Source organism: Hoylesella shahii, assembly GCF_937990675.1.
GTDB lineage: Bacteria > Bacteroidota > Bacteroidia > Bacteroidales > Bacteroidaceae > Prevotella > Prevotella shahii.
In genome coordinates, this window is the sequence record NZ_CALKQY010000079.1 from 1 (window position 1) to 42555 (window position 42555).

Annotated in this window: 29 protein-coding genes; 4 read left to right on the forward strand and 25 right to left on the reverse strand. The window is 44.7% G+C overall.

Annotation, left to right across the window (positions count from 1 at the left end; all coding sequences use genetic code 11):
* From QME03_RS11255 to rpoN, 6 genes are all read right to left on the reverse strand, one after another.
* Nucleotides 1–412: carboxypeptidase-like regulatory domain-containing protein (locus QME03_RS11255; RefSeq protein WP_281724412.1), on the reverse strand; the 412-nt coding region annotated here is incomplete at its 3' end.
* A 420-nt stretch (nucleotides 413–832) separates the two neighbouring features.
* Nucleotides 833–2464: a cysteine--tRNA ligase gene (gene cysS / locus QME03_RS11260; RefSeq protein ID WP_281724413.1), complete on the reverse strand. Its 1632-nt coding sequence runs from the start codon at nucleotides 2462–2464 to the stop codon at nucleotides 833–835.
* Between the two features lie 233 nt (nucleotides 2465–2697).
* Nucleotides 2698–4677, reverse strand: a complete 1980-nt coding sequence (locus QME03_RS11265; RefSeq protein ID WP_281724414.1) for a 4-hydroxy-3-methylbut-2-en-1-yl diphosphate synthase — start codon at nucleotides 4675–4677, stop codon at nucleotides 2698–2700.
* Nucleotides 4678–4969: 292 nt separating this feature from the next.
* A complete protein-coding gene (gene purE / locus QME03_RS11270) occupies nucleotides 4970–5476 on the reverse strand; it encodes a 5-(carboxyamino)imidazole ribonucleotide mutase (protein ID WP_025816136.1) in 507 nt (168 codons plus the stop codon).
* A 187-nt stretch (nucleotides 5477–5663) separates the two neighbouring features.
* Nucleotides 5664–6272 (reverse strand): phosphatase PAP2 family protein, encoded by a 609-nt coding sequence (locus QME03_RS11275; RefSeq protein WP_025816138.1) that lies wholly within the window; start codon nucleotides 6270–6272, stop codon nucleotides 5664–5666.
* A gap of 322 nt (nucleotides 6273–6594) precedes the next feature.
* Entirely contained in the window at nucleotides 6595–8097 is a 1503-nt protein-coding gene (gene rpoN, locus QME03_RS11280) for an RNA polymerase factor sigma-54 (RefSeq protein ID WP_281724415.1), read from the reverse strand.
* Nucleotides 8098–8574: 477 nt separating this feature from the next.
* On the opposite strand from rpoN, the gene QME03_RS11285 reads away from it, so the two are divergent.
* A complete protein-coding gene (locus QME03_RS11285) occupies nucleotides 8575–9888 on the forward strand; it encodes a Fic family protein (protein WP_273112252.1) in 1314 nt (437 codons plus the stop codon).
* 357 nt (nucleotides 9889–10245) lie between these two features.
* On the forward strand, nucleotides 10246–11751 hold the full coding sequence (locus QME03_RS11290; RefSeq protein WP_281724416.1) for a GH3 auxin-responsive promoter family protein: 1506 nt from the start codon (nucleotides 10246–10248) through the stop codon (nucleotides 11749–11751).
* Nucleotides 11752–13107: 1356 nt separating this feature from the next.
* Here the strand turns inward: QME03_RS11290 and QME03_RS11295 are convergent.
* The 6 genes from QME03_RS11295 to QME03_RS11320 all read right to left on the reverse strand — a co-directional run bounded on the left by QME03_RS11295 (nucleotide 13108) and on the right by QME03_RS11320 (nucleotide 19743).
* On the reverse strand, nucleotides 13108–13671 hold the full coding sequence (locus QME03_RS11295; protein ID WP_281724417.1) for a hypothetical protein: 564 nt from the start codon (nucleotides 13669–13671) through the stop codon (nucleotides 13108–13110).
* 11 nt (nucleotides 13672–13682) lie between these two features.
* On the reverse strand, nucleotides 13683–13907 hold the full coding sequence (locus QME03_RS11300) for a hypothetical protein (RefSeq protein WP_281724418.1): 225 nt from the start codon (nucleotides 13905–13907) through the stop codon (nucleotides 13683–13685).
* Nucleotides 13908–14081: 174 nt separating this feature from the next.
* Nucleotides 14082–14921, reverse strand: a complete 840-nt coding sequence (locus QME03_RS11305) for a DUF4249 domain-containing protein (RefSeq protein ID WP_281724419.1) — start codon at nucleotides 14919–14921, stop codon at nucleotides 14082–14084.
* Between the two features lie 3 nt (nucleotides 14922–14924).
* A complete protein-coding gene (locus QME03_RS11310) occupies nucleotides 14925–16853 on the reverse strand; it encodes a TonB-dependent receptor domain-containing protein (RefSeq protein ID WP_281724420.1) in 1929 nt (642 codons plus the stop codon).
* A 379-nt stretch (nucleotides 16854–17232) separates the two neighbouring features.
* Complete coding sequence (locus QME03_RS11315) at nucleotides 17233–18393, reverse strand: hypothetical protein (protein ID WP_281724421.1); 1161 nt, start codon at nucleotides 18391–18393, stop codon at nucleotides 17233–17235.
* 372 nt (nucleotides 18394–18765) lie between these two features.
* Nucleotides 18766–19743: a polyprenyl synthetase family protein gene (locus QME03_RS11320; protein WP_025816146.1), complete on the reverse strand. Its 978-nt coding sequence runs from the start codon at nucleotides 19741–19743 to the stop codon at nucleotides 18766–18768.
* A gap of 90 nt (nucleotides 19744–19833) precedes the next feature.
* On the opposite strand from QME03_RS11320, the gene polA reads away from it, so the two are divergent.
* Nucleotides 19834–22617 (forward strand): DNA polymerase I, encoded by a 2784-nt coding sequence (gene polA / locus QME03_RS11325; RefSeq protein ID WP_281724422.1) that lies wholly within the window; start codon nucleotides 19834–19836, stop codon nucleotides 22615–22617.
* A 178-nt stretch (nucleotides 22618–22795) separates the two neighbouring features.
* On the opposite strand, the gene QME03_RS11330 is transcribed toward polA, so the two are convergent.
* The 5 genes from QME03_RS11330 to QME03_RS11350 all read right to left on the reverse strand — a co-directional run bounded on the left by QME03_RS11330 (nucleotide 22796) and on the right by QME03_RS11350 (nucleotide 29215).
* A complete protein-coding gene (locus tag QME03_RS11330) occupies nucleotides 22796–23374 on the reverse strand; it encodes a DUF417 family protein (protein WP_025816150.1) in 579 nt (192 codons plus the stop codon).
* A gap of 215 nt (nucleotides 23375–23589) precedes the next feature.
* Complete coding sequence (gene porZ / locus QME03_RS11335) at nucleotides 23590–25605, reverse strand: type IX secretion system anionic LPS delivery protein PorZ (protein WP_281724423.1); 2016 nt, start codon at nucleotides 25603–25605, stop codon at nucleotides 23590–23592.
* Between the two features lie 278 nt (nucleotides 25606–25883).
* Complete coding sequence (locus QME03_RS11340; protein WP_110370149.1) at nucleotides 25884–26486, reverse strand: non-canonical purine NTP diphosphatase; 603 nt, start codon at nucleotides 26484–26486, stop codon at nucleotides 25884–25886.
* A gap of 178 nt (nucleotides 26487–26664) precedes the next feature.
* On the reverse strand, nucleotides 26665–27912 hold the full coding sequence (locus tag QME03_RS11345) for a M16 family metallopeptidase (RefSeq protein ID WP_281724424.1): 1248 nt from the start codon (nucleotides 27910–27912) through the stop codon (nucleotides 26665–26667).
* Between the two features lie 124 nt (nucleotides 27913–28036).
* Nucleotides 28037–29215 (reverse strand): TlpA disulfide reductase family protein, encoded by a 1179-nt coding sequence (locus tag QME03_RS11350; RefSeq protein ID WP_273148363.1) that lies wholly within the window; start codon nucleotides 29213–29215, stop codon nucleotides 28037–28039.
* Between the two features lie 826 nt (nucleotides 29216–30041).
* Between QME03_RS11350 and QME03_RS11355 the strand changes: the two genes are divergently transcribed.
* Nucleotides 30042–30623, forward strand: a complete 582-nt coding sequence (locus QME03_RS11355; protein WP_281724425.1) for a hypothetical protein — start codon at nucleotides 30042–30044, stop codon at nucleotides 30621–30623.
* A gap of 516 nt (nucleotides 30624–31139) precedes the next feature.
* Here the strand turns inward: QME03_RS11355 and QME03_RS11360 are convergent.
* From QME03_RS11360 to dtd, 8 genes are all read right to left on the reverse strand, one after another.
* Nucleotides 31140–33521, reverse strand: coding sequence for a glycoside hydrolase family 2 TIM barrel-domain containing protein (locus QME03_RS11360; RefSeq protein ID WP_281724426.1), 2382 nt, complete (start codon nucleotides 33519–33521; stop codon nucleotides 31140–31142).
* 91 nt (nucleotides 33522–33612) lie between these two features.
* Nucleotides 33613–34452 (reverse strand): prolipoprotein diacylglyceryl transferase, encoded by an 840-nt coding sequence (gene lgt, locus QME03_RS11365; protein ID WP_274947037.1) that lies wholly within the window; start codon nucleotides 34450–34452, stop codon nucleotides 33613–33615.
* 249 nt (nucleotides 34453–34701) lie between these two features.
* A complete protein-coding gene (gene ychF / locus QME03_RS11370) occupies nucleotides 34702–35802 on the reverse strand; it encodes a redox-regulated ATPase YchF (protein WP_281724427.1) in 1101 nt (366 codons plus the stop codon).
* Nucleotides 35803–37058: 1256 nt separating this feature from the next.
* Nucleotides 37059–38618, reverse strand: coding sequence for an MBOAT family O-acyltransferase (locus QME03_RS11375; protein WP_281724428.1), 1560 nt, complete (start codon nucleotides 38616–38618; stop codon nucleotides 37059–37061).
* The gene (locus QME03_RS11380) at nucleotides 38615–40000 is read right to left on the reverse strand and encodes a GDSL-type esterase/lipase family protein (protein WP_025816164.1); all 1386 of its coding nucleotides are present in this window, start codon (nucleotides 39998–40000) and stop codon (nucleotides 38615–38617) included. The genes QME03_RS11375 and QME03_RS11380 overlap by 4 nt, the downstream gene beginning before the upstream one ends.
* A gap of 223 nt (nucleotides 40001–40223) precedes the next feature.
* Nucleotides 40224–41153, reverse strand: coding sequence for a deoxyribose-phosphate aldolase (gene deoC, locus QME03_RS11385; protein WP_281724429.1), 930 nt, complete (start codon nucleotides 41151–41153; stop codon nucleotides 40224–40226).
* A 6-nt stretch (nucleotides 41154–41159) separates the two neighbouring features.
* Complete coding sequence (locus QME03_RS11390) at nucleotides 41160–41531, reverse strand: nucleotide pyrophosphohydrolase (RefSeq protein WP_273148376.1); 372 nt, start codon at nucleotides 41529–41531, stop codon at nucleotides 41160–41162.
* Nucleotides 41532–41617: 86 nt separating this feature from the next.
* Entirely contained in the window at nucleotides 41618–42067 is a 450-nt protein-coding gene (gene dtd / locus QME03_RS11395) for a D-aminoacyl-tRNA deacylase (RefSeq protein ID WP_281724430.1), read from the reverse strand.
* Nucleotides 42068–42555: the final 488 nt, after the last annotated feature.

The following is a 42555-nucleotide window of genomic DNA, read 5'->3' on the forward strand; positions in this document are numbered from 1 at the left end:
GTGTTTGACTACGATTGGCCGACACAACAACCTCGTCGAGCGCAATTTCGTCGGGCTTGAGCATCACATTCAGCTCATGGGTATTATTTTTTTGCGTTGTCACCTCGTGTTTGTAAACCCTATAACCCGCTGAGCGCACTTCCACAATCACCTTTCCCACAGGCAGGTTTCGCAGCATAAAATGGCCATCGGCATCGGTGGTGGTGATAACTGTACCCAAAACCAGCACGCTAGCGTGTTGTAAAGGCTGCTTTGTTTTACTATCCACAACGCGTCCCTTAATGTTGGCTTCGGTATTAACTTTCACTTCGTTCTCGTGCCTTGCGTAAGTGGGCAGCGAAAGAACGAACGTAGCGGCGAAAACAAACGCCGATTTACATAAAATCTGTTTTACGGTTCTTTTCTTTATCATTTTAAATTGTTTTAAATTCAGGCATGTTCTGTAAATCTTTGATATAGTCACAGCACGCCCCATAGGGCTTTTTATAGTCTTATCAATGATTCTAGAGCTCGCTTTTGATTTGTTAATGCAAAGATAGGATGTTGTAATAAATAGTACAATACCTAGAAGTAGGGAAAAAGCCTCAATCCCCTGTCCCTCTCCAAAGGGGAGAGAGGAGTGGTATGCTTGGTGTCTTTCGTAGTTGTTTGCTTCGGTGATTTAAGCATTTATGAACCTAGCAACCTCTAGTATAAGGCATTAGTAAACCTCGATAAAGAACACTTCGACATCGCGTTGTAGGCCTAATCCCAAAAACGACTTGGGAGTTGGCTTTCGCTTTGTCGGTATCTTTATCGAGGTTAACTGTATTAACTACAGGCTATAAGCCTTTTACTTATTCAATTTCCACGTTGCGCCGTCCTTAGTATCTTTCACTTCAAAGCCAGCGGCGGCCAGTTCGTCGCGTATGCGGTCGCTCGTTGCCCAGTCTTTATCGGCCTTAGCCTTGGCGCGTAGGTCGAGAACCATGTCAACAACCTGTCCGAAAGCCTCTTCGCGAGCATCGTTGTTGTTTCCGTTTTCGGCTTTAAGTCCGAGCAATTGGAAGGCAAAGAGGTGCATGGTGGCAGATAATTGTTCGAGGTGTTGGGCCGAAATCTGCGCCTTATGGTCGATAAGTGTGTTGATAAGTCGGCACGCTTCGAAGAGATGACTCAGCACCATGGGTGTTTGGAAGTCGTCGTTGATGGCCGCATAACATTTTCCTGGCAATTCGTTGACGATGGTTGCCGTGCTCTCGTCGCTGTTTTTGGCAGGCTGAATGCGTTGCAAATCGGCAATACCATTAAGCAGTCGTTCTAATCCTTTCTCGCTAGCTTGCAGGGCTTCGTTAGAGAAGTCAACCGTTCCGCGATAGTGAGCCGAGAGGATGAAGAAGCGAATAGTCATGGGCGAGTAAGCTTTTTCGAGCATTGGATGCGAGCCCATGAAGAACTGTTCGAGTGTAATGAAGTTGCCAAGGCTCTTTCCCATCTTCTGTCCGTTGATGGTTATCATATTATTGTGCATCCAATAGCGCACCATTTGTTCGCCTTCTGAGGCCACAGCTTGTGCGATTTCGCATTCGTGGTGTGGGAAAACAAGGTCCATTCCGCCACCATGAATATCGAATTTATTACCCAGATACTTGCGTCCCATGGCCGTACACTCGCAGTGCCAGCCAGGAAAGCCATCGCTCCAAGGGCTAGGCCATCGCATGATGTGTTCGGGTTGGGCGCGTTTCCAGAGGGCAAAGTCGGCCTGATTACGCTTTTCGCCCACACCGTCTAGCTGTCTAGAAGCGTCTAAAACGTCTTCGAGATTTCGGCCAGAGAGAATGCCATAGCGATGTTTTTGGTTGTATTTGGCAATATCGAAATAGATAGACCCATTGCTTTCGTATGCAAAACCATTGTCGATGATTTTCTTTACCAGCTCTTCTTGTTCGATGATATGGCCCGAAGCTTGTGGTTCGATGCTAGGCGGGAGCACGTTAAGCATTTGCATGGCAGCATGATAGGTGTTGGTATAATGCTGTGCAATCTCCATTGGTTCGAGCTGTTCTAAGCGTGCTTTCTTAGCAATCTTGTCGTCGCCTTCGTCGGCATCGTGTTCAAGATGGCCCACATCGGTGATGTTTCGCACGTAGCGCACCTTGTAACCCAGGTGTTGCAGATAGCGAAACACTACATCGAAGGTGATGGAAGGGCGTGCATGACCCAGGTGTGGGTCGCCATAAACCGTGGGTCCACATACATACATGCCCACGTTGGGCGCGTGTAGGGGTTCGAAACGCTCCTTTTGACGGGTTAGGGTGTTATAGATTAATAGGGGGGAATTTGGCAAATCTACCCCACAACTGGCCTCACCCCCGTCCCCTCTCCAAGGGGAGAGGGGCGTGGTATGCTGTGTTGATTCGGTTGTTTGTGACGAGTTGCTTTGAATTTGCGCTGAATTGTCAGCGGGTTTATTTTGTTCGTTCATATTCTTATTTGTTTTCTGTCTCACCCTTAACCCACAACCAGCCTCACCCCCAACCCCTCTCCAAGCGGAGAGGGGCGTGGTATGCTGTGTTGTTTGGGCGAGTGAAGGTAAGTGATTACTCGTTATTAACTATGATTTTATTAGGCCATTACCTCACAAGGTTTATCGTATAGATAGTACTACCGTGTGCCATCAAGTGCCACAATCATTAGAACTACCACAACGTTGCAAGGCTAATCACGCCCCTCTCCGCTTGGAGAGGGGTTGGGGGTGAGGCTGTTTTCAATCAGTCTTAGCAGATGTTCCACCGCGTCTTTCTCGTCGATATTCTTCTCAACGCATTCTTTTTTGCGATAGAGCGACACCTTTCCTGGGCCAGCACCCACATAACCAAAGTCAGCATCTGCCATTTCTCCAGGTCCGTTTACGATGCATCCCATGATGCCAATCTTCAAACCCTTCATGTGTTTAGTGGCTTCGCGAATGCGAGCGATGGTAGAACGCAGGTCGTAGAGTGTGCGTCCGCAGCCCGGACAGCTGATGTATTCGGTTTTAGTGGTGCGCAAACGTGCTGCTTGCAAAATGCCAAAGGCAGTGGCATCCACGTCTTCGTCAGAGATATCGCCATCGTTCATCAGCCAGATACCGTCGGTTAGTCCGTCAATCATCAGTGGTCCCATATCGGCAGCGGCCTTTAGTTGGAACAAATCCTTCTCTTCGTTGGTGTGTCGATACATTTGCGCAAACACCACAGGATTGTTTAAGCCCGCTTGCCATAGTTCGTGAACCAGCGCTCGCTGGTCGCCCACCTTGTTTTTATGCGTGCTCATGCACACCACAACCACCTCTGGATGGTGTTTAAGGCAAGCAATATACTCTTCGCTATCAGCTCCATATTGCAGCACAAGGAACTTCACATCGGCCTGAACCAACGAGATAAAGGGCACAGCATTGTGTGGGAAGATGGGGTAAACCTGCTCGTTGGCCTGCGGATTGGTGCTAGCGAGCTGCATATAAGCATCGTAGTCCATGATATAACGGCGCTGTGGCGAGAGTGTAGCAGGAAGATGTCGGCCGATATAGATGTAATCGGGCGTTTGGTCTACGTTAGTCACCACGTGAACCTTATTCTTATCCATGCGATTGCTTATCACCACGGGTGGGTTTTGGCCTCCGATATTGGCCACAGGCATGGTGGGTCTGCGTTCGGGTGCAACGAAATTAAAGCCATTAGCCACCTTCGCCGGTATGGGAAGATGTGGAGTGCGAGCCGAAACATAGTTTACCAATGCTCGTGCCACGGGTATTTCGGCCTCGGGTTCTTCGCTAAGCGACACGCGAATGGTGTCGCCAATGCCATCAGCCAATAGTGCACCGATGCCCACAGCGCTTTTAATGCGACCGTCTTCGCCCTCTCCTGCCTCAGTAACGCCAAGATGTAAGGGGTAATTCATGTCTTCGAGTCGCATCTGTTGCACCAGAAGACGCACCGATTGCACCATCACCACAGTGTTAGAAGCTTTGATTGAGATAACCACATTATTGAATTGCTCTCGTTTACAGATGCGAAGAAACTCCATACAACTTTCAACGATGCCAGCAGGAGTGTCGCCATAACGACTCATAATGCGGTCGGATAGCGAGCCATGGTTAACGCCAATGCGCACGGCTGTGTTGTTTTGGCGACATATATTAAGGAAAGGCACGAAGCGTGCATCAATCTTTTTAATCTCTTCGGCATACTCTTCGTCGGTATATTCCAACTGTTTGAACGTTCGACCTGGGTCTACATAGTTGCCGGGATTAATGCGAACCTTCTCAACATGCTGCGCAGCCACGTCAGCCACGTTGGCATTAAAATGCACATCGGCAACAAGTGGCGTGTGTAATCCCAGCTTAGAAAGCGCTTGTTTGATGTTTTTCAGGTTCTCGGCCTCGCGTTTTCCTTGCGTGGTAAGCCTCACCAGTTCGCCTCCAACTTGCACAATACGTTGCACTTGCGCCACAGAAGCCTCGGTGTCGTTGGTGTTGGTGGTTGTCATCGACTGCACACGCACGGGGTTGTTGCCGCCCATGGCCACGTTTCCTACGGTGGTTACCGATGCATTACGTCGTTGCAGATTAAAGATGTCGATGCCGATAGTGCCTTCATTGTCGGTATCAATAGGCTGAAGAAGTTCTTCGCTGTGGTTGTTATCGCGTTCGTTCATCATCTTTTTAAAGGTGAAAGGGTGGAAAAGTGAAAGAGTAAAAGAGTGGAAAAGTGAAAGAGTGAAAGGGTGAAAGAGTGAATGGGTGGAAAAGTGAAAAGGGTGAAAGCCTGAAAGCGTAGAAAGGTGAATATGAGAAGAGTGAAAAGAAACTTCGCCTACCCACTTATACACACCTTAACCCATCAATTCATCGCCTTAAACACTCGTTTACGATGTCAATTCATCAACTAATTCACTCCTTAACAGGTTCACACGTTAACTCATCTACTAGTCCACTTCTTATCATTCGTCCCTAGTTTGTTTTAAACTCGTACTTCACTAGGGCCAATTCTTCGTTAGCTTTGGTAATTTTCTGTCCTAAATTAGCTTTATAATCGTGCAATGCTTGCGCCACATTCTCGTCTGTCAATGCCAGCATTTGCACGGCAAGGATAGCTGCATTCATAGCGCCATTCACGCCAACCGTGGCAACGGGTATGCCTGGAGGCATCTGAACGATAGACAAAAGTGCATCTAAACCATCGAGCATGCCTTTGATTGGAACGCCGATAACAGGCAAAGTGGTGGATGCAGCCACAACACCAGGCAATGCAGCAGCCATTCCAGCCGCAGCAATAATAACCTTAATGCCACGCTCTTTAGCTCCTTTAGCGAAAGCCTCAACGGCATCGGGGGTGCGATGTGCACTGAGAGCGTTTACCTCGAAGGGCACTTTCAAATCGTTAAGCAGCTTACATGCCTTCTCCATAACGGGCAGATCGCTAGTGCTGCCCATGATAATGCTAACTAATGGGGTCATAAAAATAAAATGTTCGGCCTCTCCTTTCTCGGCTCTCTTTATATAAATAAGGAGTGCTGCATTTGTTGCAGCGTTGCCACAACATAGGGATTGGCTTGTTTATAATTCGTTATTTAAATTGTTATACTTCAAAAAAACGGTCTGTTTGTAGGTCTTCAGCGCTTGTTTAGCGCCTTATGATATGCTTTTAAATTACCAAGAAGGCGCTAACCATACCCACAAGAAATCCCGCCACCACCTGTAAGAGGCTGTGTTGGCGAAGAATCATTCTGCTTGTGCCCACCATGCCACCCACGATGAACACCAAACAGAGCCACCAAACGGGATTGAACATAAAGAGAAAAGCAAAGGCCATGAGCCCGCCTGCTACGCCACCAATGGCCGCCGAGTGGGTGGAAATCTTCCACCAAACATTGATTAGGGCGCACACCACTTGCACAACGATGGCCGCTACTAATATTCTACCCATGAAACGCGGTATCTGTAACACCGTCATGAGATAGTAACAACCAAAGTAACACAATATTGAGATGATGTAAGGCACCATACGACGCTCCTTATGTCCTAACTCTATCAAACTCCAACCTTGATAACGACGGTAGAGATGTATGAGCACCGTGGGTACAAATATTGTGGCTATATACACCAAGAGCAACACCTCTAGCTTGTAGTCCCAAGGTAATTGAGACATATAACTAAAGGTGAACAGCGCTATCAAGCCCACAATGGGCAGATAAAACGGCGTGAACAGTATGCTCATCATCCGTGCGCCAAATATGATGTTTTTCTCTTTCATAAGCAACTTTAAGTAACCGGCCTCACCCCCAACCCCTCTCCAAGGGGAGAGGGGAGTGAAATGCTTTGATATTATCAAGCCTTTTATATATCACTTCCTTGCCTTTAACTTGTAGCTAGCGACTTAACGCTTTGCTCTTTTTTACTGTTAGGCTTATACAACTGCCTTAAATAGGCCGAGCCAATGGTCTAAACACACTATTACTAACCATACCATCTTTTGCGCCACCCCACAAAGTAACAAGGCTAATCACTCCCCTCTCCGCTTGGAGAGGGGTTGGGGTGAGGCCATTTGTGCTGGTTGTGCATTGGGGTGGGTTTTGTTACCCCTTCCTCAACCTTGCCACTGGCAGCCCCAGTTGTTCTCTATACTTAGCCACAGTGCGCCGAGCGATGGGCAAACCCTTCTTTGCCAATTCTTCTTTTAGTAAGTCGTCGCTCAGTGGTTTCTTTTTATCTTCGTTGTCAATAAGTTCTTTAAGGGCGATTTTTATTTTGCGTGTAGACAGTTCTTCGCCATCGCCAGTGGTGTAAGCATCGGTAAAGAAGAAGCGCAGGGGAAACGTTCCCCACTTTGTTTGCGCATACTTGATGTTGCTAACGCGCGAGATGGTAGAGATGTCCAGCCCTGTGCGGTCGGCAATGTCTTTGAGAATCATCGGCTTCAGGTCTGCTTCATCGCCATCAACAAAGAACTTACGTTGAATATCAATGATAGCCTGCATGGTAACACTTAGCGTATGCTGTCGTTGTTTAATAGCTTCGATATAGCCTTGTGCCTTCTCCACTTTCTCCTTTGCATAGAGCAGCGCCTCTTTTTCGCCCTTTGTCATATTGGCTTTATTGCTTTTATAGTGGTCTACCATGTCTGCAAACGACGGCGATACCGTTAGTCTGGGTATATTTCCTCTGCTAAGATAGAACGACACCTTGCCATCATCATCCGTTTCAACGATAAAGTCGGGCGTAATTTGTTGTAGGTTACGTCCCTGCGTTTCGCCCATCGACGCCCCCGGTTTAGGGTTAAGCTTTCTAATCTCGGCCTGCAGGTCGGCCACCTGTTCATCTGTGAGTTGCAATTGCGTTTGAATAACGTTCCAATGTTTTTTAGTAAAGGCATCAAAACATTCGTTCATCACACGTTTCATCATCTCCTTAGCCCAGCTGTCGGGTTTTCGTTCAATCTGTATGAGCAAGCATTCTTTAAGCGAACGCGCGCCAATACCAGCAGGGTCGAATGTTTGTAGCACGTTCAGCATCTTTTCGATGTCTGCCGTTTCCACGTCAAGGTTATGGTATATAGCCAGTTCGTCGGCAATAGACTCGAGGTCTTTGCGCAGCAAACCGTCGCTGTCTAGCGAGCCAATAATATACAACAGCACCTCCTCTTCTTGCGGGTTGAGGTCTATTTCGCCCACCTGCTCTTTGAGTTTATCGTAAAACGACGTTGTGTCGCCATACACAATTTCCTCGTAGTCGGCATTGTTATAGTTATCTCTGCCGTAGGTTTCGGGCATTTCATCGTCTCGTCCGATGTTCTCCAGTGCAGCATCCAGGGCCTGTTCTCTTTCTTCTCTTTCGGTTTGTTGGTCGAAATCCTCCTCCCCTTGTTCGTCGTTGTTATTAGCAGCGTCGTAATTATCGGTGTCGTTAGGTTCGTTCGAGTTGGTTTCTAATGCGGGATTATCATCCAATTCAGCAGCCACACTCTGTTCCAGTTCGGTAAGAGGCATCTCCAGAAGTCGCACTTGCAACATCTGTTGTTGTGATAGTCGTTGTACCTGAACCTGTTTTTGTGTCTGTGTTTGTATAAGCTTTTGTGCCATAATACTTGTCGCTTCAATGGGATTTAGCCCCACCCGTTTCCCTATTTCTTTTGCTTGCCGAAGCACAGGGTGAGCAATGCGCCCGTTACCTAAATGCAAAGGTAGGAAATAAGATGCTAAAGAACAAAGGCTGCAGGCTATTTGTTTGATAGATTGTTGGTATTTTGATTGGCATATTTCGGTGTTTTTATTTTTTTTAGATTTTGTGCGAATGGTTTGTTGCTTTGTTTTGGTGCTTTTACTGTTTTGTGTGGCAGTGATTAGGGCCTATTTTTAGCTGTTTGTCTGTAGGTTTATGTATTCTATAATCCGCTTACTTGCACCGCGTTTCAATCTTTCTTCTGTGCCCATATCCACTATAACACAAACCCAACCCAGAGAAACGCGCCAACAATAATTACTCCATTTCTTTCCAATTCTTGCAAAATTGGAAAGAAATATATAACTTTGCGATAACGTTCAAACAGCAAAAAGGCTATGCCAAAGATAGAAATTCCGCCACAGATTACCGCCACTCGTCTTACACAAGCTTTGTTAGAAGAACAGAATGAGGAACTTGTTGCCCTGGTTAGCAAGATAAACGAGAACTACGAATATTGGGATACGGTGAAATATAAGTCGCTTCCTAAAAATTGTAGTGCCGAAAAACTATGGGCTTACGTTAAGGCTTCGCGACTGAAACAGCAAATATCTGTATGGCCCAAATATGGTATTACACTAAGTATTACCAACCAGATGCAACGCCATTGCCACGAGTTTGACATGAATTTTGGCACTGCAAGGATGGACGACAACGCCTTGCCACCCGATGCGAAGGAGCATTTTCTGGTAAGCTCGCTTATGGAAGAGGCCATCTCTTCTAGCCAAATGGAGGGAGCTAACACCACGCGCCGAGTGGCAAAAGATATGTTGCGCAAGCAAACCAAGCCCAACGACAAGTCGCAACAGATGATTGCAAACAACTATCAAACCATTCAATTCATTGTGCAAAACCAAGATAAGCCGCTCACACCCGAGTTGCTGCAACATGTGCACAAACTGATGACCGAAAAAACGCTAAACAACAACGAGGATGCGGGTAGGTTTAGAACCAACGATGAGGTGGTGGTAGCTGACGGAATAACAAACGAGGTGGTGCATCAACCACCATCCTACAAGGATATTAAACCTTTCGTGGCCGACCTATGCCGTTTTTTCAATCACGAAGAACAGACCAACTTCATCCATCCGCTGATAAAGGGCATTGTTATTCATTTCATGCTGGCCTTCGTTCACCCCTTTGTTGATGGCAATGGGCGAACAGCTAGAGCCTTATTCTATTGGTATCTGCTTAGGCGTGGTTATTGGCTAACCCAATATTTGTCGGTTTCGCGCATGATAGCTCGTTCGAAAAAATCATACGAGAAGTCGTTTCTCTATACCGAAACCGACGGTAACGACATGGGCTACTTCGTTAGTTACAACATGCGCGTGCTGCAACAATCGTTCAACGAACTGCAAACCTACATCCAACGCAAACAAAAAAAACGCCTCGCAGCCAACACTTACCTGCAATTGGGTGGCATAAACGAGCGGCAAGCACAGATAATTCAACTCTTTGCCGATAATCCCAAAGCCGTTGTTACCATCAAAGAGTTGCAAAACAAGTTTTTTGTTACCCCCACAACAGCCAAAGCAGACATCATGGCACTTATCAATCGCAAGCTTGTTACCGAATTTGCTTTTAACAAAGTGAAAAAGGGCTATATGCGAAGCGAATACTTTGAAGACGCAATTAAAGCTTTGTCTTAACCCCTTGGGCTTGTTCTACCACTGTGATATAAACACTTGCTCACAAAGCTGCAATGCATAGACCTATTGAAAATGGTTTACAGCAACCCCTACGCTAACCTTGAAAGCAAATCATTCGGCATAAACGCGCCAACAATAATTACTCCATTTCTTTCCAATTCTTGCAAAATTGGAAAGAAATAGAACGCTTTTTTCTATCATCAACAAAACCTTTCGCCATCTCGTTAACAAAACAAATGTAGACTACTTTTATGCCTCACGTTGCTCACCACTTAGCCTTTATACCACCATTTCTGCCTCAAATATGGCGTATTTTCATATTTTTGACGTAATTTTGCCTGTTCAAACATACCTATAATGAGCATTACATCCTTGTTGGGCGGAGTTTTCAAGAGTCGACAGACGCACATTGAGGCCTACACCCACAACAGCGAAGAGATACAAAGGCGTGTGATGACGCACCTTGTGCAGCAAGGACAACGCACGCAATATGGCAAAACGTGGGGAATGAACAACGTTCGCACCTACGAAGACTTTGCCAATCGCATGCCCGTAACCACTTACGAAGAGCTCAAAGAACCTATCGACCGCATGCGACACGGCGAAGCCGATGTGCTTTGGCCAGGTGTGGTGAAATGGTTTGCTAAGTCGTCGGGCACCACCAACGACAAAAGCAAGTTCATCCCTGTATCGACCGATGGCCTAAAAAATATTCATTATAAAGGTGGTAAGGATGCTGTGGCGCTTTATCTGCGCAATAATCCCAAGAGTAAACTGTTTGATGGTCGCAGTTTGATACTGGGCGGAAGCCATTCGCCCAACTATAACGTGGCCAATAGCATTGTTGGCGACCTTAGTGCCATACTCATCGAGAACATCAATCCCTTGGCCAACCTGGTGCGCGTGCCTAAAAAAAGCATCGCCCTGATGCCCGATTTCGAGGCCAAACGCGAGGCTATTGCTCGCCAAACACTGCATGCCAACATCACCAACATATCGGGCGTGCCCTCGTGGATGCTCTCTGTGCTGGTGCGGGTGCTCGAATTGTCAGGCAAAAACACGCTCGCCGAGGTGTGGCCTGGCCTTGAAGTGTTTTTCCATGGTGGCATAGCCTTTGGCCCTTACCGCGAACAATACCACCATTTGGTGGGTTCTTCACAGATGCATTACATGGAAACCTATAACGCTAGCGAAGGTTTCTTTGGCCTACAAGATGCACCCAACGACGAATCCATGCTGCTTATGCTGGATTACGATGTGTTCTACGAGTTTATCCCGATGGACGAGTTTGGCCGAGATAATGCCACTATCGTTCCGCTTTGGGGTGTTGTGCCTGGTCAAAACTATGCCATGGTGATTAGCACATCATGTGGTTTGTGGCGATACATCATCGGCGATACCGTGATGTTCACCTCAACCCAACCTTATAAGTTTAAGATTACGGGCCGAACAAAATATTTCATCAATGCCTTTGGCGAAGAATTGATTATGGACAACGCCGAACAGGGTTTGGCCTACGCCTGCAAAACCACAGGCGCCGAGGTGTTGGAGTACACCGCTGCACCTGTTTTTATGGATGCCGAGGCCAAATGTCGACACCAATGGCTCATCGAATTTTCGCGCCAACCCTCGTCGCTGGATGCCTTTGCTAAGGCGCTCGACCAGCGTTTGCAACAACTTAATAGCGACTACGAGGCTAAACGCCACAAGGACATCACTTTGCAACAACTCGAAGTGGTTGTGGCTAGACCTAACTTGTTTAACGATTGGCTCAAGAGTAAAGGAAAATTGGGCGGACAACACAAGGTGCCACGACTGGGCAACAGCCGAAAAAACATCGACGAATTGCTGCAAATGAATTAAGACAGGTTCTATAAATTACCTTTGCTGTATTTTTAGCTTTTAGCTGAGCAGGTTTTGCTTACTTCTTGAAGGAGCATAGTGAACTATGCGACTGAAAGAGAAAGCGAAAGATGCCAGATAAAAGCAAAAAGACAGTGAAGAGCAATACAAGGAACAACGATTGAACCTTTGCGGGGAATTTTTAGAACATGCCTTAAAGCAATGGCTAATCCCAATTGGTTGATCAACCGATTGGGATATTTTTTACCTCCTCCCTACCCTTTTACAGATTTGTTTTGGCGCCTTGCTTCTATTATTCTTGCTTGAATGCGGTTTTCGCTGTTACCGATTAACATCAAAATGTAAAATATTACGTACAAAATTTAACACTATGAGCAGCTTTTTTCGGGCCAACTCCCCACTCGCTCGCAAATATTCGATTCTCGCTAGAGTTTGATTAGATGAAAACACACTTGCATAACGAATGGTTATAAACCGTATTTTTATTTAATAAAACCCTACTTTTTGCTAAAAAATGGGCTATTTGCAGCAAAACAACTGGCTAAATGCACCAAAATGCTGTGCTAACTCCTAGTAAATGCCGTGCTAACTCCTACTAAACGCAGTGCTAACTCCTACTAAATGCAAGGTTAAATGCACCAAAACGCAGACCAAAATGCATCTTTTTGCAATTATCTGAGCACCTTAGAAGCCTAAAAGAGATGAAAAAATACGACGTATTTATGGAAAAAATAGCTTGAAAAAGGGGTTTTTTGCCCCAAAATGCTGTTTTTAGAGCGGTGAAAAATGGTGGATTGGCAAGCAAATAGAAAGGCAAAAAGGTGCATTTTGCCCCTTTTTGCCTTAAAACGGATGTAAAAATAAATGTTTATTGTCTGAAAAAGGAACTAAAACCATGGTTTTTAGCTCTATTTTTCTCTAGAATGGATGGCTTTGGAGGGCGTGTTTTGTAAATTATTATTACCATATTTAATAAGGAAACAATAGTAATGCATTACACAATCATCATTATAAAACCTATACAAAAGCTGTCAGCCACGCAACTTTCATCTGTATAACTTTAAAAGAACGAGCCTGTATAAGCAACTGAAGTTCTATAAGGTTGCTTTAGTGAAAAACGCACCTTTTCTTTACATTGCTATCCCTAACAGGCGTATATCTATAAGGCCATACTTAGGTAACAACTAAAAAAAGACATAAAGAAGCTTTTAAAGGCTGCACACACACCTACATCGCCGTGGGTTAATTTTCATTTAAGCCCGATACGCGAAGAATAAAAAGCAAAATAACCCCATTAATAAATTAAGAAAGAGGTGAAAACGGCTTTCGCAAGCGTCTTCACCTCTTTCTTTAATTTCATTCTACAATATGGAAATCGCCCTTATCGTCTTTCTGCAAGGTGAGCAAGAACTGTGGGTATGAAGTTTTCCTGGGTCCAATCTCCACCCCATTGCAATATATTCGTTCAATCGCGATGCTACTGTCGGCCAACATTTTTTTATCTTCTGGCGCGCCATAAACAAATTTAATGCGGAGGTCGATGGTTTTGCCCTCGATGTTCAATTGCGTTGTAGCATAGCCTTCGCCATGCGAGCGGTTGGCGTTATAGGTCATGTCTTTTTCGTTGGGCAGTTCAGCAATAAACTCCAAACGTTTCTCTCCCAAGCTATTGTCTGCGTTGATGCGCATGGATAAGCCTTGCTTGCTTTGCAAGCCATAGACAGAGAAGTTTTTTTTCTGCATCAACAACTCATAATCATAAGCTTGACCCTTGGCGTCTAGCAGCGAAAGCAAAATCGTGTTATGCCGAAGAGCAGCTATCGTAGGCTGATAGTAAGATTCGTTGCTGGTGGTGCACGATGAAAAGATTAGGCAACCGAACAAGAATGCCATCGAAATGCGTAGTTTAGCGATATTCATAATGAGACAAATTAATAAACATTCAAATAATATGGCATATGGGCACCATCCAAATAAGAGCTATCATTTCGTGATAATCCCTTGTAAAAAAGATTAGCATAGGCTGTTGCCTGTTTCAAACTTAATTGCAACTCACTTCTTGAATGTCCATTTTTAATAGGTTCGTATGCCATCGGGCTATCCGAACAAGAATAGAAACATGCAGCTAAGGCTACAAAAAATAATTGTTTTTTCATAATTTGTAGCTTTTTGTTAGAATTTTGATTACCTACTGGGCGATGAGTAATTAGAATAAAGTAATTCTACCCAGCCTGTTGCAAATATAGGAATTAAAATCCAATATACATAAATATTTCCTCTATTTTAACACCGATGTAATTAAAAACGCCAACCAACGCCCGAAAAGCCTATCAGCCCTCAACAACTATCGTATAATAAGACACGCCATAGCCACACCAATAACCCAAACCGCCGTGAATATTCGAGCGAATGTTCTGCATCGAGTTAAATAGTGGGTTGCGCCCTTTGCCATGATAGTCGTCCATACTCTTCCAAAACTCGTACGAAACAGAGTCGATATGGCAGAATTTAATCGTTATAAACTCGTTCTGCTTAAAGAAAGTGGCGTTGGGATTGGCCACGTTTTGCCGCGAATTGCTAACCAAAATAGATGCCTGTGTGGGCAAAAGACGGTCGTTATAGGTACCCAGATAAGTGGAATGAAAGTCTTTACGATGGTTATATTGCCGCACAAACACCTTGTAATAGTCGGTTGTGGCTGGATTATCCGTAAACCTTACGCGCAGTTTATACCAGCCAGGAAAATGCGGAAGCTCTTCTGCCTTGATGCTTGTAAGGGCAACAGGCTTGGGAATGGTGGTTACGGCATGGGCATGAAAGTTCTGAAAGTCAACGCGCAATGTATAAGTCTTGCCCACTTCGCCCCGCATGTCGGAGGTGGTATAGATGTAAGGCGGAAAATAATCTTTATGAGGCATGCCCGTAAGCACCACTTCGCGCGTGCCGTCGTTCACCGTTACTTTGGCCCAACGCAACAAAAAGCTGTTAAGCGAATCGGTTGATTGCAACTGCTTTGATATGGGAACGGTGGTGGTTAACTTCACAATGGGAAAGCCACCACTATCTATCCAGCCCTCAACCACCAGCTGTGCAGGGGCTTGTTCAACCTCTGTTTCTTCGCAACTAAGGCAAAAAAACACCAATAATAATGGTAATAATAACCTGTACATAGCCTAAAACTTAAAAAAATAACTGATGGATGGGAGAAAAGGCATTTGCTGTGGCAAGAACGATAGCGGCCTATACGAATAACCATCGCCATCTATACGTATGCGCCAGAACAAGTCGTTACGCCGCATGTTGGCGTTATATACCGAAAGGTTAAGGCCATGTTCGCGGCCATTTCGACAATATAACAGGTAGTTGGCCGAGAGGTCGAGCCGAACATAGGTGCTAAGCCTGGCCCCATTGTGCGGTCCGAACTGCGAAACAAGGTTACCATCGAGCATGTAGAAGTTCTCTGGTGCGGTGAATGGCGTACCACTGGCCCACACCAACGTTGCAGCAAGGCGCCAACGAGGGTTTAATTGGTATGTGGTTACGGCGTTAAGTTCGTGCACACGCTCATGACTGGCGGGATATTCGCCAATCAAAGCAGTGCCAGGATAATGCCGTTGTGCCCTACCCCACGCATAACTAACCCACCCCGTTAGCCTACCCGAACGCTTTTCGAGCATCACCTGCGCACCATAATTGCGCCCTTGGCCCTCAATAAGGTGTTTACTTACGTTGTTGGAAGGGTTGAAAATAACCTCGAACGGCGTGCTAACATATTCTGTTTGATGGTAAAGCCACTTGTGATAAACGCCTGCCGTAAGCAGAAATGCTCCTTTAAACAAGGCGGTGCGATAGTTAGCCGAAAGGCTGATGGCGCGTTGCGGACGATGCTCGGCCGACGATGAGAGCCAAAACTCACTGGGAAGATTGAGCGAAGAGAACCCCGTACGAAAGAGGTACTGACGCTTGATGGTCCCACTAACGAGGAATGCACCCACGGGCGACTCCCAAACAAGATGTAAAAGGGGGTCTAGACCGTAGAAAGTGGCATCGGGCGAGCGATAAATTGTGGCTCGTAGGCCACCTGTTAGTTTTAGTTGTTCGGCCAACGATAGGGCCATGTCGGCTCCCAACGATGTTTCCAGTGTGCGTTGGCGGTGCGGTGCGGGGTTGATGTACTGCCTATCGCCGCTCACTTCGGGCGATTGAAGTCGCAAGCGATGATAAACCACGGCGGCATGTAGGCTTAATGGCGCAAAAGAGAGGTGCGCCTTGTAACCCCAATCGGTGATAGAAGAGGGCAAACGCAAGTGTGTGTTTTCAAATTCTGTATAGAAATCATTGCCATAGGCAGAGAGGTAGGCCGTTTGTTGCAGCGTTGTTCGGCCCATGCGCCTTGTCCAATGCAGTGCGCCCAAATGGTTGGCCCACTTCATATTGCCTTTATATACAGATACTTTTTCGTTTAGTTCGCCATCGTCTTGTCCACTATAATAGTCCATTCGCAGCATGTTGTTATCATTGGGATGATAAGTCAACGTTAGGTTTGCATCGTAAAAGCCATATTTTAAGGCCATGTCGCTCATGTTGAGCAAACGATGATAAAGCAGGTTTATGTAGGCCGAACGACCCGAAAGTGTTAGTTCCATCTTGCCATTGATGGGTACGCGCAGGGTGGCTTGCGAGGAAATAAGCCCTATGCTGCCCTCGCCTGCAAGTTTATGGGCAATGCTATCGGGCGAAGAAAGGTCTACAAAGCCGCCCAACCTGTTGGCATGACCTGCCGAAACCGCTGTGGGCGAAAAGTGCATCTGTGCATAATGGCTGGCGTTGAAAATGGAAAAGATGCCCAACAGATGGGCAGCGTTATGCACAGGCACACCATTAAGGCTCATTTCGTTGTGCATATTGTCGCACCCCTCAATGTGTAAGCCAGCGTCTAGCTCGCCATTGGTTTGCACATTGGGTAGTGATTGGGCATAGCGCAGCGGGTCGGCATTACCAAATAGCTTAGGCATGTCGTTGAGAAAGTCGAGGTTCAGCGTAATTTGTCCTAAGGCATTGGCATGCAACTTTCCTCGTAAGCGTGGCGCAACAATGTCCACGTTACGTAAATTTGCGGCTTTCAGCGTGTCGACTGTTTGCCCTTCTGCCGGCAAAAAGGCTGTGGCGAAGAGCAAGGCAAGCCATGTTCGGGGCTTTATGTGGTGGGCTAAGTGGCGAATAATAGTGGAGGGTTAAGGGTAAAAAGTTGTTGTTGGCTTAGCGTTTGGTGGGTTCTGGCTATGCAATAAGTAATAAAAGCCCGCACAAACGACAGTAAAGGTAATTTATAGAACCTGCCTTAAACAAAATAGAAATGGTAAGGAAACGTGCCTTCATACAGCCGTACTAACAAGGCGATGTGGTTTCGATACCATTTCTATCACGCTAAAATACGCATCGCCCAAGGCCAACTAAGAGCCTAGGGCGATGGCATTAAGCCTACTTATTAAACATTCTTTCGAACGATTTAATCAAGTCGCTAGCCTGCTTGTACACATCGGGGAAGTTCTCCTTTGTGAAGTAGTCTTCGAAAGCGTAACTGGTTTTATCGTCAAACTTCAACATAGTCTTGTAGGTCCATACCTCAAGAGGTTTCTTTTCGTAGTAGTCGTATCTATTTTCAGCAAATGCCCCAAGTTCAATAGTCGCGCTGCGCTTTTCGGAACCCTTTAAGAATAAAGCTGCATTGAGGTGACTGTTGGCTTGTTTTACAAAGTCCTTGTATTCACTTTCGGTGTAATAAACAAACTTTCCATTGCTATACATACCATTTTCTTCAAGCTTTGTGTACCACTTGTAAAACGCGCTGCCATCGTCTATCTTTCTTTTGAACTGCACATCGCCTAGAATATCTAACGCCATACTTACTTCGCCCACGCCCTGAATGCGCTCGTTGGTGGACTTACCATTAGCAGAAATCACCATGTTGAACAGCTTTTGGTTACCAATAGTGACGGTAGCCTCGGCCTTTGCACCCTTAGCAGCCTCGAATAAAGCACGCTTAACCTCCACTACATAGTTGTTGATGGTTAGCTTACAGTTGGCCTCGATATTGTCTTTTGCCACGTCGAGAGTTCCGTTTGTAGACACCTTGGTGTTCAATTCGCACGCCATCAAGGTGTTTCCGCCCTGCGTAAGCGTAAGTGTTGCATGTTCGGGGATGTTAAATTTGGTTTCTTTCTTTACCTCTTCGAATTGTCCATCGTCGTTCCTTTCCCATTCTTCATCGTCCAAGAAAGGCACGTACATATTGGTTTGCTTACCCGAAAGCACAAGTTTAAGCACACATTCTTTGCCGTTATTGTCGTTAAAGACTAACTGCAAGTCTTTGGCATCCTCTCTAACCCATTGTCCGTTCACCACTTTAAAGTGCCCGTTTATCTGCGAAAGGTTTATCATGTGCTGCATCACCTTCATGTCGTTCTCGCGTTTTCCAAGGTCGGTCCAAAGGCTTTCCAGCTTATCCTCCCACCACTTGCTAATTTTTGCCGTGGCATGCTCGTTAGAAAGATTGTCGTTTACATAATTAGAAATGTTCTCAATGTCGTTAAAGTCGGTTGATTTAACCATTGCCAAGGCGCGCTTTGCGGTTTTGTCCAACTCAAGTTTTTTCTGTTCGGTGGTTAGTTCGGTGTTAACCTCGGTTTTTTTTCCAGGGTCTATCCCACCATGGATATCTTTATCATCACCTGTTGAGCCTCAAGCGGCCACACCGAAAACCAAAGAGGTACCCAATACAAGATACCCAATTTGTCTAATTTTGTTCATGTTATTTAATTTAATCGTAGTTAATGGCCTTATAGCCGGGTTTTATGATGTTAAGTTATTGAAATATATAAACTTTAAGTAGCATGTTTAGGTTGTTTTCATTGTAATTAGGGCAGCCCTTCCCCATGCAAAGCAAAGCAGTTAGGGGCTGGGTTTGATAGAACTTAAAACCAAAGAAGCAATAAAGTAGAATATTTTCGTTGGTTAGTTTTTTCTATCTATTATAAAGTTAACGTATGCCTTTAAAGCTTCTTGCAGTTGTGGCTGAGCAATATATTGATTGATAAACCCATCAGTAAGGGCTTTACATTCGGCCATTTTGCGCTCAGCATATTCAATTCCGCCATTGTTTATGGTAAATTCCACCAGTTGTGCAATCTCTTCGGCGGTTACATTGCGCGCCTTAACCTTTCGTGCAAGAGCGGCCATTTGGGCATCGCCAGTGGCATTAAGGGCATAAAGCACAGGTAAGGTAAGTTTTCCTTCGGCCATATCGTTGCCAGTGGGTTTGCCAATTTCGGCCGATGGGAAGTAATCAAATATATCGTCGCGTATCTGAAAGATAACACCCACGTTGATACCAAAGGCACGTGCATCCTCAACAGCTTGCTTATCGGCCCCTCCAGCCTTAGCGCCGATAACGGCACACGACTCGAACAAGGCTGCTGTTTTTTTCTTTATCACCTCGAAATACACCTCTTCAGAGAAGTTGGTGTTAGCGATATTGGTTAGTTGGAGAATTTCTCCGTTAGACAAAGTCCTACCCAGTTCGGCCAAATCACACACAATGTCGCAATCGTTGGTTCGTGCAATGCTGAGCAATGCCGTAGAAAGGATGTAGTCGCCCACGAGCACAGCTACCTTATTATTGTAGGATGCATTCACCGAAGCCTGCCCTCTTCGCTCGCCACTCTCGTCTACAACATCATCGTGTACAAGGCTAGCAGTGTGTAATAGCTCAAGTCCCACGGCGGCATATTGTGCAACGGGTGTTACCTTACCAAAGCTTTTGGCCAACAGCAAGATAAGAATGGGTCGCATGCGTTTTCCACCTTTAGCGCGAACATGCTCTAAAGCCTGCCCCAGAAGTCCGTCTTCGTGTGTCAAAGACTCGTTGAACAAGGCGATAAAGTCGCGCAACTCGGTGTCTATTGGTGTGCGTATGGTTGACAAATAATCCATGTATTCTCAAATTTGACACAAATTTACGCAATAAATCGCTATCAACCCCATTTTATTTCGTAATTTTACACGATATAACAATAAAAACTTATGGACAAACTTTTCCTCATAGACGCTTACGCTTTGATATATCGCTCGTATTATGCGTTTATCAATAACCCGCGTATCAATTCGAAAGGCCTTAACACATCGGCTGTTATGGGTTTCTGCAACACGCTCAACGAGGTGCTAACAAAGGAGCAGCCATCGCACATTGGCGTGGCTTTCGACCATGGATTGACCTTTCGTAACGAGGCTTTTCCACAATATAAGGCACAGCGAGAGGAGACTCCCGAAGACATTAAGCGCTCTGTTCCCATCATCAAAGATATTCTTGGTGCTTACCACATACCCGTTTTGCAGGTTGATGGCTTTGAAGCCGACGACGTTATCGGTACGCTTGCCCTCAAAGCTGGCAGCGAAGGACTGGAAACCTACATGCTAACACCCGACAAAGATTATGCGCAATTGGTGCGAGATAACGTGTTTATGTATAGGCCAAGACATGGAGGAGGCTACGAAACAATGGGACCCGAGGAGGTGAACCAAAAGTATAACATCAACTCGCCCTTACAGGTTATCGACCTCTTAGCACTGATGGGCGACTCGGCCGATAACTTTCCTGGTTGTCCAGGCGTGGGAGAAAAAACTGCTTCTAAACTTATTAACGAGTTTGGAACAGTGGAAAACCTGCTCGAAAACACCGCTTCGGTGAAAGGTAAGCTGCGCGAAAAGGTGGAAGGAGCTGTTGAGGATATCAAGATGTCGAAGTTTTTGGCCACCATCCGCACTGATGTGCCTGTGGAATTAGACTTAGAACAGCTGCGCTTGAAAGAGCCCGACGCCAACAAACTGCAAGAGATTTTTGCCGAATTAGAGTTTAAAAGCTTCGCCTCGAGGGTGCTTAACAAGGCCGAAAAACAACAAAAGGTGGAGAATAGGCAGCTTTCGCTCTTCGACCAACCTGCTGATGCTGCAACCCAAACCAATGGCTTAGACACGACAAACGCTACACCCACCAATCGCCAATCTATTGATACCGTGCCCCACGAATATCATTTGATGGAAACCGAAGAGCAATTGCTATCGCTTATCCAACTGCTTGAGGGGGCAAAGATTATCAGTTTAGACACCGAAACCACTTCTACCAATGCCATTGAAGCCCAATTGGTGGGCCTTAGTTTTGCCATCGAAGAGCATAAAGCTTATTATGTACCCGTGCCCGAAGATAACAATGAGGCCCAAAAAATCGTGGAAAAATTTAGGCCTATATACGAAAACGCTGACACTGTAAAGGTGGGACAGAACATTAAATACGACCTTGAGGTGCTTCGTAACTATGATGTGTACCTGCAAGGACCGCTCTTCGACACCATGGTGGCCCATTATCTGCTGCAACCCGAACAGTATCATAACATGGACTTTATGGCCGAAGTGTATCTCAACTATAACACTGTGCACATTGATGAGCTTATTGGCCCAAAGGGTAAGACACAAAAAAGCATGCGTCAACTGGCCCCTAACGACGTGTATGCCTATGCTTGCGAAGATGCCGACATCACTTTGCAACTGAAAAACGTGCTCGAACCTAAACTCAAAGAGGTGGGAGTTGACCAACTTTTCCATGAAGTGGAAATGCCCTTGATACCTGTTTTGGCCGAAATGGAATGCAATGGCGTGCGTATCGACACGGCAGCACTAAAAGAAACGTCGGAAGTTTTCACACAACGCATGCTGCAATTGGAACAAGATATTTATCAAGCGGCTGGCAAAACGTTCAACGTGACATCGCCAAAACAAGTGGGCGACATCCTTTTTGGCGAAATGAAAATCGTGGATAAACCCAAGAAAACCAAAACAGGACAATATGTTACCAGTGAAGAGGTGTTGCAAACGCTTCGCGCTAAACATCCCATCGTGGCGCATATTCTTGATTATCGCGCGCTGAAAAAGCTGCTCGGCACTTATGTAGACGCACTACCGAAACTGATAAATCCACGCACGGGCCATATACATACATCGTTTAACCAGGCTGTTACTGCCACTGGCCGACTCTCTTCGAGCGACCCAAACCTGCAAAACATTCCCGTTCGTGGCGAAGATGGTAAGGAAATTCGCAAGTGTTTTATTCCCGAAGAGGGCTGCAAGTTTTTCTCGGCCGACTATAGTCAGATAGAATTGCGCGTGATGGCTCACCTTAGTAAAGACGCAAACATGCTCGAAGCCTTCCTCGAAGGCTACGACATACACGCTGCTACGGCTGCTAAGATTTACGATAAACCCGTTTCGGAGGTTACTCGCGACGAAAGAACAAAGGCTAAACGCGCCAATTTCGGTATTATCTACGGCATCACGGTGTTTGGTTTGGCCGACAGGCTCAACATCGAACGGGCAGAAGCCAAACAACTTATAGACGGTTATTTTAAGATGTTCCCACAAGTGCGCGACTATATGGAGCAAGCTAAAGACACGGCGAAGGCTCAAGGATGGGTTGAAACCTTCTTCCACCGCCGTCGTTACTTGCCCGATATCAACAGCGGAAACGCCACTGTGCGCGGTATTGCCGAACGAAACGCCATCAATGCACCCATTCAAGGTTCGGCTGCCGATATTATTAAGGTGGCTATGGTGCGCATTTTCCAACGCTTTAAACGCGAAAACGTTCGCTCGAAGATGATTCTTCAGGTGCACGACGAACTTAACTTCAGCGTGCTTCTCGAAGAAAAACAACTGGTTGAACGCATCGTTATGGAAGAAATGCAAGCCGCTTATCCTCTTGATGTGCCACTGGTGGCCGATGGCGGATGGGGAAACAACTGGCTCGAAGCACATTAATAAGGCTATTACCTAGCGTAAAACGCCACACAAACAGGCCGTTGTAATGGCTAAAATGCTGTTATGATGCGCCCAAAGGCATAAAATAACAGCGCCACTACTGACTCGCAGTAGTGGCGCAAATATTAATATGAAATTTATGTGATGTATTTATCCTGAAAATAATATTACTAATACCTTATTTCTTTAGTTGTTTGAGTAGTCTACTTGCCGTATCCGATAGCAATGTTATTGCGCCTGCAAGTATTACAGTGTCTTTAATAACCAGTCTTCCAGCACCAGAAAGTAACGGGAATCCATGCTCACCACTACCCAAATCGGGCACCCAACACTCGGGCGTTGTTACTAAAAACGATAACGTTCCTATCGTCATAATAATACAAAGCAACTCTCCAACGATGCCAATCTTTGGCGAGAACATACCAAGGAACACCAAAATACCAATGCTCATGATAAGACAGCCAAGACCGTAAGAGAACACATAGGTGCGGTTTGCTTCGTGCCATTGGCGATTTTTCAATACCAATTCGCCTTCTTTGTTCTTATATTGCTTATACTCGGGAGCTTCTTTGGCATAGAAGAAACTCATAAACGGACTGTTTGCAACAAAGGGTACGATGCCATCGGCTTCGTAATATTTGAACTTTAAACCACCAATCCATACAAAAACAATGAGAATGGCCACACGAATAAGGTTCAATCCTATTTGGCGAAAACTAGCCGCCAACTCTAATAATGCGATTACTTTACTTTTCATACGTTATACTTTAAATGCAATTGCCCACTATATGGCAGGCTGAAAAATGGATGCTAATATGCTCTGACCTCTATATATACTTCATCTTAACAAGTATATACTTATTATACAATTGTTAATTGTAAGGCCAATTCAAGTGCAAATATAACGTATATTATTGGGAATAGCTTAAAAAATAAAATCGGTTATTTCTATCAATGCATTGAAAAAAACTATTAGTTCACAACGGCCACCTTGCACACAGCAGCACTTTTGCCGTCTTCGGTGGCTTCTAACACCATGTAAACACCGCTTACCACGCGCTTTCCGCGTAGGTCGGTGGCGTCCCAAGTAAACATACCGCCATTGCTTCTGCCCTCTTTCACCAACGTTCCATTGGTAGAAACTATCTTGATATAGGCATTTGGCGATAGATTTACGATGCGTATAAGTCCTGTATAGCCTGGTTCCACGGGGTTGGGATAGGCGTAGGCTGCGTTTTCGCTATCTGTTTGGGGTTCGGTGGCATCGCCTTGATAAGAGCAAAGGCCCTTATCTGTGGCAAAAAACACCTCGCCTGTGGCTGGATTAATAGTAATATTATGCAGCGTATTGGAAGTTAGATTACTGTTTTCGCTTTTAAAATGCGCCATTTGTTGTTGGTTATCGGCCGAGATAAGATAAGCACCATCGTTCATTGTACCCATCCATTTGCGGTTGGCTCCGTCGATAGCGATGTGTGTGATGGGGGTTTCGTTTAGCAGATAATCGGCATTATTAGTGCCATCGTTGCGGGCTATCTTAAACTGAACGAAGTGTTTTTCTACTTCGTTGTTGCGTATTTGCAGGTAGAGCGGCCCCATATCGGTGCCCACCCAGAGGTTGTTATCGCGATCTTCGGCCACACATGTCACCTTATTTACATGCAAACTAATACCGTCTTGATTGGCAAAATTGCTGTAAACAGTGCATTCGTCTTGTGCAGGTTTATAACAAACAAGGGCAGGAACAATCCAATGATCGTTGCAAAACCACACCCATCCCCTACTGTCTACCATCATTTGCGTCATATTGCGCATGCTAAGCCCATCGGTCATCAGTGCTTGTTGGTGTTTGCTCTCTATCGTTTTACCAGGTTTAAGGGTAAGCAACGACTGACTACGGGTTTGACTATTGGCTATCCACAAATTGCCTTGTGCATCGTAAGCCAATGCATTGACGATAACATAATTATTATCTAGTTCTCGTCCACGGTCTACTGCGGGCAACAAAGCACTGTTGTCGCGATTGTAATAAGCCTTTAAACCTCCGTCTTGAAATTCGTATAAACCAGTTCGTCCACCCACAAACACATGGTTAGGATTTAAGGGGTCGACGGCCAAACAATTGATATCCTTAAACTCAATGCCTGTTGTCTCTGTTACATTATCTTGAAAGAAGCTCCAGTTGCCATTCTCATCCAACACCTGAACCAATCCTGGATAACCCTTTTGCACACCACCCGAGGCGTAAGCACCGCCCACGGTATAGAGTTTTCCGTTGACGTGCTTCATATAATAGAAGTTGTTGTAGCGTGGTCCGCCCACATTGGCTCGCTTAGCCACAGCTATAAGCTCGGTGTTGGGTTGTGCTTGCGGGTCGTTAGTGTACTCGCCCACCCTCGTCCAGTTGTTTTTATCATTGAGATTTGCGCTTAACGAAGCCGCATAACATCCTCTTTCGGCCGAGTAAGCCAATATGCGATTAGCTTCAACACGCGTCCAGTTCACCTTAAATCCAAGGTTATACGTGTCGCTTATTTCCATTTTTCGCACGTCGAGCTTCACAATTCCAAATCCAGTACTTAAGTAAGTGTTAGCGCCATAGCTGTTAATGCCAAACACCGTCTTATCCACCATCATTGTTTTTCGATAAAAGTCAGACAGGTTTTGCACGTTTCCGTTGGGCATAACAAAGTCGATATTCTGGTTATCATAAACCACAACCAGGCGTTTGGCCACGTTGTTCCAGGATATAAAGGCCACAGGCGTGTCGCTAAGTCCGTTGATACGGTCGAAAGTTTGCACACTCTCGTCGGCCGTGTTATAGGCAAACAATCGTTTAGAGGCTAGCACATAGAGTGTGTTTCCTGCCTTTTGCACCTGCGTTATCTCGCTGTATGCGGTGTAACTACGCCATAACGAGGCCTTTACTGGTAGGCTTAGGCACATCAGTAAGGCAAAAATAATACCTGTGATAGTGGTTTTGCGCATGTGGATGAGGGTTTATGGGTGTACAATTCCCAATTATTCAACGTTTATTTGTTATCTCTTGATAAAGTTATAACGCTAAAATGTGGTTTATATTATTGCTAATGCTTCAAGATGTTTATAAGTTGAGATTGCATGATGCTTCTTTTTAAATCTCAAACTGCATGTTTAAAGACCAAACAGGCGTTGAGAACCATTCTTAATATAACACTATTTATGCACTAATATTATACCATTAGCGCATTTAATATCATATGTTTAGCGCACTTTATATAACACAATTAGCGCTTAAGATAATCCACCAGCTTGCCCACAGCCCTTGCTCTATGCGATATTTGGTTTTTGATGTTGGCTCCTAGTTCAGCAAATGTTTTGTCATAACCATCGGGAACAAACAGCGGGTCGTATCCAAAGCCCTCGTTTCCTTGTTTTTGGGTGGCAATATTCCCAGTTACCACACCTTCGAACAATAGCGGTTGGGTTATACCCAATGTGTTTTCTTTGGGTGCTACCAAGGCAATAACCGTTCGAAAACGAGCTTCGCGATGAGTGTTATCGGCCAGTTTAGCCAATAGTTTGGCCATATTGGCTTCGCTGTCGTGCCCCACTCCACCGGCATATCGTGCCGAATACACACCGGGTTCGTTGTTTAAGGCGGCCACTTCCAGCCCTGTGTCGTCGGCAAAGCATGCCAAACCATAATGTTCAAGCACGTATTGCGCTTTGATAAGTGCGTTTTCTTCTAGTGTTGTGCCCGTTTCGGGTATATCTACATCGCATCCAATATCCTTTAACGATAGCACTTCGAGGTTATTGGGCATAATCTGGCGTATCTCTTCCAGCTTATGCGCGTTATTGGTTGCAAAAACAATGCTTCTATTCATGTTTTTAGTTGTTGAGTTTATGCGTATTTGTAGTTCATCAGTTGATGAATTATTGAGTTTTTAAGTTCATAACTTGATGATTTTTTGCAGGTTTAGAACTTATGAAAGTTGAGTTTTGAGGTGGCGAATAAAAGCCTTACACTCTTCACTAACTTACCCCTTTCTCTCCTTTCACCCCCTATTTACTTCCTCCTTGATAAATAAGCGTGGTTAATTTGTCTTCGGCAAACACCTCTTGTGCCACCTTTTGCAGTTCATCAGCCGTAATAGCGTCGATTTGTTGCAGCAAGTCGGCGATGTTTTTTTCTTTATTATAGTGCAGAAAACTCTTTCCAAAGTCGAGTGCGAAGCTCTCTCTGTTGTCGCAAGCCACACAAATCTGTCCCTTAATTTGTTTTTTTGCGGCAGTCAATTGTCGTTCAGACATTGGTTTAGACACCAGCATATTGAGTTCTTTTTTCACCAATCGCAGACATCGTCGCAAGTCTTTAGGGTCGCAACCAAAGTAAACACACCACACACCAGTGTCGGCATAGCTCACCATATTGCTTTCAACGTTGTACACTAAGCCATGTCGTTCGCGCAAGGCGATATTCAAACGCGCGTTCATTCCTGGTCCACCCAGTAGGTTATTGGCCAGATAGAGGGGCATTCGGCGTTTGTCGTAGGTGCTAAAGGCACGATTTCCCAGCATCACATGCGCTTGGTGAGTGTCCATTTGTCGCACAATCTCTTGCGCACGATAAGGCGGAAGCATTTCGCCCTCGTGGGTATCAATGTACGGAAGAGCGTTATCAAAGTGTGCAGTGGCCTGCTTTAGCCATCTTACAAGTGCCTTAAAATCTAGTTCGCCATAAGCAAAAAACACCATATTACAGGGTCTATACATTCTGTTGGTGAAGCTTTTGGCATGTTCAGAGGTGTAAGTGCGCAGCAATTCGGCCTTTCCAAGGATGTTATGCCCTAAGGGATGGCCATAGAACACCAGGTTTTCGAAATCGTCGTATATCAGTTCGGCTGGCGAGTCGTTATAACTTTCAATCTCGTCGCATATCACTTCGATTTCTTTTTTCAATTCGTTGTCGGGATATTGACTATCAAACACCATATCCGTGAGCAGTTTCACCGCCCTAAAAGCATGTTCTTTGGGCAGTGCAGCATAATAAACGGTATCCTCTTTATTGGTGAATGCGTTGAGGTCGCCACCCACACTCTCCAAGCAATTCAGTATATTAAACGGCGTTCGCTTGCTTGTACCCTTAAACGATGCATGTTCGCAAAAATGAGCCATGCCCATTTCTTCGGGTGTTTCGTTGCGTGTACCAGCATTAATTTGGTAACCGCAGTACACCACAGGCGACGAAGAAGGTCGATGAATGATGCGAAGCCCATTAAAAAGTGTGGCCGTGTTATATTTCTTATCCATGTTAATGGCAGAGTTAGGCTTATTTGTCATTGTGCTATTGATGATAAAAAGGCGACGCGCGCTCGTCTCAAGCACACGTCGCCGAATAAACCAAAATAAATATTACATGAAAAAAAACTGTTCATTATAATAGTGCCTGTATCTCGGCATCAATGTCTTTAATCTGCGCATCACGCTTTTGAAGCGTGTTGTTGCGGTCGATTAAAAAGAACGTTGGTAACGTTTGCACGTTGTATTGCGATAATACAGCGCTTCGTGTACCGTTTTCGTCCCACACGCTAACCCATGGTAGAGCTGCTGTTTTGGTTTTCCAGAAATGCTCTTCGGGGTCGAACGACACCTGATATATTTCTAATCCGCGGTCGTGATACTTGTTATAAATCTCGCGCATCATCATTATTCGCTTCAAACTACCCTCTGCAGCAAATGCATGGAAGTCTAGCAACACCACCTTTCCTTTCAAGTCAGAGAGTTTTCTCACGCGTCCGTGGTTGTCGGTTAGGGCAATGTCTATCAGTCCAGCCACCTGAACCTTATCTGCGCTGATGGTTTGTCGGGCGTTGTTTTCAGCAATACGCACGTTTTTCATGCCCTCAATGGCAATATTGTGCAAGTTAAGTCCGCGTTCGGCTTCGGGGAAATAAGTGTCCCAACTCGTTGCCACGGCAGCAAATACTTTCACATCTTCTTTATTGCTACGCGGGTTAAAGATAAGCATATTAGCATTTCCCAGTTGCACGGTTTGGAAAAGGGCGTAATAAGCATAGGCTTTCATGGGCTCTTTAAATATATAGTCCATCTTCACCTTGTTTTTATACACGTCTAAAACCTTTGCCACACTGTCTTCAACAGCTGCAACGCCCAATGAATTGCTGTTGGCTATGGCTGTTACTTTATTTTGTAAAGCCAGCTGCATGTAAGCAAGTTCGCGAATTTTGGCGCATTCTTCCGAACCGCTAACCTCGTAGTTGGCCGACATGGTGGGGTAGGCGGCCTTCACATTGATGGTTTCGGTGGAGTCTACACCTATATTTACTATTTGGTTGGCTATGCGCAAGCGATAAAATTCGGGTGCAGGGGCAGCTTTATAACTAAATTCAAAGTTGCCACTTTCATCCAATTTCACGCTGTCTACGGTTCTTGGACCGCTTAGACTCATATTTTCGAGATAGAGAATAGAATCTTTAGCCTGGGTGATTGTTCCGTTAACCTTAAACTTCTTTTCGCTACACGAAGCGAAGTTCATTAAGGCTAGTCCCATTACGGCAACAGATATTATTCCCGATAGTTTATACTTCTTCATTTAAAATGATTTGATTAACTAACTTGCAAAGTTAAAATAAACATATCAAAATACAAAACCGTTAAGCGGATATTTTATCTTCTTACTTGGCTTTCGCCTTAAATGGCTTACTCATGGAGAGTGTTATTGGGGTCGAGCGAGCTCAAATAGGGTGTAAAAGGGTGGGGCGGGGCAGCCTCGTTAAGGCTTTTAGTCAGCATAAGGCTTGTTTGTTTTTATATATAATAAAGGTAAAGCGCAGCTTGCATCTTTGTCTTTTCTAAGCTTTATCCACCATTTCAAGCCCAACACAATTATCTTTATATTTCTTTCTTTTTAAAGAGAAAGAGAATGTTTGTTATGATATGCCGTGGATAAGTTGATAACTTTTCTCTTTATATAACGCGTTTTTGGTTATCAACATTAGAAAAGTTTTATCCACAAGTTGTAAGTTAGCTTTTCGTTTTGGTTACTAATGCGTTAGATTGCTTATCCACAACTTTGCCAAACCACGCTTATTGTGCAAATGTGGATAATATTTAATGTCGAAAAACTGTTGATAACGCTTGTATTTCTTTCTCATTTCTTCTTACTTTTCCACTGTTTTTTAGCCTTATTTCTTGGCTGTGGATAAGTATTAAGTTATCCACAAGGTTATTAAGGGTTATCCACAATGTTATCCACAATTGCTATACATGTGCTCTATGGCGTGTGTTTACTTCTTATTTTGGGCTTATAAAGGGTTTAAAATGCTTTTAAAACGCGAGTGTTAGTAGTTTGTTCTTTATTTTATGTATATTTGCATCTTTAAAGTTTTTATATTAAATAAATTTTAATTATTAGGTATATGAAAAGAATTTTACTGGGTGTAGTACTATGTTTTTTGAGTTCTATGCAGATTAATGCACAGAGTTTTAGTGAGGAACAGCTTGATGGCGAATGGAAATTAACCAGCCAAGAGGTGGATTTTAACGATTATATCGGTGCTATTAAATTGTTGAAATTTGGCTTTTTTCTTGATAAACACCATGATTTTTACGACCTACGTTATGGTTTAATTGAATATAAACTAGGCGAATTAATCAAGCAAGAGGAGGTTAATAACCCGTATTTTAATATTGATAGAAAAGAAAAAATTCTCGATTATTTTGTAGTTGGCGACAACAGATTGCATATTATTGTGGACGATAAATTCACTTTGCGTTTTAAAATTCTCGAAGTTAATGGCAATACACTGCGTTTGCAAGGCCCAAAAGGTGTTATGTCTTTTACTAAAGTAACCACCTCTGTACAGCAAGTTAAGGCCGAACAGCAGGCTATAGAGAAGGCTAGATATAATATTAAGGGACAAAAAATTGCTAAACCCGAACGTGGTATCAACATTATTCAAATGAGCGACAACTCTTCGCGTAAAGAAATGGTGCGATAATTGTTGCTACTCCAAGTACGATGATGCTCTTTTTTGCCTAGCAAATGTGCTTTTTAACATTGCCTTTTTAGGTTAAATATAAGGTAGCTCATACTACAAAGATTATAACGATAGTACGAAATGGCGTGTTCGAATTTATTTCGTTCATGCCATTTTTTGTTTTTAGTGCATCTCTGAGCCTGATGTGGTTATATTGTTTGATGTTGAAAAACCTCTTATTGGTGTTTTATTCATTGCTTAAAACCAAACAGAACCAGCAAGAAAGCATCTTACTGGTTCTGCGATAAGGGTGAAACAGTGTAGAAACACTGTTGTTTTTTCAGGCAGGTTCTAAAAATTACCTTTACTGTATTTTTAGCTTTTAGTTGAGCAGGTTTTGCTTACTTCTTGAAGGAGCATAGTGAACTATGCGACTGAAAGAGTAAGCGAAAGATGCCAGATAAAAGCAAAAAGACAGCAAAGAGCAAAACAAAGAACAACAATTGAACCTTTGCGGGGAATTTTTAGAACATGCCTTTAGTTAGTCCAATTGGTAGAGATGTTGCGCGAAGGTGCTTTTACATTCACTTTTACCTTACCTTTGGCCTTGTTGCTTTGTACCGTAACCACCAATTGACCATGGAAAAGACGCATGTGGGGTAGGTGGAACATTTCGAGCGAAGTGGCATCGCCATTGCAAACGGCTTTGAATTTGGCAGCACCAGTCACGTCAAACGTTAGTTCGTCGTCGGCGTCGGGACATAGATTTCCATCTTTATCCACCATCGAAACCGTTAAGTAAATAAGGTCTTTACCATCGGCAGCAAGCTTATTTTTATCGGCTTGCACCACCAAATGATGGGGTTGACCAGCTGTGCGTATCACTTTTTCTTCAGCAGGCTTACCATTGGCATCGTAAGCCACCACTTTTATTTCTCCAGGTTGATACACCACATCGTTCCAACGCAGACGATAATGGTCAAGACGCGACGACTTATCTTTCTTTATACGACCTTGGCTCTTGCCATTTACAAAGAGTTCGGCCTCGGGATAACTGGTGTAGCAATACACAGGTGTAACCTCTCCTTCGCGTCCTGGCCACGTCCAGTGGGGCAAAACGTGTAAAGTGGGCTGTTTATCATTCCACACCGAGCGATACAGATAGAACCTATCCTTAGGCAATCCAGCCAAGTCTACCGCGCCAAAATAGCTGCTTCGCGATGGCCAATAAGAGTAATAAGGAGTGGGTTCGCCCAGATAGTCGATACCCGTCCATATAAATTGACCAATGGTAAACGAGCGATCGTCTTGTATTGTAAAATCGGCATCGGGCAGATTAGCCCATCCGCAACATTCCACATCATACGAAGAGCATTGACCATCTTTGTAAGTGGCCATCTTCTTTTCTACAACGGGGAACTTATACACACCTCTACTGCTCACTGTTGACGCCGTTTCCGAACCCAAAATAAAGCCTTGTGGCTGCTTAGAGATAAGTTCGTCGTAGAGATGTACGCGATAGTTAAACCCAGGAACATCCAAAGCAGCGAAAAATCCGCACTCGGTATTGGCCTTAGGATTATCGCCTCCGCAGGTAACAGGGCGCGTATCGTCTAGTTCGTGGCAATATTGGGTCATGGCTTTTGCCCTGGCAGCGCCGTCTTTATTCCATTGTTCGGGTATTTCGTTACCAATACTCCACATCACGATAGCGGGGTGATTGCGATGGCCTTTGATAAGATTTTCGAGGTCTTTGCGCCACCAAGTATCGTAGAAAAGGTTGTAACCATTCTTTACCTTAGCCTCTTTCCAAGCATCAAAGCTTTCGGCCATCACCATCATACCCATTGAGTCGCACACCTGCATTTGCATTTGCGAGGGCATATTGTGCGATGTACGAATGGCATCCACACCCATATCTTTCATCAAACGTATTTGGCGGATGATGGCTGCCTTGTTAACAGCAGCACCAAGCGGACCTAAATCGTGGTGCAGACACACGCCTTTAAACTTACGCGACACTCCATTGAGTTGGAAACCATGCTCTTTGCTCACTGCAATGGTGCGTATGCCCACACGTTGGCGCAAACGGTCAACAAGTTTATTGCCTTGATAAAGGTTTATTTCTAGTGTGTAAAGATGGGGTTGTTCGGGACTCCATGCCTTGGCATTGGCCACATCAAACTGAGCTGATGCAGCCCCCTGCGTGTTGGTTGTGAGGTTTTTCTGGGCCACAGCCTTACCCTTGGCATCCAATAACCTTGCAACTAGGCGTGTTTCGCCCTTGCCTTTGGCCGTAGAAGCCTGTGTTTCAACATAAAGTTTTGCGTTGTTTCCGCTTATACTAAGGGTTTTAAACACCGTAGACCAAGGGTCGATACGTGCTTCGCCAGCTGTGATAAGCGTAACAGGACGATACAATCCCGCACCAGGATACCATCTGCTGCTCTCCTCTTTGTTGTTAAGCAGCACGCGAACCTCGTTTTGTCCCGGCTTTACAAAAGCCGAAATATCCAGTCGAAAAGCATTATAACCATACATCCATTTGCCAGCTTCGTATCCGTTTACATAGACAATGGGTTCGCTCATGGCGCCATCAAAGTATAGTTCTGTGTATTTAGTGCCTACTGGAATGTTGAAAGTGGTGCGATATTCGCCCTTTCCAATCCAGGGTAAAGCACCCGAACGGCCAGTGTGGCTAATGGCTTCGGTTTGTCCGTCTTGCTGAATAGCCAGATGTTGGATATCCCATTTAGGGTCGAACGGACCCGTAATAGCCCAGTCGTGGGGCACATCCACCTGCTGCCAGTTATTACCATCGCGTGTGAATTGCCACTTTTCCAGGTTACGTTCCTGTCTGTTTTGTCCCTGAGCAACAGCTGCTAGTGCAAGAAAAGCTAAGATAAGCGTTTGTTTCATTGTTGTTGGGTTGTTTAAGAAGGTGTGATTGTGGGTTGCCTTCGTTTATAATGAAGTTTAAGGCAGCGGCACATTTCGCCTTTATCAGCCTTTATTTTGTTGGTTGCTTTTGTTTTCGGCACATGCAATAGATGCCAATGATGATGAAGGGTATCGACAAAATCTGACCCATATTGAACAACATCCCGCTCTCAAAGTTTACTTGTATGTCTTTGGTGTATTCGATGAAGAAGCGGAAAGTGAAGATGAGCGTAAGGCAAAGTCCGAAGAAAAAGCCTGTGCCCACGCGTTGTGGATGCTTGCGATAGAACCAAAGTCCCACAAAGAAAAACACGAAATAGGCAATGGCCTCGTAAAGCTGACCAGGATGTCTTGGCACCTTATCCACTCTTTCGAAGATAAAAGCCCATGGCACATCGGTTACTTTACCAATGATTTCTGAGTTCATCAAGTTGCCCAAACGTATAAAACAGGCTGTGATGGGCGTTGCAATGGCGATGTTGTCGAGCACTTGCCAAAGATTAAGGCGTGTGCGACGGTAGTAAAGATACAAAGCCACAATGAGTCCGATGGTTCCGCCATGCGATGCCAAACCCTCGTAGCCCACGAATTTCCAGCCTCCGCCCGCCATAAAATGGATGGGCACAATCATTTCTATGAAATGTTTAACGCTGGTGAGATAGTATTCGGGTTGGTAGAATAGGCAATGGCCTAGGCGCGCACCAATAAGAATACCAAAGAAGCAATAGAGAAACAGCGGGTCGAAGAGTTCGTCCTTTATCTTTTGTTGCTTATATAGGCGCTGAACGATAAAGTAGGCCAATAAAAGACCAATGAGCCAGCACAGAGAGTACCAGCGAATGGATAACCCTAAGATGTGAAATGCTTCTACATCGGGATTCCAAAGGATGTAGTTAAGGTGTGAAAACATTTGTATTTATTTAGATTTTGTTGTGTGTAATGGGGCAGAACGCAGGGCATTGAGAACTTTTGTAATTGCTTGATGCTGATTAGCTCCAACCATTGGAATTATTAACCCAGCGTAGGACTTTGACTTAGCCACTTTTTGCTGTGTGGACGTAGGTCCAAACACAGCAAAAGACAGACTATGTTAACCAATGGCACTGGGTAAACATAAGAAATGAATACGACCAAGTCCATAAGGCGCCCATACCAAAGCCTACACGTTGAACCTAAAGTGCATGATGTCGCCATCTTGCACCACATATTCCTTGCCTTCGATGCCTAGTTTTCCAGCTTCACGTACAGCAGCCTCCGAGCCATATTCAATATAATCGGCATACTTAATAACCTCGGCACGGATAAAGCCTTTTTCGAAATCTGAGTGAATAACGCCTGCACATTGAGGCGCTTTCCAACCCTTATGGTAGGTCCAAGCCTTCACTTCCATTTCGCCAGCCGTGATAAAGGTTTCGAGATTGAGCAGCGCATAAGCCTTTTTGATAAGACGGTTAACACCGCTTTCTTTCAAACCCAGTTCGTCGAGGAACAATTGCTTGTCTTCATAGCTTTCGAGCGAAGCAATATCTTCTTCTGTTTTACCAGCGATAATCAGCACTTCTGCCCCTTCTGCCTTTGCCACTTCTTCCACTTTTCGACTATATTCGTTTCCTGTTTTGGCTGCAGTTTCGTCCACATTGCACACATAGAGCACTGGTTTAGCGGTAAGAAGGAAGAGGTCGTGAGCTGCTTGCTGTTCTTCTTTGCTTTCGAATGTCACGTTACGGGCGTTCATTCCCTTTTCCAACACCTCTTTATAGGCCGTAAGAACAGCCACATTCACCTTAGCATCTTTATTGCCAGCGGCCGCTGCTTTTTGGTCTTTAGCCAATCGTCCTTCGATGGTTTCAAGGTCTTTAAGTTGCAATTCGGTGTCGATAATTTCTTTATCGCGAATAGGGTTGATGGTTCCGTCAACGTGTGTGATGTTTTCGTCGTCGAAACAACGCAGCACATGAATTATAGCATCGGTCTCGCGGATGTTTCCTAAAAACTTATTACCCAATCCTTCGCCTTTAGAAGCACCCTTAACCAGTCCGGCAATGTCTACAATCTCGCATGTAGCGGGCACAATTCTGCCAGGATTAACAATCTCGGCCAGGCGTGTTAGTCGTTCATCGGGAACGGTAATAACGCCCACATTGGGTTCGATGGTGCAGAAAGGAAAGTTTGCTGCCTGTGCTTTAGCGCTTGAAAGGCAGTTGAAAAGGGTGGACTTACCCACATTGGGAAGTCCCACTATACCACATTTTAATGACATTTCTTGTTTATAATTATATATATAATCTGCAAAGTTAGTGCAGAATTTCGAGAAACACGAATAAAAGTGTTATGGTTTGGTATTTAGGGCTGTTGCTAAGGCAAAAGGGTGGGGCAGTTTGATGGGGCGCGTGTTGAGACACTTAGCGCTGCACGAGTGACAACAAATGTTGTTTTAGGAATCAAAAAAAGGAGGAAAGAGGGTAGAGCGCTTTAAGCTTATAGGAGAGCAGGGGCTGTTTTAGATGCCAAAAGTGGCGAAGAGGGTAGGGCGCTTTGTGCTTGAAGGAACGTAGGGGTTGGTTTAGATGCGAAAAGAGATGAATAGGGTGGGGCATTATAACTTAATGGGGATTAATGGCCGCTGCTTAAAGAGCGAAACGAAGGGAAGAGAGGGACGCGGAATAGGCATTATGCAAGCTTTAAGTACCACATTTAATAACACCACGAATAACACAATCACAATCAACTAGCGTTTAAATTGTAAAATAACAAGTATAAAATTTAACATTATGAGTGCGTTTTTTGCTCACCAAAGTTCATTCGTTCGCAAATACTCAATTCTCGCGGAGGTTTGTTTAGATGTAAAACGCCTTTTCTAATGAAAGCCAACAAACAGAATATTTATAGAATTAAACCCCCAATTCTACTCAAAATGGGGCTATTTATAGCAAAACACCATGCTAAAAGCACCAAAACGCAGTGCTAACTCCTTGTAAATGCATTGCTAACTCCTAGTAAATGCGATGCTAACTCGTACAAAACGCAGTGCTAAATGGTGCAAAACGCCCTACAACAAACCCTTTTTTGTATTTTAATGCCGCATTTTTATTCGAACGAAAGGTAAAAACTCGTTCGTTTTTGAGGCTAAAAGTGGCTCAAAAAGCTGCTTTTTAGCACCAAATACCCATTTTTAGTGCAGTGAAAAACCGTCTGCAAGTCACCAAATAGAAATGTAAAATGCTACTAAATGCATGTGTTGCCCAAAGATTTTGCCCTAACCGTTTTTGTAAAAGGCACAAAAATGCCTAAATTTCCTGCTTTATAGCATGTTATTTCTCTAGAATGGGTAAGAATGAAAGCTGTATATTGTAAAATAAAACGTTATAATTTAACAATAAAGTGGAACGAGAAGCGTTGGATAATACAACGACCCACTACATACAAGCAAATGTTATCGCTGTGCGAAACGACCTATATCACAGGCTGAAATGTGGTTTATCGCAAGGCGAAATCATTAAAAAGTTGCCCAAACGTTTAGAACTGGAAGTAAATAAAGGGCTGTATGGCACTGCTTTTAACCTGAATAACGATATAAATAACAATAACAAGGAACAGCGCACAGACAAGCACATTGCAGCGTTTAAGACCAGCTATGAGTGTTTCTTGCCAGCTATTGGGTATGAAGTGGCTGACATATCCAAAGAGCATCAAGGCTAACACATACTTATAACCCTGCACTACGGGCAGAAAGAGGTCGGGACGGAAGTCGGTGAAGATGCGGTTGAGCATTGTTTTGCTTGTTTCGAACGATAGATTGCGGAAAAACAACCATGTGAAACACACAAAATGGAAGGTGATAAGGATGGCAAACGGGCGGCGAATGCCACGACTAACATAATTGCGATCGTGTTTTAATAAGCCCTGCGAGAACAGTTTGTGCACTGCCAAAGCCACGCCATGCATACCGCCCCATATCACAAAGTTGATGCTTGCGCCATGCCAAAGACCACCAAGAAGCATGGTGAGGATGAGGTTGAAGTATTGTCTTATCTTGCCTTTACGGTTGCCACCCAATGATATATAGATATAATCGCGTATCCATGTGGACAGCGAGATGTGCCAACGACGCCAAAAATCGGTGATGTTGGTAGAGATGTAGGGCGCATTAAAGTTGAGTGGGAAATGAAATCCCAAGAGCAATGCTATACCAATGGCCATGTCTGAATAGCCCGAGAAGTCGCAATATATTTGCAAGGCGTAACCATAGATGCCCAAGAGGTTTTCTAATCCGCTGTAAAGACCAGGATTATCGAATATTCGGTCAACGAAATTAAGACTGATATAATCGCTGATAACAGCCTTTTTAAATAGTCCGATGAGGATGAAAAACAGTCCGCGAGCAAACATGTCGTGTGTGATGGTTAGCGGTTGGCGTATCTGTGGTGCGAAATCGCTGGCCCTAACGATTGGTCCTGCCACCAATTGTGGGAAGAACGACACGTAAAATGCATAGTCTAGCAGCGAAGGCAAAGGCTTAAGTTGTCCGCGATAAACATCGATGGTGTAACTAAGGCTTTGGAAGGTGAAGAAACTGATGCCAACGGGTAGGAAGATGTCCCAGGGTTGGAAGTTGTGTTCGAGCATACGTTCGACCATACCCACAAAGAAGTTGGTGTATTTGAAGTAGCCCAGCAAGCCCAAATCGATGATAAGGCTTAGGGTAACAAAGAGTTTTCCCAATGCTTTGCGTTGGCGATGGCGATGTATAAGGTTGGCCAAGAGATAATCGCTTACAGTGACGAGAGCAAGTAAGCCAAAGTAAAAGCCACTACTTTTGTAATAGAAGTAGTACGAGAAGGCCGTAACGAAGAGCAAACGGGCCGTTAACTTGTTTTGCAAGCACATGTAAACGAACGAGAAACCCAAGAAAAGTATCAGGAAGAGTCCTGTTGAGAAGATGAGTGGCTCGTTGGGGTTGTAGGCCAAGAGGTCGGTAATACGGTGTATCCCTGCGGCGTGTTGCGTTGTGAATTCGCTTATTTGGTCGGCCAAGTACGACAGTTTGTCTACGAATTCTGATAATTGTTTAATCATTTCTTTTCAATTGCTTTTCGTCTAACATAGTTTTTGTAGCCCTCTTGGAACGAGGGGAACATCTTTCTTGCCAGTTCTCTTCCGCCTTTATAATTGAGGTGGGTGTAGTCTTTGTTGGCATAACTACGTTCAACCAATGTTTTTACGCTACCTTCGCCTCCCATTGCTTCGAAGAAGTTAAGGAACGACACCTTCATATCGGCTGCCATTTGCTGTTGGAGTGCAACGAGTTGTTTTACTTCTTTCATTGTTTGTATGCCGTCGGGCGAGCGTTGATCTCGGTCGGGTACGCTCACCACGAGTATGGAAGCTTGTGGGAAGGTTTGTCGCATTAGCTCAATCACCTTTTTCATTTTGTTGGTGTAGCCTTTCATTACGCTTAAGGGGTTGCCTGGAACGGCCACATTAAGCCCGAAGTGCAGCACAATAAGGTCGTAAGGACGCAGCCTACTAAAGTCTTGCAAACGATGAGAAGGAATTTTGGCTAGTGTAAGACCGGGTGAGCCACGCATCGAAAAGTTGTCAAGTGTTACACCTTTGTCGCCATCGAGTGTAAGACCGTAGAGGAAAGTGCCGCTACCCACGCCTTTAAATGCAAAGCCAATGCTGTTTAGGGTGTCTTTCACTTCCATTTTTTGCACGGCAGTAGAGCCAGTAAATTTGCGTTCGGTGATACCACCTTTGCCGTCGTTGGCTTTGATATCTACAGTGGTAGGCGTGAAGAAATAGAGTGTAGACACAGTCCATGTTTGGGTATGTGCATAATTTTTGGTGCCACTAACCTTTATCCACGAGCCTTCGCTAGGTGAGAAATAGCGTTCGTTGATGCCTTGTTTGGTGATGTCGAAGGGCTTTTTGGCCACGGCATATTCGGTAATACCGCTGTATTGCTGTCTAACAGAGATGCGGTTTTGCTGCATGCGCGAGCCAGTGTCAACCCATCCCACGCCACATCCGCCCCATGTTTTTTGGAACAGTTCGCGGAGGTCGGCCGTTAAGATGTCGCCTTCGATGTACGAATCGCCGAAATAAGCAATTCTAACAGGTCTATCCAGTTGGTTTACCTTAGTGAGTTGGTCATAAAAGTGGTCCATACCACCAGCTGCACCGCTAGAATAGTCGAAAATAGGTTCCACACCTTTGCTCCATATTTCTTTAAAATGCAGTGCAGCGCCTTTTTTTGTTTGCACCATGATGGGGTGGGGGGGAGTGGTTGGAAGCACGTTAACTTCTTTACCGTCGGGTTCGGGTAGCACTTGGCTAAGAATATTTACATCGCGCAATTGGGTGCTACCAATAGAGAGCGTGGGAAGTAGGTGCATGAGCAAGAGCGCGGTCACCGTTGTGGCCACGAGAATAAAAGTTCTTGCGGGTGGGTTCATCTGTTATACTGTTGTTGTTGAATGTCTTTTTAGGCTTTGCCCAATATTTTATATGGCCTTGCACAGCAATATGGAAGCAGACATGGCCCACCACATCGGCGGTTTCTTCGCAGAAACCACAGCGAGAGTAAGCTAAGTCTGCCCGCATCTTTGTTTTACATCGTAAAAGTAAGCCCTTTGCAAGGGCATTACTTGATAATTGATGTTTATTTTGTGCCTACCTTTAGAAAAATTTGGTTTCTTCCCCGTTTATTTCGCTAAGCAGCAGGTTGGCCAAACGACTCGTTCCCAGTCGGAACCACTTATTGGTGAGCCACTTTTCGCCGAGTACTTCTTTCACGATGGTGTAGTAAATGATGGCATCCATTACGGTGTTGATGCCGCCAGCGGGTTTAAAACCAATCTGAATGCCCGTTTTTTCGTAATACTCTTTGATGGCTTGGCACATCACGTAAGCCGCTTCGGGTGTAGCCGAAATCTTCTCTTTACCAGTAGAAGTTTTGATATAGTCGGCACCTGCATACATTGCTAGTAGCGAAGCCTTTTTGATATTGGAAGCCGTTTTGAGGTCGCCAGTTTCTAAAATCACCTTCATAGCCTTGTCACCGCAAACCTGTTTGAGTTCGGCAATGTCGTCGCAAAGTTCTTCGTAGTTACCCGATAGGAATTTGCCAACGGGCATAACGATGTCTATTTCGGTGGCTCCATCGCGCAAAGCCAAAGCCGTTTCGGCCACTTTCACCTCGATAACCGCTTGCGAAGAGGGGAAACTACCCGATACACAGGTGATTTCAACGCCTTCAACCTCAAGCGTTTCGCTAGCCACTTCGGCAAAACAAGGATAAACACACACGGCAGCAACGTGTGGCAATTGCGGGTATGCGCTTTCAAAGCGATTAACACGGTCGACAAAAGCCATCACACTGGTGTCCGAATCGGTGGTGCTTAGCGTAGTAAGTTCGATGCTTCCGAAGAGAAATTTCTTCACTTCGGGCGTATCGTTAGCCAGTGTTTTCTCGGCGATAATGGTTTTAACAGCCTGCTGCACCTGTGCTTCGTCAAGCTCGGTGTTATATAGTTGCAGGGTTTTTTCGTACTTGCTCACCTCATCTTCGTGGTGGTGATGTTCGTGTTGGTGATTTTTTTCAGCCATTTTATTTTATTTCTTTAGTTTTTCGTTGTTGATGTGTCGGGTGCAGTCTCGTTTTGTTTTCTTTTCGATGTTGCGTAAAAGCTCTTGTTCGAGGTCTACCCCCGTTTGGTTGGCAAGGCACAAAAGCACCCAAAGCACATCGGCCATTTCGTCTCCCAGGTTAGGTTTTTCACCCTGTTTAAAACTCTGGTCGCCATAGATACGTGCCATTTGTCGTGCCAGTTCTCCCACTTCTTCGGTGAGAACCGCCATGTTGGTAAGTTCGGAGAAGTAGCGCACGCCATAGGTTTTCACCCATTGGTCCACCATTTTTTGTGCTTCGGCCAGTGTGAGCGTTTTGTTTTGGCTTTTAAGGGGCATGTCTTTTTGCTCTTGCATATCGCGTTTGTGTGCTTTGCTATTGTTGATTGGCTTTATGTTTGAATTTGATGGTCGCCATGATTGCCGTTACATGGTGGCACATTTTATTTGTCTTTGCTGTCTATTACGATGGTAACAGGACCGTCGTTAACCAGTTCTACTTGCATATCGGCCCCAAAAACGCCCGTTAGCACAGGTTTTCCAAGAGCCTCGGATAGCTGTTTGCAGAACGCTTCGTATAGCGGAACGCTTACATCAGGACTAGCTGCGTGTATGTAAGAGGGGCGATTGCCTTTTTTGCACGAAGCCATAAGGGTGAACTGGCTCACCACGAGAATGCTGCCATCAATGTCTTTAACCGAGAGATTCATAACCCCCTCGTTATCATCGAAGATACGTAAGTTCACAGTTTTTTTTACTAACCATGCAATATCCTCTTGGGTGTCGGCATAACCCACGCCCAAAAGCAGCACCATTCCTTGTTGTATGGCGCTCTCAATACGTCCTTCGATGCTTACAGAGGCGCGTTTTACGCGTTGGATTACTATCCGCATTGTTGTTTGTTTATTTGGAATTGTGCAAAATTAGCCAAAATAGCGCAAACCGCAAAATAATTTTTTACTTGCTGTTGATATTAAATTGCAAGCAAAGTGTTTGGTGGCTAGGGCAGTGGCAAGTGGCATGTGGTGACAGTGCGTGCGTTTACTGGTGCTGTGCCCCCTAAATTTGCTTTTATGGTAGGCGATTAATGCATTGAAATTGGTGCAAAAATTTCGAGTATTTTGTCGTTAAAGATTGCTGTTTATCTCATTTTCAACTTATTAATATAAGTTTTCACGTGAAACATTTTTTATACATCTGTTGTCTTTTTCAATTCTTTTACACCCTAATTTATATTATTTTTCTCGTTTATGTACATTTAATTTCACAATGTTTTGTGTTTTTTGATTTACCACACGATGTGTAATCTTACTTTGTTCGTTTATTTACGCTTATGGGTGCGGGTTGCCAACTCTGCTGCCAACTCCTTAAGTGGGAGCTG

What these genes read in the sequence shown, in the direction of transcription:
- cysS (WP_281724413.1), bottom strand. Translation starts at nt 2,464, where the DNA reads ATGAACGAACAAAATAAACCCGCTGACAATTCAGCGCAAATTCAAAGC.
- QME03_RS11265 (WP_281724414.1), bottom strand. Translation starts at nt 4,677, where the DNA reads ATGATGAACGAACGCGATAACAACCACAGCGAAGAACTTCTTCAGCCT.
- purE (WP_025816136.1), bottom strand. Translation starts at nt 5,476, where the DNA reads ATGACCCCATTAGTTAGCATTATCATGGGCAGCACTAGCGATCTGCCC.
- QME03_RS11275 (WP_025816138.1), bottom strand. Translation starts at nt 6,272, where the DNA reads ATGAAAGAGAAAAACATCATATTTGGCGCACGGATGATGAGCATACTG.
- rpoN (WP_281724415.1), bottom strand. Translation starts at nt 8,097, where the DNA reads ATGGCACAAAAGCTTATACAAACACAGACACAAAAACAGGTTCAGGTA.
- QME03_RS11285 (WP_273112252.1), top strand. Translation starts at nt 8,575, where the DNA reads ATGCCAAAGATAGAAATTCCGCCACAGATTACCGCCACTCGTCTTACA.
- QME03_RS11290 (WP_281724416.1), top strand. Translation starts at nt 10,246, where the DNA reads ATGAGCATTACATCCTTGTTGGGCGGAGTTTTCAAGAGTCGACAGACG.
- QME03_RS11295 (WP_281724417.1), bottom strand. Translation starts at nt 13,671, where the DNA reads ATGAATATCGCTAAACTACGCATTTCGATGGCATTCTTGTTCGGTTGC.
- QME03_RS11300 (WP_281724418.1), bottom strand. Translation starts at nt 13,907, where the DNA reads ATGAAAAAACAATTATTTTTTGTAGCCTTAGCTGCATGTTTCTATTCT.
- QME03_RS11305 (WP_281724419.1), bottom strand. Translation starts at nt 14,921, where the DNA reads ATGTACAGGTTATTATTACCATTATTATTGGTGTTTTTTTGCCTTAGT.
- QME03_RS11320 (WP_025816146.1), bottom strand. Translation starts at nt 19,743, where the DNA reads ATGGATTATTTGTCAACCATACGCACACCAATAGACACCGAGTTGCGC.
- polA (WP_281724422.1), top strand. Translation starts at nt 19,834, where the DNA reads ATGGACAAACTTTTCCTCATAGACGCTTACGCTTTGATATATCGCTCG.
- QME03_RS11330 (WP_025816150.1), bottom strand. Translation starts at nt 23,374, where the DNA reads ATGAAAAGTAAAGTAATCGCATTATTAGAGTTGGCGGCTAGTTTTCGC.
- porZ (WP_281724423.1), bottom strand. Translation starts at nt 25,605, where the DNA reads ATGCGCAAAACCACTATCACAGGTATTATTTTTGCCTTACTGATGTGC.
- QME03_RS11340 (WP_110370149.1), bottom strand. Translation starts at nt 26,486, where the DNA reads ATGAATAGAAGCATTGTTTTTGCAACCAATAACGCGCATAAGCTGGAA.
- QME03_RS11345 (WP_281724424.1), bottom strand. Translation starts at nt 27,912, where the DNA reads ATGGATAAGAAATATAACACGGCCACACTTTTTAATGGGCTTCGCATC.
- QME03_RS11350 (WP_273148363.1), bottom strand. Translation starts at nt 29,215, where the DNA reads ATGAAGAAGTATAAACTATCGGGAATAATATCTGTTGCCGTAATGGGA.
- QME03_RS11355 (WP_281724425.1), top strand. Translation starts at nt 30,042, where the DNA reads ATGAAAAGAATTTTACTGGGTGTAGTACTATGTTTTTTGAGTTCTATG.
- QME03_RS11360 (WP_281724426.1), bottom strand. Translation starts at nt 33,521, where the DNA reads ATGAAACAAACGCTTATCTTAGCTTTTCTTGCACTAGCAGCTGTTGCT.
- lgt (WP_274947037.1), bottom strand. Translation starts at nt 34,452, where the DNA reads ATGTTTTCACACCTTAACTACATCCTTTGGAATCCCGATGTAGAAGCA.
- ychF (WP_281724427.1), bottom strand. Translation starts at nt 35,802, where the DNA reads ATGTCATTAAAATGTGGTATAGTGGGACTTCCCAATGTGGGTAAGTCC.
- QME03_RS11375 (WP_281724428.1), bottom strand. Translation starts at nt 38,618, where the DNA reads ATGATTAAACAATTATCAGAATTCGTAGACAAACTGTCGTACTTGGCC.
- QME03_RS11380 (WP_025816164.1), bottom strand. Translation starts at nt 40,000, where the DNA reads ATGAACCCACCCGCAAGAACTTTTATTCTCGTGGCCACAACGGTGACC.
- deoC (WP_281724429.1), bottom strand. Translation starts at nt 41,153, where the DNA reads ATGGCTGAAAAAAATCACCAACACGAACATCACCACCACGAAGATGAG.
- QME03_RS11390 (WP_273148376.1), bottom strand. Translation starts at nt 41,531, where the DNA reads ATGCAAGAGCAAAAAGACATGCCCCTTAAAAGCCAAAACAAAACGCTC.
- dtd (WP_281724430.1), bottom strand. Translation starts at nt 42,067, where the DNA reads ATGCGGATAGTAATCCAACGCGTAAAACGCGCCTCTGTAAGCATCGAA.